At 68.6% G+C, this 55354-nt stretch carries 58 protein-coding genes and 3 pseudogenes (1 of these 61 cut by a window edge); 43 read left to right on the top strand and 18 right to left on the bottom strand.

Going from position 1 to position 55354, the window contains the following annotated elements; all coding sequences use genetic code 11:
• From ACIREO_RS24130 to ACIREO_RS24090, 9 genes are all read left to right on the top strand, one after another.
• Positions 1 to 301 carry the 3' end of a methionyl-tRNA formyltransferase gene (locus tag ACIREO_RS24130; protein WP_404113654.1) on the top strand. 647 nt of this gene lie to the left of the window's left edge, so only the last 301 of its 948 coding nucleotides appear in the window; its start codon lies off the left edge, out of view; it ends in the stop codon at positions 299 to 301.
• Positions 302 to 436: 135 nt separating this feature from the next.
• On the top strand, positions 437 to 784 hold the full coding sequence (locus ACIREO_RS24125; protein ID WP_404113652.1) for a VOC family protein: 348 nt from the start codon (positions 437 to 439) through the stop codon (positions 782 to 784).
• A 188-nt stretch (positions 785 to 972) separates the two neighbouring features.
• Positions 973 to 2421, top strand: coding sequence for a glycosyltransferase (locus tag ACIREO_RS24120; RefSeq protein WP_404113650.1), 1449 nt, complete (start codon positions 973 to 975; stop codon positions 2419 to 2421).
• Between the two features lie 6 nt (positions 2422 to 2427).
• Positions 2428 to 3960: a DUF6056 family protein gene (locus ACIREO_RS24115; RefSeq protein ID WP_404113648.1), complete on the top strand. Its 1533-nt coding sequence runs from the start codon at positions 2428 to 2430 to the stop codon at positions 3958 to 3960.
• A gap of 85 nt (positions 3961 to 4045) precedes the next feature.
• Complete coding sequence (locus ACIREO_RS24110; protein WP_404113646.1) at positions 4046 to 4993, top strand: DUF1648 domain-containing protein; 948 nt, start codon at positions 4046 to 4048, stop codon at positions 4991 to 4993.
• A gap of 2 nt (positions 4994 to 4995) precedes the next feature.
• On the top strand, positions 4996 to 5397 hold the full coding sequence (locus tag ACIREO_RS24105; RefSeq protein ID WP_404113644.1) for a GntR family transcriptional regulator: 402 nt from the start codon (positions 4996 to 4998) through the stop codon (positions 5395 to 5397).
• Positions 5398 to 5653: 256 nt separating this feature from the next.
• On the top strand, positions 5654 to 7531 hold the full coding sequence (locus ACIREO_RS24100) for a CocE/NonD family hydrolase (RefSeq protein ID WP_404113642.1): 1878 nt from the start codon (positions 5654 to 5656) through the stop codon (positions 7529 to 7531).
• Positions 7532 to 7740: 209 nt separating this feature from the next.
• A complete protein-coding gene (locus ACIREO_RS24095) occupies positions 7741 to 7830 on the top strand; it encodes a putative leader peptide (RefSeq protein WP_404113640.1) in 90 nt (29 codons plus the stop codon).
• 211 nt (positions 7831 to 8041) lie between these two features.
• Positions 8042 to 9193 (top strand): LLM class flavin-dependent oxidoreductase, encoded by a 1152-nt coding sequence (locus ACIREO_RS24090; RefSeq protein ID WP_404113639.1) that lies wholly within the window; start codon positions 8042 to 8044, stop codon positions 9191 to 9193.
• 145 nt (positions 9194 to 9338) lie between these two features.
• On the opposite strand, the gene ACIREO_RS24085 is transcribed toward ACIREO_RS24090, so the two are convergent.
• Positions 9339 to 10442 (bottom strand): AI-2E family transporter, encoded by a 1104-nt coding sequence (locus ACIREO_RS24085; RefSeq protein ID WP_404113637.1) that lies wholly within the window; start codon positions 10440 to 10442, stop codon positions 9339 to 9341.
• 174 nt (positions 10443 to 10616) lie between these two features.
• Here ACIREO_RS24085 and ACIREO_RS24080 point away from each other — a divergent pair, with 174 nt between their 5' ends.
• Entirely contained in the window at positions 10617 to 12092 is a 1476-nt protein-coding gene (locus ACIREO_RS24080) for a family 43 glycosylhydrolase (RefSeq protein WP_404113635.1), read from the top strand.
• Positions 12093 to 12245: 153 nt separating this feature from the next.
• On the opposite strand, the gene ACIREO_RS24075 is transcribed toward ACIREO_RS24080, so the two are convergent.
• Entirely contained in the window at positions 12246 to 12815 is a 570-nt protein-coding gene (locus ACIREO_RS24075; protein WP_404113633.1) for a TetR/AcrR family transcriptional regulator, read from the bottom strand.
• A 111-nt stretch (positions 12816 to 12926) separates the two neighbouring features.
• Between ACIREO_RS24075 and ACIREO_RS24070 the strand changes: the two genes are divergently transcribed.
• From ACIREO_RS24070 to ACIREO_RS24050, 5 genes are all read left to right on the top strand, one after another.
• The gene (locus tag ACIREO_RS24070) at positions 12927 to 13838 is read left to right on the top strand and encodes an NmrA family NAD(P)-binding protein (protein WP_404113631.1); all 912 of its coding nucleotides are present in this window, start codon (positions 12927 to 12929) and stop codon (positions 13836 to 13838) included.
• A 222-nt stretch (positions 13839 to 14060) separates the two neighbouring features.
• Positions 14061 to 15017, top strand: coding sequence for an SDR family NAD(P)-dependent oxidoreductase (locus tag ACIREO_RS24065; RefSeq protein ID WP_404113629.1), 957 nt, complete (start codon positions 14061 to 14063; stop codon positions 15015 to 15017).
• Positions 15018 to 15362: 345 nt separating this feature from the next.
• Positions 15363 to 15536, top strand: coding sequence for a hypothetical protein (locus tag ACIREO_RS24060; RefSeq protein WP_404113627.1), 174 nt, complete (start codon positions 15363 to 15365; stop codon positions 15534 to 15536).
• Between the two features lie 46 nt (positions 15537 to 15582).
• Positions 15583 to 15744: a hypothetical protein gene (locus tag ACIREO_RS24055; protein WP_404113625.1), complete on the top strand. Its 162-nt coding sequence runs from the start codon at positions 15583 to 15585 to the stop codon at positions 15742 to 15744.
• A gap of 42 nt (positions 15745 to 15786) precedes the next feature.
• The gene (locus ACIREO_RS24050; RefSeq protein WP_404113623.1) at positions 15787 to 16422 is read left to right on the top strand and encodes a DUF1345 domain-containing protein; all 636 of its coding nucleotides are present in this window, start codon (positions 15787 to 15789) and stop codon (positions 16420 to 16422) included.
• Positions 16423 to 16522: 100 nt separating this feature from the next.
• On the opposite strand, the gene ACIREO_RS24045 is transcribed toward ACIREO_RS24050, so the two are convergent.
• Together ACIREO_RS24045 and ACIREO_RS24040 are read right to left on the bottom strand one after the other, a co-directional pair.
• Positions 16523 to 17707 carry an alcohol dehydrogenase catalytic domain-containing protein gene (locus tag ACIREO_RS24045; protein ID WP_404113621.1) on the bottom strand — a complete coding sequence of 395 codons (1185 nt, stop codon included), beginning with the start codon at positions 17705 to 17707 and terminating at the stop codon, positions 16523 to 16525.
• Positions 17708 to 17816: 109 nt separating this feature from the next.
• Entirely contained in the window at positions 17817 to 18698 is an 882-nt protein-coding gene (locus ACIREO_RS24040; protein WP_404114055.1) for an SDR family oxidoreductase, read from the bottom strand.
• A 303-nt stretch (positions 18699 to 19001) separates the two neighbouring features.
• Here ACIREO_RS24040 and ACIREO_RS24035 point away from each other — a divergent pair, with 303 nt between their 5' ends.
• The 7 genes from ACIREO_RS24035 (at position 19002) to ACIREO_RS24005 (ending at position 25134) form a co-directional block, all read left to right on the top strand.
• Entirely contained in the window at positions 19002 to 19481 is a 480-nt protein-coding gene (locus ACIREO_RS24035; RefSeq protein ID WP_404113619.1) for an SRPBCC family protein, read from the top strand.
• Positions 19482 to 19547: 66 nt separating this feature from the next.
• Positions 19548 to 21167 (top strand): phytoene desaturase family protein, encoded by a 1620-nt coding sequence (locus ACIREO_RS24030; protein ID WP_404113617.1) that lies wholly within the window; start codon positions 19548 to 19550, stop codon positions 21165 to 21167.
• A gap of 361 nt (positions 21168 to 21528) precedes the next feature.
• Positions 21529 to 22566: an acyl-CoA dehydrogenase family protein gene (locus tag ACIREO_RS24025; RefSeq protein ID WP_404113616.1), complete on the top strand. Its 1038-nt coding sequence runs from the start codon at positions 21529 to 21531 to the stop codon at positions 22564 to 22566.
• Complete coding sequence (locus tag ACIREO_RS24020; RefSeq protein WP_404113614.1) at positions 22559 to 23362, top strand: PIG-L deacetylase family protein; 804 nt, start codon at positions 22559 to 22561, stop codon at positions 23360 to 23362. Before ACIREO_RS24025 ends, ACIREO_RS24020 begins: the two co-directional genes overlap by 8 nt.
• A complete protein-coding gene (locus ACIREO_RS24015) occupies positions 23359 to 23982 on the top strand; it encodes a class I SAM-dependent DNA methyltransferase (RefSeq protein ID WP_404113612.1) in 624 nt (207 codons plus the stop codon). The genes ACIREO_RS24020 and ACIREO_RS24015 overlap by 4 nt, the downstream gene beginning before the upstream one ends.
• Complete coding sequence (locus tag ACIREO_RS24010; protein WP_404113610.1) at positions 23979 to 24701, top strand: glycosyltransferase; 723 nt, start codon at positions 23979 to 23981, stop codon at positions 24699 to 24701. Before ACIREO_RS24015 ends, ACIREO_RS24010 begins: the two co-directional genes overlap by 4 nt.
• Before the next feature lie 151 nt (positions 24702 to 24852).
• Entirely contained in the window at positions 24853 to 25134 is a 282-nt protein-coding gene (locus tag ACIREO_RS24005; protein ID WP_404113608.1) for a GlsB/YeaQ/YmgE family stress response membrane protein, read from the top strand.
• Between the two features lie 42 nt (positions 25135 to 25176).
• On the opposite strand, the gene ACIREO_RS24000 is transcribed toward ACIREO_RS24005, so the two are convergent.
• Complete coding sequence (locus ACIREO_RS24000; RefSeq protein ID WP_404113606.1) at positions 25177 to 26286, bottom strand: YihY/virulence factor BrkB family protein; 1110 nt, start codon at positions 26284 to 26286, stop codon at positions 25177 to 25179.
• 168 nt (positions 26287 to 26454) lie between these two features.
• On the opposite strand from ACIREO_RS24000, the gene ACIREO_RS23995 reads away from it, so the two are divergent.
• Positions 26455 to 26955, top strand: a complete 501-nt coding sequence (locus ACIREO_RS23995; RefSeq protein WP_404114053.1) for a metallophosphoesterase family protein — start codon at positions 26455 to 26457, stop codon at positions 26953 to 26955.
• 41 nt (positions 26956 to 26996) lie between these two features.
• On the opposite strand, the pseudogene ACIREO_RS23990 reads toward ACIREO_RS23995, so the two are convergent.
• The 3 genes and pseudogenes from ACIREO_RS23990 to ACIREO_RS23980 all read right to left on the bottom strand — a co-directional run bounded on the left by ACIREO_RS23990 (position 26997) and on the right by ACIREO_RS23980 (position 29971).
• Positions 26997 to 28058, bottom strand: a pseudogene (locus tag ACIREO_RS23990) (fatty acid desaturase family protein).
• A 473-nt stretch (positions 28059 to 28531) separates the two neighbouring features.
• Positions 28532 to 28756, bottom strand: a complete 225-nt coding sequence (locus tag ACIREO_RS23985; RefSeq protein ID WP_404113604.1) for a hypothetical protein — start codon at positions 28754 to 28756, stop codon at positions 28532 to 28534.
• A 234-nt stretch (positions 28757 to 28990) separates the two neighbouring features.
• Positions 28991 to 29971, bottom strand: a complete 981-nt coding sequence (locus ACIREO_RS23980) for a TIGR03557 family F420-dependent LLM class oxidoreductase (protein ID WP_404113602.1) — start codon at positions 29969 to 29971, stop codon at positions 28991 to 28993.
• Between the two features lie 229 nt (positions 29972 to 30200).
• Between ACIREO_RS23980 and ACIREO_RS23975 the strand changes: the two genes are divergently transcribed.
• The 3 genes from ACIREO_RS23975 to ACIREO_RS23965 are packed head-to-tail and all read left to right on the top strand — an operon-like array spanning position 30201 to position 33539.
• Positions 30201 to 30527, top strand: coding sequence for a plasmid stabilization protein (locus ACIREO_RS23975; protein WP_404113600.1), 327 nt, complete (start codon positions 30201 to 30203; stop codon positions 30525 to 30527).
• Positions 30528 to 30564: 37 nt separating this feature from the next.
• The gene (locus ACIREO_RS23970) at positions 30565 to 33051 is read left to right on the top strand and encodes a molybdopterin oxidoreductase family protein (protein ID WP_404113598.1); all 2487 of its coding nucleotides are present in this window, start codon (positions 30565 to 30567) and stop codon (positions 33049 to 33051) included.
• Positions 33048 to 33539, top strand: a complete 492-nt coding sequence (locus ACIREO_RS23965; protein ID WP_404113596.1) for a hypothetical protein — start codon at positions 33048 to 33050, stop codon at positions 33537 to 33539. Before ACIREO_RS23970 ends, ACIREO_RS23965 begins: the two co-directional genes overlap by 4 nt.
• 77 nt (positions 33540 to 33616) lie before the next feature.
• Here the strand turns inward: ACIREO_RS23965 and ACIREO_RS23960 are convergent, their stop codons facing one another.
• Entirely contained in the window at positions 33617 to 34291 is a 675-nt protein-coding gene (locus ACIREO_RS23960; protein ID WP_404113594.1) for an HAD family hydrolase, read from the bottom strand.
• A 358-nt stretch (positions 34292 to 34649) separates the two neighbouring features.
• Between ACIREO_RS23960 and ACIREO_RS23955 the strand changes: the two genes are divergently transcribed.
• A complete protein-coding gene (locus tag ACIREO_RS23955; protein WP_404113592.1) occupies positions 34650 to 35249 on the top strand; it encodes a DNA polymerase ligase N-terminal domain-containing protein in 600 nt (199 codons plus the stop codon).
• Positions 35250 to 35334: 85 nt separating this feature from the next.
• Positions 35335 to 36249, top strand: a complete 915-nt coding sequence (ligD, locus tag ACIREO_RS23950; RefSeq protein WP_404113590.1) for a non-homologous end-joining DNA ligase — start codon at positions 35335 to 35337, stop codon at positions 36247 to 36249.
• Between the two features lie 48 nt (positions 36250 to 36297).
• On the opposite strand, the pseudogene ACIREO_RS23945 reads toward ligD, so the two are convergent.
• From ACIREO_RS23945 to ACIREO_RS23935, 3 genes and pseudogenes are all read right to left on the bottom strand, one after another.
• Positions 36298 to 37355, bottom strand: a pseudogene (locus ACIREO_RS23945) (YihY/virulence factor BrkB family protein).
• 153 nt (positions 37356 to 37508) lie between these two features.
• Positions 37509 to 37736 carry a DUF5133 domain-containing protein gene (locus ACIREO_RS23940; protein WP_404113588.1) on the bottom strand — a complete coding sequence of 76 codons (228 nt, stop codon included), beginning with the start codon at positions 37734 to 37736 and terminating at the stop codon, positions 37509 to 37511.
• A gap of 383 nt (positions 37737 to 38119) precedes the next feature.
• A complete protein-coding gene (locus ACIREO_RS23935; RefSeq protein WP_404114078.1) occupies positions 38120 to 38353 on the bottom strand; it encodes a hypothetical protein in 234 nt (77 codons plus the stop codon).
• On the opposite strand from ACIREO_RS23935, the gene ACIREO_RS23930 reads away from it, so the two are divergent.
• From ACIREO_RS23930 to ACIREO_RS23900, 7 genes are all read left to right on the top strand, one after another.
• Positions 38282 to 38623: a DUF6545 domain-containing protein gene (locus ACIREO_RS23930; protein WP_404114051.1), complete on the top strand. Its 342-nt coding sequence runs from the start codon at positions 38282 to 38284 to the stop codon at positions 38621 to 38623. The two genes, ACIREO_RS23935 and ACIREO_RS23930, sit on opposite strands and share 72 nt — an antisense overlap.
• A gap of 32 nt (positions 38624 to 38655) precedes the next feature.
• A complete protein-coding gene (locus tag ACIREO_RS23925; RefSeq protein ID WP_404113586.1) occupies positions 38656 to 39834 on the top strand; it encodes a cytochrome P450 in 1179 nt (392 codons plus the stop codon).
• 390 nt (positions 39835 to 40224) lie between these two features.
• The gene (locus tag ACIREO_RS23920) at positions 40225 to 40854 is read left to right on the top strand and encodes a hypothetical protein (protein WP_404113584.1); all 630 of its coding nucleotides are present in this window, start codon (positions 40225 to 40227) and stop codon (positions 40852 to 40854) included.
• Positions 40855 to 40926: 72 nt separating this feature from the next.
• Positions 40927 to 41259: a hypothetical protein gene (locus ACIREO_RS23915; protein WP_404113582.1), complete on the top strand. Its 333-nt coding sequence runs from the start codon at positions 40927 to 40929 to the stop codon at positions 41257 to 41259.
• Between the two features lie 120 nt (positions 41260 to 41379).
• Positions 41380 to 41853 carry a hypothetical protein gene (locus ACIREO_RS23910; RefSeq protein ID WP_404113580.1) on the top strand — a complete coding sequence of 158 codons (474 nt, stop codon included), beginning with the start codon at positions 41380 to 41382 and terminating at the stop codon, positions 41851 to 41853.
• A 43-nt stretch (positions 41854 to 41896) separates the two neighbouring features.
• Complete coding sequence (locus ACIREO_RS23905; RefSeq protein WP_404113578.1) at positions 41897 to 42790, top strand: hypothetical protein; 894 nt, start codon at positions 41897 to 41899, stop codon at positions 42788 to 42790.
• A gap of 188 nt (positions 42791 to 42978) precedes the next feature.
• Positions 42979 to 43122: a hypothetical protein gene (locus ACIREO_RS23900; RefSeq protein ID WP_404113576.1), complete on the top strand. Its 144-nt coding sequence runs from the start codon at positions 42979 to 42981 to the stop codon at positions 43120 to 43122.
• 249 nt (positions 43123 to 43371) lie between these two features.
• Here the strand turns inward: ACIREO_RS23900 and ACIREO_RS23895 are convergent, their stop codons facing one another.
• The 3 genes from ACIREO_RS23895 to ACIREO_RS23885 all read right to left on the bottom strand — a co-directional run bounded on the left by ACIREO_RS23895 (position 43372) and on the right by ACIREO_RS23885 (position 44302).
• Positions 43372 to 43515 (bottom strand): hypothetical protein, encoded by a 144-nt coding sequence (locus ACIREO_RS23895; protein WP_404113575.1) that lies wholly within the window; start codon positions 43513 to 43515, stop codon positions 43372 to 43374.
• Between the two features lie 152 nt (positions 43516 to 43667).
• Positions 43668 to 44048 (bottom strand): hypothetical protein, encoded by a 381-nt coding sequence (locus tag ACIREO_RS23890; RefSeq protein ID WP_404113573.1) that lies wholly within the window; start codon positions 44046 to 44048, stop codon positions 43668 to 43670.
• Positions 44045 to 44302 (bottom strand): hypothetical protein, encoded by a 258-nt coding sequence (locus tag ACIREO_RS23885; RefSeq protein WP_404113572.1) that lies wholly within the window; start codon positions 44300 to 44302, stop codon positions 44045 to 44047. The genes ACIREO_RS23890 and ACIREO_RS23885 overlap by 4 nt, the downstream gene beginning before the upstream one ends.
• Before the next feature lie 191 nt (positions 44303 to 44493).
• On the opposite strand from ACIREO_RS23885, the gene ACIREO_RS23880 reads away from it, so the two are divergent.
• From ACIREO_RS23880 to ACIREO_RS23870, 3 genes are all read left to right on the top strand, one after another.
• Positions 44494 to 45165 carry a phosphotransferase family protein gene (locus ACIREO_RS23880; RefSeq protein ID WP_404113570.1) on the top strand — a complete coding sequence of 224 codons (672 nt, stop codon included), beginning with the start codon at positions 44494 to 44496 and terminating at the stop codon, positions 45163 to 45165.
• Between the two features lie 289 nt (positions 45166 to 45454).
• Positions 45455 to 46513: a hypothetical protein gene (locus ACIREO_RS23875; protein ID WP_404113569.1), complete on the top strand. Its 1059-nt coding sequence runs from the start codon at positions 45455 to 45457 to the stop codon at positions 46511 to 46513.
• Positions 46514 to 46898: 385 nt separating this feature from the next.
• Entirely contained in the window at positions 46899 to 47027 is a 129-nt protein-coding gene (locus tag ACIREO_RS23870; RefSeq protein ID WP_404113567.1) for a hypothetical protein, read from the top strand.
• Between the two features lie 132 nt (positions 47028 to 47159).
• Here the strand turns inward: ACIREO_RS23870 and ACIREO_RS23865 are convergent, their stop codons facing one another.
• A complete protein-coding gene (locus ACIREO_RS23865) occupies positions 47160 to 47465 on the bottom strand; it encodes a DUF3592 domain-containing protein (RefSeq protein ID WP_404113565.1) in 306 nt (101 codons plus the stop codon).
• Between the two features lie 437 nt (positions 47466 to 47902).
• On the opposite strand from ACIREO_RS23865, the gene ACIREO_RS23860 reads away from it, so the two are divergent.
• From ACIREO_RS23860 to ACIREO_RS23850, 3 genes are all read left to right on the top strand, one after another.
• Complete coding sequence (locus tag ACIREO_RS23860; protein WP_404113563.1) at positions 47903 to 48847, top strand: alpha/beta hydrolase; 945 nt, start codon at positions 47903 to 47905, stop codon at positions 48845 to 48847.
• Between the two features lie 46 nt (positions 48848 to 48893).
• Positions 48894 to 50504, top strand: coding sequence for a flavin-containing monooxygenase (locus ACIREO_RS23855; RefSeq protein WP_404113561.1), 1611 nt, complete (start codon positions 48894 to 48896; stop codon positions 50502 to 50504).
• Between the two features lie 441 nt (positions 50505 to 50945).
• A complete protein-coding gene (locus ACIREO_RS23850) occupies positions 50946 to 52004 on the top strand; it encodes a helix-turn-helix domain-containing protein (RefSeq protein ID WP_404113559.1) in 1059 nt (352 codons plus the stop codon).
• Positions 52005 to 52482: 478 nt separating this feature from the next.
• Here the strand turns inward: ACIREO_RS23850 and ACIREO_RS23845 are convergent.
• Positions 52483 to 52688 (bottom strand): annotated as a pseudogene (locus ACIREO_RS23845) (hypothetical protein); the annotation flags it as partial.
• A 158-nt stretch (positions 52689 to 52846) separates the two neighbouring features.
• Here ACIREO_RS23845 and ACIREO_RS23840 point away from each other — a divergent pair.
• Positions 52847 to 53626, top strand: coding sequence for a Tn3 family transposase (locus ACIREO_RS23840; RefSeq protein WP_404114049.1), 780 nt, complete (start codon positions 52847 to 52849; stop codon positions 53624 to 53626).
• A 377-nt stretch (positions 53627 to 54003) separates the two neighbouring features.
• On the opposite strand, the gene ACIREO_RS23835 is transcribed toward ACIREO_RS23840, so the two are convergent.
• A complete protein-coding gene (locus tag ACIREO_RS23835) occupies positions 54004 to 54792 on the bottom strand; it encodes a class I SAM-dependent methyltransferase (protein ID WP_404113557.1) in 789 nt (262 codons plus the stop codon).
• 323 nt (positions 54793 to 55115) lie between these two features.
• Here ACIREO_RS23835 and ACIREO_RS23830 point away from each other — a divergent pair, with 323 nt between their 5' ends.
• A complete protein-coding gene (locus ACIREO_RS23830) occupies positions 55116 to 55265 on the top strand; it encodes a hypothetical protein (RefSeq protein ID WP_404113555.1) in 150 nt (49 codons plus the stop codon).
• The last annotated feature ends 89 nt before the right edge of the window (positions 55266 to 55354 follow it).

The following is a 55354-nucleotide window of genomic DNA, read 5'->3' as shown; positions in this document are numbered from 1 at the left end:
TGAGGACCTCGAACGGCTGGTCCGCGCCCAGTCCGAGCCGTACCCCAGCGCGTTCACCTTCCACAGGGGCAAGCGCATCGAGGTCCTCGCCTCGGTGGTGTCCCAGGGCCGTTACGGCGGAACACCCGGGCGCGTCTTCTACCGCGAGGGCGACGGCGTGGTGATCGTCGCCGGGGCGGACGCCCGCACCGGCCGCAACCACGGGCTGGCCATCACGCGCGTACGCACCGAGGACGGCAGGGAAGTACCCGCGACGGAGTACTTCACCACCATGGGCGGATATCTGACCAGCCGTCCATGACGTCACGGTTCTCCTCCTCCGTACGCTGATCCGCACGCGGGGCCGAGACAGGCGGAGCAGCTGCGCCCCGGCGCCCTTCCGGACAGAATCAGACGCACGTCCGCTCTGGCGCGTCAGCAGGAGAAGGAGCTCACCGTGTCGATCCGCCGTGTCATGCCGGATATCCGTTCAGAGGCCATGGAGGAGAGCCGGGGCTTCTACGAACGTCTGGGATTCGAGGAGGTCATGAACCTCGGCTGGGTCATGACGCTCGCCTCTCCTTCCAACCCCACGGCGCAGATCACCTTCATGACCCACGACGAGACGGCACCGGTCGTCCCCGACATGAGCGTGGAAGTGGACAACGTGGACGAGGCCTACGCGGTGATGCGGGAGACCGGCGCCGAGATCGTGCATCCCCTGCAGGACGAGGAGTGGGGCGTGCGCCGGTTCTTCGTCCGTGACCCCAACGGCCGCGTGGTCAACGTGGTGGGACACCGCTGATCCGCTCGGGCGGGCCGCTTCTGCACGCCTCGTACCTTCCGTGACCGTGCGCCGTTCGTGCGAATGAAGCCGACGGCTCGCGCGTCCGGAGCGTGAAGAGGGTGACTTCACCACCGGATGGGCGACTGTGGTGGGACGGAGCGCACCGAGACCACCGCTCCGGGTCCCAGGACGTCCGGAGGTGTCGCGTGACCGGCCTTCAGCTGTCGGTCGTGGTGCCCTGCTTCAACGAGGCCGAGGGCATCGGCTCCTTCCACACGGCCCTGGTGGCCGTCCTGGAAGGGGAAGGGCTCGGAGACGCCTTCGAGATCTGCTACGTGGACGACGGCAGCGGCGACCGCACCCGGCTGCTGCTCAACGCGTTCGCGGCCCACGACGAGCGGACGCGCTACACGGCGTTCAGCCGGAACTTCGGCAAGGAGGCCGCCATGCTCGCCGGTCTCCGCATGTCGCGGGGCGCCGCTGTGGTGATCATGGACGCCGACCTCCAGCACCCGCCCGAACTCATCCCCCGCATGCTCGAACTGCACCGGCACGGTTACGACCAGGTCATCCCCCGCCGTGACCGCTCGGGTGAGGGCGTGGTCCGCAGCGCACTCAGCCATGCGTACTACGCCGTCGTGCGCCGTTGTGTGGACGTGGAGCTCCTCGACGGGAGCGGGGACTTCCGGCTGTTGTCCCGGCGGGCGGTGGAGAGCGTCCTGTCCATGCCGGAGAGCAACCGCTTCTCGAAGGGGATCTTCTCGTGGATCGGCTTCGACACGGTCAGCTTCCGCTACCGGAACTGCGAACGCGTGGCCGGCCGGTCGAAGTGGGGAAGCAGACGGCTGCTGAACTACGGGATCGACGGGCTCCTGTCCTTCAACAACCGCCCGTTGCGCCTGGCCATCTACGCCGGCTTCTGGGTCTTCCTCTCGGCACTGGCCTATGCGGTGTGGACGGTGGTGACCGTCGTGCTGCACGGCGCCGACACCCCGGGTTACGCCACCCTGCTCACCGCGGTGGTGGCCCTCAGCGGAATCCAGCTGGTTACCCTCGGGGTCATCGGGGAGTACGTGGGGCGCATCTACCACGAGGCCAAACACCGGCCGCCCTATGTGGTGCGGGAGACCGACGAGGACTGTCCGGCGCCGTCGGACGGCCCTCCGCCCGCGTTGACCGCGCTCGTCCCTCCACCGAGCCGCACCGCGCGCCAGTTCGGCAGTTTCGTCCTGGTGGGATGCGTGAACACGGCCGTCTATCTCGGTGTCTACGCCGTCCTGAACCGTTGGATCCCCTACCTGCTCGCTCATGTCCTCGGATACGTGGTCAGTATCGTGTGCTCGTTCCTGCTCAACTCGTACGTCACGTGCCGGACGAAGCCGACGTGGCGTGCCTTCGTGCGCTATCCCGTGTCGAGCGTCGTCAATCTCGTGGCTTCGGGCGCTCTGCTCTACGGGGCGGTCAGCGGTCTCGGCATGGACAAGAACCTGGCCGCGCTCGCCGCCGGCGTCCTCGTCACCCCGGTCTCGTTCCTGCTGGCCCGGTGGGCGATCATGTCGGGCCGCCGCGAGGTGTCCGACCCCGCCGGGCCGCCGGAGCAGCCGGTGGGCGCGGCGGTCCCCGACCTCCCCATCAGCGCACCCGAGGACCGGTGAGCGCGGATGTCCGACAGCACCCCGGAGCCCTCGGCCCCTGACCGGCCGGACACCCCCGAGCACGACGCGCGGGATGTGCCCGGGCACCCTCGGAACGGCCCCCGGCCCCACGCACGGGCATCGCTGTGGCTCACCGCTCTCTCCCTCCCCCCTCTCGCCCTGCTCGCCGCGGCCGCGTGGTTCGGGAGGTCGGTCCGGCCCGGCGCGGACGACTGGTGCTTCCTCCCGACGGTGCGGGACGAGGGCGTGACGGGCCTCATCGGCCGGTTCTACTTCGACGACAACGGGCGGGTCGCCAACGCCGTACTGGTCGGGGCCTACGCGAAGTTCCAGGTCGCAGGCCATCAGTGGTTCGGCCTGGTCACCGGTGTGCTGACACTCATGGTGCTGTGGGCGGCGGCGGTCCTCGCGCTGCGGCGTCTCCGGCTCACCGTGCCGCGCGGGCTGCCGCTGCTGGTCTCGGCCATGGCGACCGCGCTCTTCCTGTTCGTCACGCCCAACACGTACAAGACATTCTACTGGCCCGCCGCCTCCGTCTCGCACACGATGCCACCGGTGCTGGCCTGCGCCTCGCTGCTTCCCTTCCTGGTGGCCCGTTCCCGCGGTGGCAGGGGTGCGGCCATCGGCGTGGCCCTTCTCGCCGGCCTGGTCGTCGGCACCCTCTCGGAGGAGACCGCGATCGTCGTGGCAGTGCTGCTGGTCACCGTCCTCGTTTTCAGCGGACGCGCCACCGCCGGTCCTTCCCGGCCCTTTCTCCGTCTCTGGTGCGCGGCGGGCGTCACCGGGGTCGTCGCCGGGGGCCTCGTCCTGATCACCTCACCCGGCTCGGAGAGCCGACGGAGCCGGTTCGGGGCGGGTACTACGTCCATGGCCTCGCCGGAGTCGCTCGCCGCCTCGTTGCGAGGATTCGGGGAGATCTCGCTGACCGTGGCCACCACCTGGCAGTACGTCGGGGCGGTCGCGGTGGGGGTGCTCCTGGGGCTGTTGTGCCGGCGCCCGGACGGAAGCGCACCCGGCCTGCCCGCCCGCTGGGCGCTGACGGCCTGTGCGGCGGTGGCCGCGCTCCTCGTATCCGGCTTCCTCTGCACGGTCGTGGCCTACCCGGTGTTCCAGGGCCGGGTGAGTGATTCCAGCGCCAGCCGGCTCTGGAACGACTACCTGTTGGTCTACGTGGCCCTCCTCATCGGTGCCGGTGCGCTGTGGGGCCTGGCTGCCCGGCAGCGGGCACGGAGGACCGGCCCTTCGCAAGCCGCGTGCGCGGCTCTCTGCCTCCTGGTCTGCTTCGGGCCGGCCGTGGCGCTGCTCGACCTCGACACCAACATGCGTGATCGGGCGGGGAAGTGGGATGCCCAGGACCGTCGGCTGCGCGAGGGGGCGAGCGCCGGCGCCAGGGTCCTTCCGTACGAGCGACTCGTGATCAGTCAGATGCTGGAGCCGTTCAGCCGTGGGGGGCGCTCCTACTGGCCCGGAGGATGCGTCGCCGACTACTACCGGATCGACCGCGTCACCGACGCCACCCGGACACCGGGCCGCCGGTAGAACGAACGCCCTGCTCCCCGTCCCCCCTGGACGCATTCTGCTATTGTTCTACTTCAATACAAACAACTTCAGGGGGGAGAGACAGATGGCCGCCATCAGAAGAGGTGTCCTGACGGCCGCGCCGTTCGTCGTCGCCACCGCCGTCTACTCCGGGGTCTTTCTGGCGAATCACGACCGCCTGCCGGGGCGGATCGCCACCCACTTCTCGGCGGACGGAGGGGCGGACGACTACATGAGCCGGGGCACCGCACTGTGGTTCGGGTGCGCCCTCCTCGTCGGTCTCGGGCTGCTGTTCACCGTCATGGCCCTGGTCTCCAAGGAAAGTCCGGGGTCGAGACTCAACGCCGCCGCCGGAGCCGGTACGGCGATCATGGTCGGCTATCCGCTGGTCATCACCGTCCTCGTCAACACGGACGTCCAGGACCCGGCCGAGGTGCAACTCCCGCTGTGGCATGTCGCCGTGCTGCTCGTCGCTGGCGCTGCCACCGGCGCCCTGGCCTGGTGGCTGATGGGTGCGGGACCGCGCCCCGAGCCCGCCCCACCGGCCCCCTCGCTACCTCTGTCCGAGGGTGAGGCGGCTGCCTGGAGCCGCACCATGGTGTCCCCCGTGCTGCTGCTCCCGGCCGGTGCCGTCGCGCTCGTCGGGATGTGCGTCCTGGCATTCGGCACCTGGCAGGCCGGGCTGCCGCCGCTCGTCCTCGGTCTGGTCTGCGTCGCGTTCGCCGGCGTCCGGGTCACCGTCGACCGGCGCGGTCTCACGGTCAACTCGACGGTCCTGCCCAGGCCTCGGCTCGCCCTCCCGCTCGGCAGCATCGTCGGCGCCGACAGCGTCCAGGTCAGCGCCCTGGGAGAGTTCGGCGGTTGGGGCTACCGGATACGCCCGAACCGGCGCGGAGTGGTGCTGCGTTCGGGAGAGGCCCTCTCGGTCCGCACGGCGACGGGGCGCGAATACGTGGTCACGGTCGACGACTCGACCACCGCGGCAGCACTCCTCAACGGACTGACCGACCGACACGCAAGGGAGCACCACTAGTCATGCTGTTCCGGGTTCTCCCCGGCTCGCCCGTGCCGCTGGGCGAGCAGATCGCCGCCTGCGTTCGGGGGGCGATCGCCAACGGCACGGCGGCCCCGGGTGAGCGCCTGCCCCCTGCCCGTGAGGTCGCCGAGTCGCTGGGCGTCAACGTGCACACCGTGCTCCGCGGCTATCAACGGCTGCGTGACGAGAGCCTGATCGAGCTCCGCCGAGGCCGGGGCGCCGTGATCACCGCCGCGCCCGGCGCCGCGAGCCAGGCCCGGCTCACCGAGGCCGTGCACGGCCTCATCGGCCAGGCACGCGAACTCGGCGTCACGGACGAGGAGTTCCTGACTCTGGTTCACCACGGCCTGACGAGTACCCCCGTCCCGGCGCCGAACCGCTCCGGAGACACGACACACTGAACGGACGACACGCGAGCGCGGTCCACAGGGGCCGCGCTCTGCGCTCGGACCAGTAACACGCGTGACATACATGCCTGTTGAAGCATTCCCGAAGTGATCATAGACTTCACCGCCGTCGGCTCCGGTTCGCGTCAGCGACTGGGATCCAGCTCCGCTGACGCGCGCGGCCACCGCCGCGCCCCTCACGGCGGGCCAGGGGCCGCTGCTCGGCCTGCGCCACTGCGAAACCCCGTATCCACCCAGCCGGGAGAAGCATGTGAGAGCACGTCGCACGGCCAAATGGGCCGCCTCAGCCCTCGTCACCACGCTCGCGCTGTCCGGCGTCCTCGCCGGCCCCGCAGCCGCCTCCGCGCCCGCTGCGGCGCAGGACCGTGCGGGGCGGGTCGCCACCGCGACCGGCCCCGTCACGCATCAGGAGAACGACCGCGTCCCCGAGGGAGCCCTCTGGACGCAGCACTACTTCCCCTCCTCGGACCGCTCCGGCACCGAACTGCACGCCGACGTGCTGCTGCCCGAGGGGCTGCCGAAGAAGGCGAAGGTGCCCGTCATCCTGTCGGTCGGCCCGTACTTCGGACACTCAGGGCAGTCAGGCGTCGAGGACTGGACCCACACCGGCCCCTCCGACCGGTTCCAGGACTTCATCGAGGGCACCGACCTGTTCGACGAGGGCTACGCCTTCGTCATGGTGGACCTGCGCGGCTTCGGCGGCTCGACCGGCTGCCTCGACTGGGGCGGCCCCGGCGAGCAGGCGGACGTGAAGGCGGCGGTCGGATGGGCTGCTCAACAGCCCTGGTCCACAGGCGCGGTGGGCTTGTACGGCAAGTCCTACGACGCCTTGACCGGCCTCGTCGGCAACAACCTGGACCAGCGTGCGCTCAAGGCCGTCGTCGCCCAGGAGCCCGTCTGGGACATGTACCAGTACATCTACTCGAACGGCGTACCCCGCCCGAACGTCACCGGCACCGCCAATGCCTACAACTCCATTGCCACACTCGGCCAGTTGCCGGACGACGACCCGCGCTACCTGGCCAACTCCCGTTATGAGGAGTCCCATCCGGAGTGCCTGACGCAGAATGCGGCCGGATACCGGATAGCCGACCAGAAGGACCCGTTCTGGACCTCCCGGGACCTGGCGAAGGCGGCCAAGGGCACCGACACACCACTCTTCGTGACGCAGGGCTTCATCGAGAACAACACCAAGCCCGAGGAGATGCAGGAGTACCTGGACAACCACAAGGGCCCCGAGCGCGGCTGGGTCGGGCAGTGGGAGCACGTACGCGGCGGGGACCGCACCAGTGACGGACGTCTGGCCATGGGGCGTGAGGGCTGGTACGACGAGACTCTCTCCTTCTACGACCAGTACCTCAAGGGCACCAGGCCCGAGGTCCGCTACCCGGCCTACTCCGTCGAGGACTCCACCGGCGTGTGGCGGGCCCAGAAGACCTGGCCGGTCGTGGACCGCTCCGTCGAACTCCCCCTCGGCGGCGGCTCGTACGTGGACGACGGCGGCCTCTCCTCCCTCGCCGCCCTGGCGACGTCCGGCGTGCCGGCACTCCGGGAGCACCTGAAGGCCCCCGGCGAATGGGACATGGAGAACGCGCCCACGACCGATCCGGCGGCATCGCAGGGCCTTCCCGAGGGACAGGCCCTGCTCCAGAGGACCGGGGCGGTCACATCGAGCTTCTTCGTGTGGTCCAAGCCGCTCAAGAAGGCCGTGCGGGTCACCGGCACCCCACAGATCTCCCTGACCGCAGAGGGAGAGGGGAACGTCATGCTCAAGCTGTACGACGTCGCCCCGGACGGCACCGCCGTCATGTTCGACGAGCAGGTCTCGCTGCTGACCTCGGGCAGGCTCACCGTCGATCTCAAGGCGACCGACTGGACGCTGGCGGCCGGGCACGTCCTCGCGGTGGAGACCGGGTCCATCCGGACCGGCTCCTGGCGTGACACACCGTCCGGCGACAGGATCACGGTCAAGGGAGCGCGGCTCCGGCTGGCCCTTGACGACCCGTCCGACGACGTCGCCACCGAAGGTGCCCGCTCGCCGTATCTGGACACCTATCTGAGCCAGTACACGGTGGACCTGCCGGCCGGTCCCGCCACGTTCACCGTGGTGCCGGGCAGCCGCCTCTGATCCTCGGGCCGGTGACCGCCGGCGGGCATGCTCGGACCGGTGCCCGCCGGCGGCTGCACCGGCCTCGGCGAGGCATGAGGACAGTCGGAACACCTCCCGTCACCGGAGCGGCACACCCTCGCCCTCGAACACCTTTCAGCCACCGTCGGTCTCACCTGCTGGAACACCTGCGTGCCAGGACTTGAGCCGGGCGGTGCGGCTCCCCCACAATGCCTGTCATGACCGCTGCTGCCGACTTCCTCGTGGGGCGCCTGCACGTCGACCTGTGTCGCCAGTCCAGCGCGACCTGTCGCCGCTGACGCCTGCCGGGCCCTTGAGGCCTCGGGGCCACCGGCCCTGAGCTTCTCGCGCATCCGTCTCCCTCACGGCACCCCACCGCACCGCGGCCTCTCCTCCCCCGTGTCCTCGCACGCCTCGACGCGTACCTGAACGTACGTCGCCGGGCAGCCGCGGCATGCCCTGCACGGCATGCCGGCACGCCGTCCTCCGCACCCCTTCTGGAGCTCCCGCATGTCTGCTCTTACCTTCCATTGGTTCCTGCCCACCACCGGTGACAGCCGGCACGTCGTCGGCGGTGGCCACGGCTCGACGCCAGGCACCGCCGGCGGAGACCGCCCGGCCTCCATCGAGTACCTCGGCCAGATCGCCCGCACCGCCGAACAGCTCGGCTTCGTCGGGGCGCTCACCCCGACGGGCGCGTGGTGCGAGGACGCATGGCTCACCACCGCCATGCTCACCCAGGTCACCGAGCGGCTGAAGTTCCTGGTCGCCTTCCGCCCCGGCCAGATCAGCCCGACGCTGTCGGCACAGATGGCGGCGACCTATCAGCGGCAGTCCCACGGCCGGCTGCTGCTGAACGTCGTCACCGGAGGCGAGTCCGCCGAGCAGCGCGCGTACGGCGACTTCCTCGACAAGGACCAGCGTTACGCCCGTACCGGGGAGTTCCTGGACATCGTGCGGCGGCTCTGGGCCGGTGAGACGGTCGACCACCACGGCGAACATCTACGGGTCGAGTCCGCCGCGCTGAACCGGCTGCCCGATCCGGTGCCGCAGATCTACTTCGGCGGTTCGTCGCCCGCGGCCGGTGATGTCGCGGCACGGTACACCGATGTGTATCTGACCTGGGGCGAACCGCCTCAGCAGGTGAAGCAGAAGATCGACTGGGTGCGCTCGTTGGCCGCCGCCCAGGGACGCGACGTACGGTTCGGCATCCGCCTGCACACCATCACCCGGGACACCTCGGCCCAGGCGTGGGCCGAGGCGGAGCGGCTCCTCGGCGCCATGGACCCGGAGCGCGTCAGGGCGGTGCAGCAGGGCCTGGCGACGAGCGAGTCCGAGGGGCAACGGCGGATGCGCGAGCTGCACAACAGCGGGGAGACCAGCAATCTGGAGATCTACCCCAACCTGTGGGCGGGCGTCGGCCTGGTCCGCGGCGGTGCGGGTACCGCGCTGGTGGGCAGCCACACGGAGGTCGCGAACCTCATCGAGGAGTACCACCGGCTGGGCATCGACGAGTTCGTCCTGTCCGGCGTGCCGCATCTGGAGGAGGCGTACTGGTTCGGCGAGGGTGTTCTGCCGTTGCTGGAGAAGCGCGGTCTGTGGCACCACCCGGCCGGTCCGCGTCCCGCCGAGGCGGGCAACGTCCCGTTGGCGGGCCGTTGAGCGCCGCACCTGTGCCCCCGGCGGAGAACCGGCTGCCGGTCTCGGTCGAGACAGGCGAGAGGATTCCCCTGGAGCGCGGCGGAAGGGCCTGACGCCGTACGGCTGCCCGGCTCGTCCCGGCCACCGCCGGGCCGGCCGGGAGGCTTCATGACGAGGAGCCGGCGTCACTCGGTTCCGGTTCCTGCCGCTCCTCGCTGAGCTGCTCGCGCAGATAGTTCCAGGCCACCGCGATCAGTGCGGCGGCAGGTACGGCGAGCAGGCTGCCCACGATGCCGGCGAGACTGCCGCCCAACGTCACCGCGAGCAGGATCACAGCGGCATGCAGACCGAGCCCGCGGCTCTGGATCATGGGCTGGAACACGTTGCCCTCGAGCTGCTGCACCACGACGATGATCGCCAGCACGATCAGCGCGTCGGTCAGTCCGTTCGATACCAGGGCGATGAGGACGGCGACGAAGCCGGCGAACAGGGCTCCCACGATCGGCACGAACGCGGACACGAAGGTCAGCACCGCCAGCGGGAGCACCAGCGGCACTCCCACGATCCACAGACCGAGGCCGATGAGGACCGCGTCGAGCAGGCCGACATAGGCCTGGGAGCGCACGAATTCACCGAGCGTCTCCCAGCCACGCGCGGCCACGGCAGGAACGTCGGTGGCGAGCCGGCCGGGCAGCTGACGCTCCAGCCACGGCAGGAAGCGGGGGCCGTCCTTGAGCATGAAGAACATCAGGAAGACCGCGAGTACGGCGGTGACCACACCGTTGACCACCGTGCTCACACCGGTGACGACGGTGGTGACCATGCTGCCCAAGCTGTCCTGGATGCGGGCGGTCGCAGAGTCGAACGCACCGGTGATCTGGTCGTCACCGATGTTGAGCGGCGGCCCGGAGGCCCACTCGCGCAGCTTCTGGATACCTTCGACCACGCCGTCGGTCAGTTGCCCGGACTGGGAGGACACAGGCACCGCGATGAGCGCCACGACCCCCGTGGCGACCAGGAGGAACAGCACCGTCACCACCGAGGCCGCGAGGGCCGGGGGCCATTGCCGTCGGCGCAGGTATCGCGCGGCGGGCCACGTGAGGGTGGTGAGCAACAAGCCGACCACCAGTGGCCAGACGACGGACCACATCCGCCCGAGCACCCATATGGCGACCGCGGTCATGGCAAGGACCAGGAGCAGCTCGCCGGAGACGCGGGCCGAAACACGGAGGGCGGCACGGGACTTGGCGGAACTCAACGTGACAGACATGTGGGCCAGCCTATGGGCCGTGAGCCTCCGGTGGCGCATCGGCCAACTCGGCCGCCTGTGACAGGCATTGACAGGCGGATCGCCCGAACTTAACGTGTCGCCCCGTAATTACATCGATGTAAAGCGCGTGTGGTCCCCCATCCCGCAACGGGCTCAGCCCCGGAAGGAAGCCTCATGCCCTCACGATCCCCCCGGCGCCCCTCACCACGCGTCAGCACCCTCTTCGCCGTAGTTCTCGGGCTGGTCCTGGGCCTGCTTCCCGCGATCACAGCACCTGCCGCGGCAGCTCCGGCGCCGTCACCGGCGGCAGCCGCTGCGGCCGGCACGTTCCGCAATCCGCTCAACACCGGGCCCGACCCGTTCATGACCCACTGGAACGGGAACTACTACCTCACGACCACCCAGGGCGACAGCATCAAGATGTGGCGTTCGCCCTCCCTCGGCGATCTCGCCGCCGCCGACCCCGTCACCGTATGGACCGACTCCGACACCTCCCGGAACCGCAACATCTGGGCTCCGGAGTTCTACCGCTTCGGTGACCGCTGGTACCTCTACTACACGGCGGACGACGGCATCGACGACCATCACCGCCTGTACGTCCTGGAGTCGGAGGGCGACGACCCCACCGGCCCATACCACTTCAAGGCGAAGCTCGCCCCGCCCAACCACGCCGACGAGTTCGCCATCGACGCCGGCATCCTCCAGCTGAACGGCCGTCTGTACCTCGCCTACAGCGGCATCAACCAGTACCAGCACAACGGCCTGAACATCGCCCCGATGTCCGACCCGTACACCGTCTCCGGGGACGCCGTCGCCTTCGACGCGGCCGGTGGGTGCCCAGAGGTACGTGAGGGGCCGGAGTTCCTCTACCGCAACGGCCGTGTGTGGATGACGTACTCAGCCTGCGACACCGGCAAGCCCGATTACCAGGTCCGGATGATGTCGCTGCCGACCGACGCCGACCCGCTCGTACCCGGTGCCTGGTACCAGCACCCGGACGCCGTGTTCTCCCGGGCCGACGACCGGGGCGTGTTCGGTCCGGGCCACCACGCCTTCTTCCGGTCCCCGGACGGCACCGAGGACTGGATCGTCTACCACGCCAAGACCACATCCGTTTCCACCTACAGCAACCGCACCACCCGGGCGCAGAAGTTCACCTGGCGCGCTGACGGCACCCCTGACTTCGGCCGGCCGCTCGCCCTCGGTGCCACCCAGGACCTGCCCGCCGGCGATCCCGGTTCGGGCAATTACTGGATCAACGACGACGGCCGCTCCGGCGGAACGGGCAGCGTGGTCTACAGCGGCGCCTGGAACTCCGGCACGGGCTGCGCGACCCAGTGCTTCTGGAGCGACGACCACTGGAGCGACAGCGCGGGTGCCACGGCCACGTACTCCTTCACCGGTACCCGAATCTCCCTGATGTCCGTCAAGGACACCGGCAACGGTTACGCGGCCATCAGCATCGACGGAGGAGCGGAGCAGACGGTGGACTTCCACGGCCCCATCCGCGTCGGGGAAGCCGTGCAGTACAAGAGCCCCCGGCTCGCGAACGGGGACCACACCCTCCGCGTCCGGGTGACCGGTCAGCACAGTTCCGAGTCCCAGGGATCCTTCGTGAGCGTCGACCGCGCAGAGGTCTACGTCAACTGAGTCCCCGCACACCGGCCGTCGGCGGCACCTCCTCGCCGACGGCCGTGGGAACGCGGTAGCGCAAGTAGGTCACGAACCCGGCGGCGGGTTCCGCCTGCTGCATCAGCACGGCCCGCGGCCGGGAGACCGCAACACGCACCTCCAGCACCGGGCTCAGCGCGGGGGGCTCCCGGGGCTCACTCCGTCGACTGCGAGCCGAAGCAGATGGTCGGCCCGCGCGGCGGCGTCGGGCTGGTGCTCGGTGGCCAGGGCGATGCCCACGGTCAGGGTGACCAGGTCATGGAAGGTGACGGTCTCCTTGACCGATCCGTCGCTGATGGCGTGGCGCAGCAGGGGGGCACCCGCGGCCTCGAGGACGGCGCCGCACGAGTCCTGGCCGGGGTTCTCGCTGGGGGGCTCATAGGCGAGGACGTCGGCGAGTCCCCGGGCGGAGACCGCGTAGGTGAGCAGGTCGTGGAGCCAGGTCAGAAGAGCCGTACGACTGTCCTCCGCCTCGTCGACTTCGCGGGCACGTGCGCACAGCGCCTGGACGCGCTCATGGAAGACGGCATGCAGCAGGGCCTGCCGGGTGGGGAAGTGACGGCGCACGGTGGCCGATCCGACCCCCGCGACGCGGGCGATCTGTTCGAGGGAGGCGTCGGCGCCGTGGGCGGACACCTCGGCTTCGGCCACCTCGAGGATGCGGGTGTAGTTGCGGCGTGCGTCTGATCGCTGACCGGGCATGGTCTCCCTCGCTTGCTAAGTGGCGGGCCCCGCCATATCGTAGCGCGAAGCAAAACGGCGGGCCCCGCCGTTTTGCGTTCCGCGATCTACGGCCCACACGGAGGCGTAATCATGACCACCATCCCGGCCCCTGCCCTGGTTGTCGGTGCCACCGGCCGTCAAGGTGGCGCGACGGCCCGCGCGCTGCTGACGGCCGGCATTCCCGTCCGCGCGCTGGTACGCGATCCGCACACGGAGCGCGCGAAGATCATCGAGGCCCTGGGCGCCGACCTGGTCACCGGCGACCTCGACGACCGGGCCACCCTGCACCCCGCCGTCCGTGGTGTCCGCTCGGTGTTCTCGGTGCAGATGCCGCCGATGAGCGAGGACGGCGTCGATTTCGCAGCGGAACTGGCCCAGGCCACCAACCTGGTCCGAGCGGCCCAGGAAGCGGGGGTGCCGCAGTTCGTGCAGTCCTCCACCAGTGGGGTCGGCCATCACGTTCAGGCTCCGGGTTGGGCCGAGGGCCGCTGGGCGGCCATGCAACCGTACTTCGAGACGAAGCAGGCGATCATGGAAACTGTGCGCGGCGCGGGCTTCGAGCGCTGGTGCGTGATCAAGCCGGCGTACTTCATGGAGAACCTGCCTCAGCTGATGCCCCACGGGCCGGCCGGCGGACTGGCGACCGTCCTGAAGCCGGACGCGGAGCTGGCGCTGGTCGCCGGTGACGACATCGGCGTGGCAGCCGCACACGCCATCAGCGATCCGGACCGCTTCCATGAGGTCGAGCTGGAACTGGGCGGTGACCTGCTCACCATGGAGCAGATCGCCCGGACCCTCTCGGACGTACTGGGTGTTCGGGTGCCGGCGCCGTCGATGAGCCTTTCGGAGGCGCTCGCCGCGGGTATGCCGGGCTGGGGAGCCGGGCACGAGTGGAACAACGTCGTCGTGCAGCCGGCCCGCCCGGAGTTCGCCCACGCGCTGGGCGTCCCGGTGACGACGTTCGCCGCTTGGGCCCGCGAACACCTCACCCCGGCTCCCTGAACGTCCACATCCGGTACGGCAGGACCTGACGGGTCCGACCGTCACACCGGAGTCCGTGCGGAGCGTGGCACCGGAGCGGGCATCGCGTCGGCGGTATGTCGGTCGTCTGGCGGGATCGTCGGTGATCCATAGGCGACGTATCGGTGGCCACTGGAACCGTAGGTGCCGAGTCACCCGAGCGAGCGGCATCCGCCGCCGCCGACACCTAGGGAGCCCGTAGCCATGCCGTCCGCATCCTCCGCCCCGCCCTGGAACGTCCATCGGCTGCCCCGTTCCGACGGTCGCGTCTTCCTGGTAACCGGCGGCAACGCCGGCATCGGGTACTTCGTGGCGGAGCAGTTGTCGTCGACCGGCGCCACCGTCGTGCTCGGCAGCCGGAATCCCGCCAAGGCCGAAGCCGCCACGGCCTCGATCCGTGACCGTGTCCCCGGCGCGCGGGTCCGGGCCGTGCGGCTGGACCTCGCCGACCTCTCGTCGCTCGAAGCAGCGGTGGCATCGCTGGAGCTGGAGGTGGAGCACCTCGACGCGGTGGTGCACAACGCCGGCGTCGCGCTGGACGATCCGCCGCGCGAGGAGACCGGGGACGGCCATGAGCTCATGTTCGGCACGAACCACCTCGGGCACTTCGCGTTGACCGACCGGCTGATGCCGCTGCTGTCTGCCGCGCCGGCTGCCCGCGTCGTGACGATGGGCAGCTTCGCGGCGAAGTCGGAACGGATCGATCTGGACGACCTGCAGTCCCGGAGGGACTACCGGCCCAAGCGCGCCTACGGCCGCTCCAAGTTGGCACAGATGTACTTCGGTCTCGAACTCGACCGTCGCCTGCGTGCTGCGGACAGCGTGGTGGCGAGCGTGGTGGCCCATCCCGGCGGTGCGCTGGACTCCCTCACTCCGTCACGGCCACCGGTTCATGTCCGGACAGCCGGCGCACGGCTGGGCGCGGCACCCGCGGCCCTCCTCCTCCAGGGCAAGCACGCCGGCGCGTGGCCCGCGGTCCGTGCGGTGCTCGACCCTGAAGTGCGTGGAGGCCAGCTGTGGGGGCCACGGCTCTTCGGCCTGCGCGGTGCGCCACGGCGTGAAGCGGTGTGGAACCATCTCACCGACCTCTCCCTCGCGGCGCGGTTGTGGGAGGCGAGCTGCGATCTGACCGGCGCCGGCTTCGGCACCGCCTCCGGATAGCTCAGGTGGGCGGGCGGCCAGTCGCTGTACGAGTTCCGGTACGCGCCCCGCCTCCGAGGCCGCCGCGGGAACGGCGGTCGGTCCTGCGTCCTGGGCCGTGGCCGCGAACACGCGCTGACCGACGTCCTCCCGAGCGCATCCGGCAGACCGGTCAGATCGCAACTGGGGATCTGCACCGAGCCGAGCCCCCGACAGGGCACCCGCCCCGGGTCTCAGCACCACGGGCGGCAGCGCGGAGGACCTCGCCATCGGGCCGTCGGCAGGTATCTGCAATATGCGGCTTTCGTACGCATATGCGAATCTGGAAGTGTCCCATCGTTCCGGACGCTGACGGGAGGCAGGATCGTGAGCAAGAAGCAGAGCAGGCAGAACCGTGGCGCCCGCACCGGCGGCCATGAACGCAGCGCCGCCGCCGCGGAGACGAAGGAGCAGACGCAGACCGCGACTACGCCCGACGCGGTGCGTGCGATCGGGGAGACCGTTTCGCACAAGAGGGAGCGGAAGTTCGGGCACAACTGATCAGCGGCTTTCGGGCACCCGCACCAGTCACTCAAGGGAGAGATCGATGGCTCCTCACCACAAGTCCAACAAGGAAGTCGAAGGCGACCCGGACAGCGGGCACGGACGTGGTATGCCCAGGCGCCCGGACGAGAAGAAGGCCGACGAACGCCTCGCAGAAGACCGCGAAGAGGTGGGCCTGCCCCCGAAGGAGGGCTCCTCGGAGTAGCACGGCAGCAGCTCAGGCGGCAGGCCCGATGGTGAGGTGCCCATGAGTCACTGGCTGGTGCTGTCCGCCGTCCCCCGACTCGTCGGCGCGGCGGTGATGGGAGCGGCCGTCGGGGCGGTGACCGGTGTACTGACCCACGCGCCCATGGGAGTCCTCGCCGGTATCGCCGCTGCGGAGACGGTGTTCGTCGTGGTGGGGTGGATCGTCCTGTGGCCCATGAACGCCGCCGCCACCCATCGCAACGCGCGGCGCGAGGAGTTCCGGCCCGTCGTCGAGGAACTCGCCGTGGTCGTTTCCGCCCTGTCCGGGCTGGTCGGCATCGTGGTGCTGCTCCTGGTCAGCGACTCCGACCTGAGCCACGCGGCGGCGGCGACGGCACTGTGCGGGGTGTTCATGGCCTGGGCGGCACTCCATCTGATGTACGCCGCCCGCTACGCGTACATCTACTACCTGCCACCCGACGGCGGGATCGACTTCAACACCGACGACCCTCCCCGGTACAGCGACTTCCTCTATTTCAGCTACAACCTCGGCATGACCTACCAGGTCTCCGACACCAATGTCTCCACTGCCACGATCCGCGCGGTCGCCCTGCGGCACTGCCTGCTGTCGTACCTCTTCGGCGCCAGCATCCTGGCCACCACCATCAACCTCGTGACCGGTATCGTCACTGGCTGATCCTGGCAGTGTGCGCTGGACCGACACCACGGTCAAAGTCCTCTGGCCACGGATGCTCAGTAGCCTGTGAAGCCGAGAGTGCCTGACGGGCACGGACCCCTCAGGGGCGCAGCAGAGTCTTGATCATGCCGTCCCGCTTCGTCTGGAAGGCCGCGTACGCCTGTGGCGCCGCCTCCAGCGGCAGGTGGTGAGTGGCGAAACCGTCGACGCCGAGGACGTCGTCGTCGGTCAGCAGCGGCAGGATTTCCGGCGCCCAGTGCAACACGTTCGCCTGTCCCATCCGGAACTGGAGCTGCTTGTCGAACATGCGCAGCAACGGCATGGGGTCGATGGCCCCGCCGTACACACCGGAGAGCGAGACGGTCCCGCCGCGCCGTACGAGATCGATCGCCGCGTAGAGCGCCCCGAGCCGGTCCACACCCGCGTTCTGCATGAAAGGCTTGGCCAGCGCGTCCGGCAGCAGGCCGGTCGCCCACTGGGCGGCCTTGGTCACAGGGTTGCCGTGAGCCTCCATACCGACGGCGTCGATCACCGCGTCGGTGCCACGTCCGCCGGTCAGCTCGCGCACCGCGTCCCCGATGTCCTTCTCGTGACGGCGCAGGTCCAGACAGGTCACGCCGTGCGCGGAGGCGCGATCGAGACGTTCGTTCACCAGGTCCACCCCGATGACAAGACCCGCGCCGCGGTGCTGGGCGATGCGGGTGGCCATGTCACCGATCGGGCCGAGCCCCAGCACGGTGAGCGAACCGCCGGGCGGCACCGCCGCGTACTCCACAGCCTGCCAGGCGGTCGGCAGGACATCGGAAAGGTACACGAAACGGTCGTCGGGAGGCCCTTCGGGCACCTTGATGGGCAGGGTGTTACCGAACGGCACCCGCAGGTACCCGGCTTGCCCGCCCGGCACCTGCCCGTACAGCTTCGTGTATCCGAACAGGGAGGCGCCGGAGCCGTACTCACGCACTTGCGTGGTCTCACACTGCGAATGCAGACCCCGGGAGCACATGAAGCAGGTGCCGCACGAGACGTTGAACGGGATGACGACCCGGTCCCCGGGGACGAGGGCCCGCACTTCGGGGCCGACCTCCTCGACGACGCCCATGGCTTCGTGCCCGAGGATGTCGCCCGGATCCAGGAATGGTCCGAGAACTTCGTACAGGTGCAGGTCGGAGCCACAGATCCCCGTGGAGGTGACCCTCACGATCACGTCGTCGGGCTGTTCGATCACCGGGTCGGGGACCGTCTCCACCCGGACGTCCCGCCGACCCTGCCAGGTCAGAGCACGCATGCTGTCCGCCTCTCGATTCTTCTTCGGCCGCTGACGTTCACGGCCGTGTGTCCGAAAAAATGGTCCCCGTAGTCATCGCCCTCGAGCCCTGTCTGCCTTCTGGCCCTCGCTACGGGATCGGGGAGCCACCAGTGGCGTTGACGATCTCCGCAGTGATGTAGCTCGCTTCGGACGAGGCGAGGAAGACATAGGCGGGAGCCATCTCCGCGGGCTGGGCCGGGCGGCCCAGCGGCGACTGCTTTCCGAATTCCGTGGTGTCCGGGAGGGTCGCGGGGATCAGGGGCGTCCAGACGGGCCCTGGCGCCACGGCGTTGACACGGACACCGTCGGCGGCGACCATCTGGGCCAGCCCCTGGGTGAAGTTGGCGATGGCGCCCTTGGTCATGGCGTAGTCCAGCAGGTGCGGACTGGGCTTGTATGCCTGGACCGAGGTGGTGTTGATGATGGAACCGCCCCGCGGAATGTGCGGCAGCGCCATCTTCGACAGCCAGAACATGCCGTACAGATTCGTACGCACCACGCGGTCGAACTGCTCGGTGGTGATCGCGGCGATGCCCTCCGGCTGCGACATCTGGTACGCGGCGTTGTTGACGAGGATGTCGATGCGGCCCCAGGCATCCACCGCTTGTTCGACCAGACGCCGGCACTGCTCCTCCTCCCGGATGTCACAGGCGACGGCCAGAGCTGTGCGGCCCGACTCCTCCACGAGGCGCGAGGTCTCCTCCGCCTCCTCGCGTTCCTCGGGCAAGTAGGTGAACAGCACGTCGGCGCCCTCCCGGGCGAAGGCGAGTGCGACGGCGCGCCCGATACCCGAGTCGCCGCCCGTCAGTACCGCCTTGCGGTTCTGGAGCCGTCCCGTGCCCCGGTAGGAGTCCTCACCGTGATCCGGCGGTGGGTCCATGGGGCCGGTCCATCCGGGATGCTCCTGATCCTGCTGTGGGAAGTCCGGGTCGGGGCGTCGGGGCTGAGAGCGGGATGTGTCGGACAACAGGTCTTCCTTCCTCTGCCGGACGGACGGCGCTTTTACGGACAGGCCTCTTCGGAGCGTCCTCACACAAGCCGCGCCTGCCACTCCGCTCCGTCAGGAGCATTCTGTCCGTGTAGAGCGGCGTGCCCCCGATTGGTTGGTCCATTCGCGTCGGCCTCGGCCACCATCACAAAACGGCCCGCCTCGGCGGGCTGCGCTCCGGCCGCCGACCGTGACGGCTGCCGCCCGCGCGCGGGAGTGCGTACCTGGACCTAGCGTGGGGAACGCGCCGTAAGGGACGCGGCGCTTCGAACGCTGGAGGAACGCATGGCCGTGCGGCACCGGTTGATCAGGACGCCTCCCGAGCACGTCTGGGACGTCCTGTCCGACGTCCAGCGGTACGGGGACTGGGTCGTCGGGACCTCACGCGCGGAGGTGGACAAGGGCGAATGGCCGGAGCTGGGGGCGACACTCCGCTACGAGATCAAGCTCGGGCCCCTCACCCTCCACAACCAAACCGTCGTACGCCGCAGCGAGCCGGCCTCCGTCCTCGAACTGGAGGCGGACAGCGGTCCGCTGGGGAGTGCGAGGATCGCGATGGATCTGCGCCCCTGGGGCGAGCACACACTGGTCATCCTCGACGAACACCCGCTGCGCGGTGCGGGAGGCGCCCTGCACAACGGCCTCCTGGAGTTCGCACAGCAAGTGCGGAACCGCGCGATGCTGGGGCGCCTCGCCCGGTTGTGCGAGGGAGACGAAGGCCCGACCCGCACCGGGCCCCGGCGATCGCGGCCGCGCAGGGCGTGAACCGGCACCAGCCGGGCCCGAACGCTCCGCCGGGGCGGGGCGCCAACCATGAAACGGGAGCACGTCATGCCGGACGCCGTAGTGATCGGGGCGGGCCCCAATGGGCTGGTCGCGGCGAACCTCCTGGCCGACGCCGGCTGGAGCGTGGAGGTCCTGGAGGCTCAGGACGAGCCTGGAGGAGCGGTCCGGCACGACCGGGGGGTGGACCCCGAATTCGCCAGCGACCTCTTCAGCACCTTCTATCCCCTCGCAGCCGCCTCCCCGGTGCTGTCCGCCCTGCATCTGGAGCGGGAGGGACTGAGCTGGAGCCACGCCCCGAAAGTGCTCGCCCATCCCCTGCTGGACGGTCGCTGCGCCGTCCTCAGCCGTGACCTGGAAGAGACGGCCGCGAGCCTGGAGGGGTTCGCCACTGGCGACGGGGCCGCCTGGAAGGAGCTGCAGCAGGTCTGGGCGACGCTGCGGCCCGGCATCCTCGATGCCCTGTTCACGCCGTTCCCCCCGGTCCGCGCCGGGGCCCGGCTGGCGCTACAGCTGCGTGCGGCGGGCGGACTCCGACTGGCCAGGACGATGGTGCTGCCGGTGCGGCGTCTGGGTGAGGAGGAGTTCCGCGGCGAGGGCGGCAGACTCCTGCTCGCCGGCAACGCCCTGCACGCGGACCTCTCGCCGGAGGCGGCGGGCAGTGGCGGCTTCGGCTGGCTGATGTCCATGCTGGGCCAGACCTACGGCTTCCCTGTGCCCACCGGAGGCTCCGGGGCGCTCACCTCCGCTCTCGTCCGCCGGCTGGCGCGGCTCGGCGGCACCGTCCGCTGCGGGGAACCGGTCACCGAGGTCGTCGTCCGCGGCGGCCGGGCCGTCGGCGTCCGCACTGCGAGTGGCGAGGCGGTCCCGGCCCGCAAGGCGGTCCTGGCCGATGTGTCCGCGCCCGCGCTCTACGGCTCGCTGGTGGGTGAGGAACACCTTCCCGGACGGCTGCTCGCCGACCTGAAGCGTTTCCAGTGGGACTTCGCCACGTTCAAGGTCGACTGGGCATTGAACGGTGCGGTGCCCTGGACCTGCCCGGAGGCCGCGCAGGCCGGGACCGTCCACCTCGCGGACGGCGTGGACGCTCTCACCCGCTTCGCCGCGCAGATCGCCATGGGCCGCGTTCCCGACGAACCCTTCGCCCTCTTCGGCCAGATGACCACCACTGACCCCAGCCGCTCGCCTCGGGGCACCGAATCCGCATGGGCGTACACGCATGTACCGCACCGGGTGCGGGGTGACGCCGGGGGCGCCGGGCTGACCGGTTCCTGGGACGCCCGGGAACAGGAGACCATGGCAGACCGGATCGAGGCGCAGGTCGAGCGGTATGCCCCAGGCTTCCGCGGCCTCATCAGAGCCCGGCGCATCCTCGCCCCACCCACGCTGGAAAGCCTGGACGCCAACCTCCACGGCGGCGCCATCAACGGCGGAACCACGGCCATGCACCAGCAACTGGTCTTCCGCCCCTCCCCCGGCACCGGCCGACCGGAAACGCCCGTCCCCGGTCTCTATCTCGCTTCCGCCTCCGCACACCCGGGCGGGGGCGTCCACGGCGCCCCGGGCGCCAACGCCGCGCGGGCAGCTCTGCGCCGGCAGTGCACCAGCGTCCTGTCCCACCTCCAGAGCCGGCTGACACACCGCGACCGCAAGGGACAGCGCAGATAGCGTCTGCTCGCACCCCGTCGAGCCCCCGCATCAGATGGAGTCACGGGGCATCCATGGTCCGGGGTCAGAAGCGCCGGACGGGGTACGCGCGCGATCGATCGAAGATCGGATACGGCCGAGCGGCCCGGAAGGAGGGCCTCATGCGTCACGACGATCGGAGAGCCCCGGTTTTCGACAACACCTCGTCCTTGCTGTCGCAGGGGTACGCATGGCTGCCCGACCGCCGTCGGCGGAGCGGGGGAGAGGCGGTGCACACCCGCGAGCTCGGCCCCAGGGGCGGGCGGCAGGTGGGCGCACGGCCGCTCAGAGAAAAAACGCGTCCACGAGGCATAGGAATGTTTTTGGGGTGAATGTGAATCACATGACAGCAGCCTTGATCTCGGAGCCGGCCGACGGGCCGGACGGCCACCTTCTGCGCCGGACCACGGCCGAGCGTTTCGCCCACTGGGTGAAGAGCGGTGCCGCGGATCTGCCACTGCCCGGCTCGGGCGCGACGATGCGCCGGCTGAGTATGTTGCACGACCTCGGCCGGGATGATCTTTCGCTTGCACGTCTCGCCGAGGGGCACTCGGACGCACGCGCGATCCTGCACGAGCTCGGTGCGCCCGCGCCCGCCCCCGGGGAGCGGTGGGGGGTCTGGGCGGCGCAACCCCCCGGTACCGTCCTCAGCGCCCGGCACGACAGTCGGGCCGGCTGGCGCCTCGATGGCGTCAAGGCGTTCTGTTCCGGGGCACACAGTTGCACTCACGCGCTGGTGACTGCCGAGACCGAGGACGGTCACCGGCTGTTCACCGTGGCCACCGACGACGCCCGCTGTTCTCCGGTGGCCGGATCATGGCGGGCGGTGGGCATGGCCGGCAGCGACACCCCGGATGTGCGCTTCAGCGATGTGCCGGCCCAGCCGGTGGGCGACGTGGACGCCTATCTGCGGCGACCCGGCTTCTCACACGGTGGGGTCGGAGTCGCAGCGTGCTGGCTGGGCGGCGCCCGCGGTGTTGCCGACTCTCTGCTGAGAGCGGCCCGGCGGCGCGAACCGGATCAGCTCCTGTCGGCTCACCTGGGGACGGTCGATGTCCTCCTGTACGGCGCGCAGTGTGTGCTCGGCAAAGCAGCCGAGGAGATCGACGCCGAGCCGCTGGAGGAAGGTGAGCGGGCCGCCGTACTGGCGTCCCGCGCCAGGGCTGTGGTGGCGGACGTCTGCGCGCGCGTCCTGGACGAGGTCGGGCGCGCGCTGGGAGCCGGGCCGCTCTGCCACGACGCCGAGCACGCGCAGCGCGTGGCGGATCTGACGGTCTACATCCGTCAGCACCATGCCGAGCGCGACCTGGCGGTGCTGGGCACCCTGCTGGCCGAGGCGGACGAGGGGGCACTCGGCGCCGAAGGGTGGCGCGATGAGTGAGCCCCGCGGGTCGGCGGGCGGGATGGCGAACGACCGCCGGGAGGCAGCCGAGGCGATCCAGGCGGCGGGCACCGATGAGAGCCTCTGGGCGGCATGGGGAGGATGGGACCGATGGGGCGAGGTGGCGGTGCCCGAAGGCCCGGTGGTGGTGCTGGCCGCTCATCCTGATGACGAGGTGCTCGGCTTCGGCGGAACGATCGGTCGCCTGACCGCCGCCGACAAGCAGGTCCACGTCGTCACGGTGACCGATGGGGAGGGCTCGCACCCCGGAAGCCGGCAGATGCCGCCCCCGGTGCTGGCCCGGGCGCGCCGGGCGGAGCTCGCCGACGCACTGGACGTACTGGGCGTCGACGGGCATCGGCGTCACCGACTGGGCGTCGCCGACACCGGGGTCGACAAGGACGAGGCAGATGTCGGCGCGCGGGTGGAGAAGGTGTTGCGGAACAGCGGCGCCACGCTCTGCGTCGCGCCCTGGAGCGGTGATCTGCACTCCGATCACGAGGCGGTCGGCCGGGCAGCCCGTGCGGCCGCCACAGCAGTCGGCATCGAGCTGTGGCAGTACCCGGTCTGGATGTGGCACTGGGCCGTGCCCGAGGACCCGCGCGTGCCGTGGCGTTCCTTCCACCGGTTGCCGCTCGCCCCGGAGGAGCTGGCCCGGAAAGGGGCTGCCCTGCGCTGCTTCCGTACCCAGATCGCGCCTCTGGTCGACCACGCGTCGGTGGTCCTTCCCCCCGAAGAGCTCGCCCACCACCAACGGCCCTTCGAAACGGTGATCGTAGAAACGGAATCCGCATGAACGTCTCCACGCCGGGCTCGTACTTCACCCGGATGTACACCGACGCGCCGGATCCCTGGGACTTGGCAGGCCGCTGGTACGAACAGCGCAAGTACGCCCTGACCATGGCCGCCCTGCCCCGGCAGCGCTACCGCCGGGCGTTCGAACCAGGCTGTTCCGTCGGTGTGCTGACCCGGCTGCTCGCCGAGCGGTGCGACGAGGTCCTCGCCGCCGACCGGGTCCCCCAAGCGGTTGCCGAAGCCGCCGCACGCAATCGCGACCGGCCGCACGTCAGGGTCGAGCAGCTCGTCGTTCCGGAGCAGTGGCCCACAGGAAGCTTCGATCTGGTGGTGCTCTCCGAGCTGCTGTACTACTTCGACGAGCTGCAACTGCAGGCGATCCTGGACCGCACCACGCGGTGCCTGGAACCCGGCGGCACGCTGGTGACCGTGCACTGGGACCACCCGGTGGCCGAGCACCGCCTCACCGGTACCGAACTCACTCCCGTTCTGCAGACGGTCCCAGGGCTGGTCGACGGGCCTTCCTTCCGGGACCCCGACTTCGTCCTGTGCACCTTCACACGCCCGCTGACGAGCGGCGCCCTCCCCCGGTCCCCGGCCGCCGCGGAAGGACTGGTGTGAGAGCCGCCGTCAACGCACTGATCGTGGCCGTACCCGCTCATGACGAAGCCGAGGGCCTGGCGGCCGCCCTCAGCTCGATCCGGCGGGCTATGGAGCACTGCCGACGCGGCCCCTTCGCCGTGCCGGTCCTCAGGCTGGTCGTCGCCGCCGATTCCTGTACCGATGCCACCGCGGCAACCGCCGCCCGGTGCGGAGCCGACGTGGTGGAGATCTCCCGCCGGATGGCCGGAGCCGCCCGAGCTGCCGCTGTCGCCCAGGGGCTGGAGTCGTGCGGAACCCACCCCGAGACCACCTGGATAGCCACCACCGACGCCGACTGCCAGGTCCCGCCGGCGTGGCTCGCCCACCAGCTGCACTGCGCCCGCACGGGCTATCACTGCGTGCTGGGCACCGTGCGCATCTCCGCAGTCCCCCACGTGGCCCCCGCCGTGAGAGCACTGCACGACGCGCACTACTTCGCCGGCCGCTCGGACGCAGCCTGGAGCCACCCGCACGTCCACGGAGCCAACCTGGGCATCCGAGCCGACACCTACCTCCATGCCGGCGGCTTCCGGGCGGTACCGCACAGCGAAGATCGCTTCCTGGTCGACGCTCTGGCCCCTGGCACACACATCCTGCGTACAGACGCCTGCCCCGTCCTCACCTCCGGACGCACCGCTCCCCGAGCGCCACACGGCTTCGGGACCTTTCTGCACGATCTCGGCCAGCCCACAGGATGACTACCCGAGGCTCCGCCCTGCGGTCGCACGCGCAGGGCGGAGCCGGAGACGATTCCGCGCCGCAAGAGGCCTCTTCCAGCCCGCCTCCGACGGGTCCCGGCTGCCTGCGGGGGTACGCGTAACGGACACGTCGACCGCCAAGGAGCCAGCTATGGAAATCTCCGGACTCTTCAGCGCTCTGATCATCGGCATCGTGGTCGGGCTGCTCGGACGCCTGTTCTTGCCCGGCCGCCAGCACATCGGCGTCCTGTGGACGCTCGTCGTCGGTATCTCCGCCGCACTCCTCGGCTCACTGCTCGCGTCCGTCCTGGGCGTCGGGGGGACGTCGGGGATCGACTGGATCCAGTGCCTCATCCAGATCGTCCTGGCCGGCCTGGGTGTGGCCGCGCTCGACCGGGCCCTGGGCGGAACCGAACGGCGGCCCCTGTCCTGAGAGCGCATGCGCCCTGTTCCCTGTCCGGCCGGTCGCGGATTCTCAGTCGCCCCTCAAATCGCTGGAGGGGCCCGTCGCGCCCATGGCCCTGCGGTCCTCGTCGGACCACGCACGGCTGTCGCGGGGCTCGACGTAGGGCTCCTCGAACGGGGGGTGACCGCCCAGGATGGCGCGCTCACGGGCCATTTCCGCATCGAACTCCAGGCCCAGCAGGATCGCCAGATTGGTGATCCACAGCCAGACCAGGAAGACGATGACGCCGGCCAGCGCACCGTACGTCTTGTTGTACGAGCTGAAGTTGGCGACATAGAAGCCGAAACCCGCTGAGGCCGCCAGCCAAATCAGCAGCGCCAGCACACTGCCCAGGGAAGCAAAGGTGAAGCCTCGTCCCTTGGCGTTCGGGGCCGCCCAGTACAAGATCGCCAACATCACTGCCACACAGAGCACCAGGGCCGGCCACTTGGCGATCGACCAGATGGAGAGCGCTGTGTCACCTATGCCCAGCAACGCGCCGAGCTGACGGGCGATCCCACCGGTCAGCACCACCATCAGAGCACTGGCACAGGCCAGAATCATGAGCACCAGGGTGAGCCCGACACGGACAGGCAGCACCATCCACAGCGGCCGGCCCTCCGGCATGTCATAAACAGCGTTCGACGTGCGCATGAAAGCCGCCACGTAGCCCGAGGCGACCCACAGTGCGCCCAGCAGGCCGACGACCGCCAGCACCGAGCCGGTTCCGCCACTGCCCTCCAGCTGGGTGATCGCGCTCGTGATCACATCCTTGGCGGCTCCCGGCGCCATCCTCTCGACGTTGTCCAGCACCTTCTGCGTGGTCGACTCACCCACGAGCCCCAGGAGCGAGACCAGCACCAGGAGAGCCGGGAAGAGCGACAGGATGCCGTAGTACGTGAGCCCCGCCGCCCGGTCGGTCAGTTCGTCCTGCTGAAACTCTTTCGCCGTCCGCTTGAGGACCGCCCACCACGACGCCTTGCCCAGCTCGGTCGGCGCGTCCGGTGCCTCGCGCTCCACATCCTCGTCCGGGCCCGCAGCCCTGCTCCGATCACCTTCCTCCTTCTGTTCCGCTCGACCGTGGCTTCCCGGGACGGCACCGCGCGGGAAGCCGTGCTCGCTGCGCTCTTCGTTCGCCATGACCGACGGCTACCCCGGACAGCGCCGATATCCCCCCGGCCGCCACGCCGGAGCGGGGCCCCTCCCGCGCAAGGGCGCCTGCGGCCGGTAAACCGGGCGAAGCGAAGGAGTGGAGGCAGACGGATGGACAAGAACAAGGACACAACCGGGGCGGCGACGGATTCTCCCGTGCGGCTGCTGCTCGTCTCTGACACCCATGTGCCCCTGCGCGCCAGGCGGCTCCCCGATGAACTGCTGCGCGAGACGGACCGGGCGGACGTCGTGGTCCACGGCGGGGACTGGGTCGACGTGGCCACCCTGGACCTGTTGGAAGGACGCGCGCGACGCCTGGTCGGGGTGTACGGCAACAACGACGGCCCGGATCTGCGGGCCCGGTTGCCGGAGGTTGCACGCGTCCGGCTGGGCGGCCTGCGACTGGGTGTCGTCCACGAGACAGGGGCGGCCCGCGGGCGGGAGGCGCGCTGTGCCGCGCTGTACCCGGACCTGGACGTCCTGGTCTTCGGCCACAGCCACATCCCCTGGGACACCGAGGCGCCGGGCGGCCTGCGTCTGCTGAACCCGGGGTCACCGACGGACCGCAGACGGCAGCCGCACTGCACGTACATGACGGGCACGGTGGCGGACGGGGTGCTCGGCGAGGTCGTTCTGCACCGCCTGCCGAGGCGCTGACCACTCCCCCAGGGCCGGGCGCACGCCCGGTGTCCCCGACGTCAGACGATCTGTGACCGGTGCCGCAGCGGGCTGCTTGCCTGGTGCAGGCTCCTGAGCGCCTGTCCGTATGAGGCGATGAGCGAGGTCTGAAGGTAGGCCACGTCCAGTTCGTCGCAGTAACGGTGCACGAGAATCTGCGCCTTACGCAGATTCGGCGAGGGCATGCTCGGGAACAGGTGGTGCTCGATCTGGTAGTTCAGTCCACCCAGCACCACGTCCGTGAACCAGTTTCCCCGCACGTTGCGGGAAGTGAGGACCTGACGGCGCAGGAAATCGGGCCGGTCGCCGCCGGTGAGCGTCGGCATTCCCTTGTGGTTGGGGGCGAAGATCGCTCCCAGGTAGACCCCGAACAGGCACTGGTGCACGACGAGGAACACCAGCGCCTTCCCCGGAGACACCACGAGAAACAGGGCGCCGAGATACAGGACGAAGTGAGCGACGAGAAGAGTTCCTTCGACCCGGCGCTGTTTGAGGGTACGGTCCGCCAGGGCCCGCATCCCCGCGACGTGCAGGTTGAAGCCCTCCAGCGTCAGCAGCGGGAAGAACAGGTACGCCTGCACTTTGCCGAGCAGGCGGGGTAGCCCGGTGGCCTTGCGGGCCTGGGCCTGACTCCAGACCAGGATGTCGGGCGCCACGTCCGGGTCGAGCTCTTCGTGATTGGGGTTTGCGTGGTGGCGGGAGTGCTTGTCCTGCCACCAGCCGTACCCCATGCCGATCCCCATATTGGCGGCGAGCCGCCCGATCAGCGCGCTCGAACGGCTGCGCCGGAACACCTAACGGTGACCGACGTCATGCGCGACGAGCGCGACCTGCCCGAAGACCGCAGCGAGGAACACAGCGGCGAGCAGCGTCCACCAGCTGTCGCCGACCGCTACGAAGGCCAGCCAGCCCACCGCGTAGGCCGCGGTCACCAGCGCCATGCGCACGCCGTAGTAGAAGGGGCGACGCCGCATGAGCCCGGCGTCCTTGATCTGCTTGGAGAGACGCGAGAAGTCACTGCCTGCCCGTCGTTCCCGAGTCGGTGCGGTGTCGCTCGCGTGTTGCGTCGTGTCTGTGGTCATCGGCGGTCCTGTCGTTCGCGAACAGAGCGGGGACAAGCGGTCGTCGAAGGACGACGAGTGGTCGGCATGATGCCTCATTCTCCGGCGCCGTCCCGCACGCGGACGACCTCGGAAAGGCACGTCGCACACGGAATCGGGTCGGGGCGGTAGGGGGACTCAATCTGCGACGTCGCCGTGGCGAGGCGTCCAACAGATCGGCTCCACACGGTGCTGGCACAGCGCTGGGATTCAGCGCGCGTCATGAACTCGGCGCGGACACCAATACTTCTCCCCAAGATCCGGGAAGAGCAGCCATGCGCCGGGGCATCCAGACTTCAGGGTACACAAGATGGTGTAGGGGCCAGGTGTGGCCCGAATTCGGCATGCCTCCGCCCCGATGTCCGGCCGTAGCTGAAGCAGCCTCCGAACGGCACCTTCCGGGCCGACCGTCGCACGGCCGCCCCGCCCGGACGGCCGCGGACGACGAGGGCGAACTACAGCTCGCCGGTGGCGAACAGCTCAAGGTGTCCGCACTTGGGGCAGCGAAACGCCTCTATCTGGCGCCGGGGCCTGCCCATCCGCTTGGCGCCCCCGAAGACCCCCCGCTCCAACTGGCCCTCGATCCAACGGGCGTACCCGCGCGAATGCTCGCCCGCGTCCTCTATGAATCCATCAACCAGACCGACAGTGCCGCAATGGGTGCACGTGTAGTTGTTCATCCCGTGAGTGTAGGAAACGGTGCACGACGACGGACGCACTCTGCTCCTCTTTCCCCTGGAACCGGTGATCGCCCTCACCACGGACCTCGCCGCCTTCAGGCCGGCCGTGCCCGATGGGCCTCTCGGGCCCCCAGCTCGGGGCTCACGCGCCCGGGCCGCGGAAGGGGGCCGGGCCCTGCTCGGCGAACCGGCGCGAATGCCGGGTCGGCGGCTTCCGGTCGGGCTCGCGATGCTTCAGGCTCGCGGGCCGTTCGGCTTGAGTTGCCGGATGCGCCCGTCGAGTTCGCGCCGGTAGAAGTCGACGAAGCCGTCGGGGTCCGGCCCGGCGTTCTGCATGACCAGCCGGTCGAATCCCGCGTCGACGAACTGCTGCGCCACTTCGACGTAGCGCGCGGGATCCGTCCCACAGGCGAACTTCTCGAGGATGTCCTCCTCGCGCACGGTGCTGGTCGCGGCATCGAAGTTGACCGGGTTGGGCAGCTCACTCATCACCTTCCACCCGGTGACCGCCCACCGTGAGGTCTCAAGAGCTGCCTTCGCCCCGGTGTGCGCGTCGGGCGCCCAGGCCATCGGGACCTCCGCGTATCGCGGACCGGTCCCGCCGGCATCGGCGTACTGCCGCACGACCTCCGGCTTGGCCTCGGTGGCGAACAAGCCGTCACCCAGCTCGGCCGCGATGCGCGTCGACGCCCCGCCGCTGGCGGCCACCGCGATCAATGGCAGCTCCTCGGGAAGGTCGAAGACCCGGGCGTCCTCCAGCCGCAGGTGCTTCCCGTCGTAGGACCGGTAACCCCCACTCCACAGCAGCCGGATGATTTCCAGGGCCTCCCTGAGCAGTTCGTGCCGGGTGCTCACCGCATCGGGGAAGCCGCGGCCGACAACGTGCTCGTTCAGCCTCTCCCCCGAACCGACTCCCAGGACGAAACGGCCCTCCGAGACCAGAGCGAGGGTCGCCGCCGCCTGAGCGATGATCGCGGGGTGATAGCGCACGGTGGGACACGTCACGCCGGTCGCCAGCCCGATCCGTGAGGTCTTGGCCGCGATGCTGCCCAGCACCGTCCAGGCGAACGGCGAGTGCCCCTGATTGTCGAGCCAGGGGTGGTAGTGGTCGCTGATCTCGACGAAGTCGAAGCCCGCCTGCTCCGCGAGAACCGCCTGCCTCACCAGCTCCACCGGGCCGAACGCCTCAGCAGCCAGCTTGTATCCCACCTGCATGTGATCCCCATTCCTCTGCGTCACTCGGTCACGGCGTCCGGACAGGGGTACCCCCGGCCGACGAGGTCTAACGCCTGACGATCCGCATCGGACATTTTGGCGGCAGGTTACGCCGGGCGGGGTGGGCACTCGGATCGCGAGCGCCTGGTTTTGCGCGTGTGATGGGGGTAGCCGTTATCTGCCGTAAGTCGTCGAGGCCTGTCGGCTCGCCCGAGAGAAGGAGGACGCCATGCCCGCTGGATCCAGTCCCAAGCGTGAGCGCCAGTACGAGCACGTCAAGGAGGGTGCCGAGAAGCGCGGCACCTCCGAGAAGCGTGCGAAGGAGATCGCCGCCCGCACGGTCAACAAGGAACGGGCCCGCTCGGGAGAGTCGGAGTCGGCGAGCAAGACATCCACACGTGATCCCAAATCCGCCCCGCAGCGCGGCGGTCAGCGTTCGCACAGCGGGCCCGGAGGGCCGACCAAGGACCAGCTCTACGCGGAGGCCAAGAAGAAGAACATCGAGGGCCGGTCATCGATGACCAAGGAGCAGTTGAGCAAGGCGCTGGGCCGCTGAGAACGCCACCGGGCTGAGCGATTGTCAGGAGGCGACGATGGAATCCTCGATCGACCGGATCGGTGACCCCTGGGGCAGCCGTGTCCCCCACGGACGGCACAGGAGCTGGTCGGCCCGGGTGGACACCTTCCTCTCCGAAGGCGTGGAGCCCGCCATGGTGCAGGAGTGGGTGCAAGCCGCCTCGATCCTCCACTCGGACGGCGATGCCATGGACATCGCCGTCATGGACGGCCGTATGGTCGGTGTACGGGGGCGAGCCGCCGACCGGGTGAACCGCGGCAGACTCGGCCCCAAGGATCTGTTCGGCTGGCAGGCAAACGCCTCCCCCGACCGGCTGACCCGGCCCCTGGTGCGTGAGAACGGCCGGTTGGTGGAGAGCGACTGGGACACCGCGATGGGCCGTATCGTCACCCGCTCACACGAACTGCTGGACGAGCGCGGCCCCGCATCACTCGGCTTCTACACCTCGGGCCAGCTGTTCCTCGAGGAGTACTACACCCTGGCGGTCCTTGCCAGAGCAGGCATCGGAACCAACCATCTCGACGGCAACACCCGGTTGTGCACCTCGACCGCCGCGGAGGCCCTCAAGGAGTCCTTCGGGTGTGACGGACAGCCCGGCAGCTACGACGACATCGACCACGCCGATGTGATCGCGCTCTTCGGCCACAACATCGCCGAGACCCAGCCCGTGCAGTGGATGCGGATCCTCGATCGTCTGGAGGGTTCCGAACCCCCGCGGCTGCTGTGTGTGGACCCGCGTCCCACCCAGGTGGCCAGGAGAGCAGCGGTTCACCTCGCCCCGCGCATCGGTGCCAATGTCGCCCTACTCAACGCGCTGCTGCACGAGATCATCCGGACCGACCGCGTCGATCACGCGTACATCGAGGCGAACACGGTCGGCTACGAGGAACTCGCCGCCGGCGTCAAGGACTGCACCCCGGGGTGGGCGGCGGGCGTCTGTGACGTCCCGGTCTCGCGGATCTGCGAGGCCGCCGAGCTCCTCGGGACCGCCGACCGGCTGCTCTCCACCGTGCTGCAGGGTTTCTACCAGTCCCACCAGGCGACAGCCGCCGCGGTCCAGGTCAACAACCTGCATCTCATCCGGGGCATGCTGGGGCAGCCCGGGGCCGGCGTGCTGCAGATGAACGGGCAGCCCACCGCGCAGAACACCCGTGAGTGCGGAGCCAACGGTGACCTGCCGGGCTTCCGCAACTGGCAGAACGACGCCCACGTGGCGGAGCTGGCCGAGGTCTGGAACGTGGAACCGAGCACAATCCCGCACTACGCGCCCCCCACCCACGCCATGCAGATGTTCCGCTATGCCGAGCAGGGCTCGATCCGGATGCTGTGGATCAGTGGCACGAACCCGGCCGTATCGCTGCCCGAACTCGCACGCATACGCTCGATCCTCGCCCAGGAGAGCCTGTTCGTCGTCGTGCAGGACCTGTTCCTCACCGAGACGGCCCAGTTCGCCGATGTCGTACTGCCGGCTGCCACCTGGGGCGAGAAGACCGGCACGTTCACGAATGCCGACCGCACCGTACATCTGACCGACAAAGCGGTGAACCCGCCGGGCGAGGCCCGGCCGGACCTCGACATCTTCCTGGACTACGCCGCACGCATGGACTTCCGCGACAGGGACTGTGGGCCTCTGATCTCCTGGCAGGACCCGGAATCGGCGTTCGCGGCGTGGAAACGGTGCAGCGAGGGCCGCCCCTGCGACTACAGCGGCCTCACGTACGCGAAGCTGCGCGAAGTGGGAGGAATCCAGTGGCCGGTCAACCAGCTGGCGCCGGACGGGACGGAGCGGCTGTACACCGAGGGCATCAGCTGGGCCCACCCCGACATGTGCGAGAACTACGGCAAGGACCTCGTGACAGGCGCAGCGGACGACGAAGCGGCGTACCGGTCCCTCAACCCGGACGGCAAGGCGATGATCAAGGCTGCCGGCCATGTTCCGGCGCACGAGCAGCCGAACGAGCGGTATCCCTTCCAGCTGACAACAGGCCGCACCCTTTACCACTTCCACACCCGGACCAAGACCGGCCGCGCACCTCAGCTGAACGAAGCGGCACCCGAGGTGTGGGTCGAGATCAGCGACGCGGACGCCGTCACCAGGGAACTCGCCGAGGGCGACCTGGTCGAGGTCCGCTCACCGCGCGGCGCGATCCGAGGCCGGCTGCGCATCACACCACTCCGGCCGGGACTGCTGTTCGTACCGTTCCATTACGGCTACTGGGACACGCCCGCGGGCTCGGGACCGAACGCCACCACAGCAGGCCGGGCGGCGAACGAGACGACCATCACCGACTGGGACCCCGTCTCCAAACAGCCGCTGTTCAAAACAGCGGTCGCCGCTCTCACCCTCGTCGAACGGGGTGAGGGGCGGCAGGCACCCGCCCCCACCACCACCGCGTCGGCACCCGCCGACACCGCGGGCCTCCGGCCCACGGTCGGAGGGTCTGACGCGCAGGCGTCGCAGGCCCGAGACACCGCATGGGATGTGCCGGGAGGTGACCGGTGACCGGGATCCAGCTCGCCCTGAGCACCCTGCACCGCGGTGAACTGCACATGGCGACGGAGCTCGTAGCCGTGGCGGACCGACACCGCGCTGACCATGAGATCCACCATGTAGCCACCGATGTCGCCGCCTGGTCACACGAACACGTCCGACGCCTCGCCGAAGCATCCGCCCGCTACGGAGGCGCGGAACACGACGGTTTGCGCACCGGCTCGCCGGACGGCCTGCTCCGGGCACTCCAGCACAGCCCCTCGGAGCAGAGCCGCGGACCCGACCCTCGCCTGCTGCTCCTGGGCGATCTCCACGACCTGCATCTCGCCGCGACGCACAACTCGCTGCACTGGGAGATGCTCGCCCAGGTGGCTCAGGCCACAGAAGCCGCCGACCTGCTCACCCTCGCGTCATCGTGTCACCCGCAGACCCTGCGCCAGATGCACTGGACCAACACCATGATCAAAACCCTGTCGCCGCAGGTGCTCAGCAGTCTGTGACCTCCGAGGGCGAGCCCCCAGTACGAGGTGGTGCCTGCACGGACGGCGCCTCGGCCGTGCGGCACCTTCTGCGTGGGTCAGTCGGCGCGGCCGACCCGGGAGAAGATGCTGCTGTCCAGATGTGCGAGGAGATCGGCCGGGTTCCGGTACACCTCAGTGGCCCCGGCCTCCACCAGCTCCTGTTGGGCAATGCCGCCCGACAGGAGTGCCACAGCGGCCACGGACGCGCCGGTCGCGGCTTTCATGTCCCAGACCGAGTCACCCACGTACACCGTCTCCCCGCTCGTCCCACCGGCAAGCTCCATCGCGTGCCGGACCGGTGCGGGAGCCGGCTTCCCCTCGTCCACGTCGTCTGCACTCGCTGTATCGGTGATGACGTCGTCTGCGTCCAGCACGCGGCGCAGAGCCTTGAGCTCCTCACCGGACGCAGAGGTGGCAAGCACCACCCTCCACCCCCGAGCCGACAGGGCCCGCAGCAGGTCAGCCGCTCCATCCACCGCGACCAGCCGCTCGAAGTATGTCGCGTACAGCGCTGAGTGCGTGCTCCTGATCCCATCGTCCCCTTCGCTGTCCCGCTCAGCTCCCAGAAGGTGCTTGATCAGATCAGCGGAGCCCAGGCCGATGGCCTGGTGCACCTCGGTCATGGGCACCGTGTGCCCCGCTTGCCGAAAGGCCTCCCACCAGGCCGTGACGTGGAGGTAGTTGGTGTCCACAAGCGTTCCATCCACGTCGAACAGGGCAGCGCGAACCATGACTCTCCTTCTGGTGAATCGGGGCCACCAGCTCCGCGAGGCTTCGGCGAAGTCTCCGGGGCTTCCTCCGGACTCTTCCCGCGATCAAGGGATACAGTCCGTGCCGCGTCGCAATGGCTGCGCACGGACGGTCAACAGGGTCCGCGCAACGTTGCACGTCCACGGCGCAGCCTCCGGCGGATGTGAGTTCCACGCCGATCTCCTGCATCGAAAGTCTCGGCAGGGAAAGGTGCAGCGCCGGTGGCGGGGTACTCGGCAGACCGAAGGAATCGGGCGGAAGATGAATGGTGACGCCGGTGAGGTCGGCGGCGACCCACCTCGGCGCGCTCCGGCGCAGACGTGACGTTGGGAGGCTTCCGTGAAGGACGGTCTCGCGGAGTACCGGCGGAAAAGAGATTTCGGCGCAACAGAGGAACCCCAGGCAACCATGGGGCGGCGGGGAGCGGATGCCGAAAGCGTGTTCGTTGTGCAGATCCACGACGCCAGTTCGCTCCACTTCGACTTCAGGTTGGAAGTAGGCGGTGTGCTGAAATCCTGGGCAGTGCCGAAAGGGCCGTCCAGGGACCCGCACGAGCGGCGCCTGGCCATGCCGACAGAGGACCATCCGATGTCGTACGCAGAATTCGAGGGTGTCATTGCTCCCGGCCAGTACGGCGCGGGTGCCGTGATCGTCTGGGACGAGGGCACCTACAGCACCGAGGAGTCCTCCATGACCGAGGCGCTCGCGCGGGGCCATGCCTCATTCCGCCTCCATGGCCACAAACTGCGAGGGGCGTACTCACTGATTCGGACCCGCCGACGGGCAGGTCGCGATGCCTGGCTACTCATCCGTAAGCGGGAAGGGCGGCAGTCGGCGTCGTTCAGGGGAGACGCCGTCGACCCTGTCCGCGCACGCTCCGTCCTCACGCGTCGCACGCTCCGCCAGGTCGCGGCCGAGGCCGAGGGGCCGGAGCCGTGAACCGCGTGCTCGACCGGCTTCGGCCCGGACTGGCCGCCCACATCGTCCCGGCGCCTTCGCAGGCCGGGGAACGCAAGGGGTGAGGATGGGTACAGACATGGATGTGCGTGTCGGCCGTCGCACGGTGGTCATCACGCGCCCGGACAAGGTGTTGTTCCCGGACGACGGAATCAGCAAGGCCGACCTCGCGGATTACTACCGGTCCGTCGCGGACGTCATGGTCCCCCACCTCAAGGGACGGCCGCTCATGATGGAGCGCCTTCCCGAAGGCATCGAGGGACAGACCTTCATGCAGAAGGAAGTGCCCGCTCATTTCCCCGAGTGGTTCCACCGCGTTGAGCTGCCGAAGGCGGGCGGGACCGTCACCTACGCGATGTGCGACGAACCTGCGGCGCTCGTCTACCTCGCCGGCCAGGCATGCATCACTCCGCACCGTTTCCTGTCGCGCGCGGACCGCCCGGACCACCCCGACCGAATGGTGTTCGACCTCGATCCGTCCTCCGGTGACGATTTCGGCACCGTCCGTATGGCGGCGCTCCGCCTTCACGAGCTGCTGGGCGAGCTGGATCTGCCCTCGGCCGTGATGACCACAGGGTCCCGCGGCCTGCACGTCGTGGTACCGCTGGATCGCCGTGCGCCCTTCGACTCCGTGCGTGACCTTGCTCGCCGGATCTCCGAGGTGCTCGCGGCTCGCCACCCCGACGCACTGACCACCGCGCCGCGCAAGGAAGCTCGGCGCGGTCGTCTGTACCTCGACATCCAGCGCAACGCCTACGCCCAGACCGCTGTCGCGCCCTATGCCGTCCGTGCCCGCTCCGGCGCGCCCGTGGCCGCTCCGCTCGCCTGGGCGGAGGTGGAGGACGGGCGGCTCCATGCCCGCAGCTTCACGACGACCTCAGTCCTCGACCGCATCGGCGACGATCCGTGGAAAGACGCCTTCCGGCGTCCCCGCGCGGTGCGAGCTGCTCTGCGCCGCCTGGAAGCTCTCGAGCCCGACTAGCGCAGATCGACGGCGGAGTCATGCAGGAGGTCTCCGGCCGAGCCCCGGTCAGTGGGAGCGGGGCTCGGACGGGCCGGTGTCCCCCATGCCCCTGCGATCCTGATCCGTCCACTTGCTCGTGTCCCGGGGCGCCACATACGGCTCCTCCAGCTTCGGATGGCCGCCGATGAGGGCCCGCTCACGAGCCAACTCCGCATCGACTCGAGACCGAGCAGAACCGCCAGGTTCGTGATCCACAGCCAGACAAGAAAGATGATCACACCGGCTACGGCACCGTAAGTCTTGTTGTACGACCCGAAATTGGCGACGTAGAAGGCGAAGGCTGCCGACGCGACCATCCAGATCACCAGCGCCAGCAGGCTGCCCAGCGACACGAACTTGAAGCCTCGCCCTTTCGCGTTCGGCGCTGCCCAGTAGAGGATCGCCAGCAGCATGGTCACCAGAACCACAAGGACGGGCCATTTCGCGATCGACCAGACGGTCATGGCAGTGTCGCCGACACCCAGTGCGGTACCTAGCCGGCGCGCGAGGCCACCCGAGAGAACGACGATCAGCGCACTGGCGCAGGCCAGCACCATCAGCGCCAAGGTCAAGCCGACTCGGACCGGGAGCACCTTCCAGGCCGGCCGCCCCTCGGGCACGTCGTACACGGCGTTGGAGGCCCGGATGAACGCTGCCACATAGCCGGACGCGGACCACAGTGCAGCCAGCAGCCCTACGATCGCCATGACCAGCCCGGTCCCGCTGCTGGACTGCAACTGGGTCACCGCGTTCTTGAGAACGTCGCGCGCCGCCCCGGGAGCAAGCTTCTGAATGTTGTCCAGCACCGTCTGGGTGTTCGACTCACCCGCGATGCCGAGCAGGGAGACAAGAACCAGCAGAGCCGGGAAAAGCGCCAGGATTCCGTAGTAGGTCAGTGCCGCCGCCCGATCGGTGAGCTCATCCCGCTTGAACTCCTTGAGCGTGCGTAGCAGCACTGCCCCCCACGACGCCTTACCGACCTTCGTAGGCGTGTCCGGTGCATCACGCTCGACTTCCGGGTCCGGACCCGCACGCCCATCCCCGCGCGGCCCGGTGCTGTCCCCGCTGTTCTGTTCGTTCGGCATGTAGATCAGACAATCCCAGGCGCGCCCGCTGCGCCACTTCACAGCGGGCCCACGCCTCCAGGCGGGCCGGCTGCCCCGCGCCAGATGCCGGAAGCGCGCTCGTCCGGTTGCCGAATGTGCTCCGCGTGCAGGTGGCTCCGCGCTCGTCTTCCCCTAACTGCGGATGAAGGAGTCGTCCTGAGGGCGGGCACCGGGCAGCTGGTGGCGTGCGGCGATCAGAGCGGCGTCCACGTCCCGGGTGCCGGTGGCGACACAGAGCGTGTAGGCGATGTCGTCCATTCGCTGTTGCACCTCTGCGTCGCCGTTCTCCGCCTGCAGAATGCGCAGGGTGTCGTACTGCTCGACAAGGTTCCGCAGCACCGCGGGGTGGGCCATCAGCACCGGAGTCTCCTACTCGCCGTCGCTCGCGAGCCGTTCACGGCTCGCAGCCATCCGCGTACCCCGACCTCTGACTGCTATGCCGGGAGGGCGCTCCGGGTGAGGCGGTCGACCCGAGGACGATCGAGGCGCGGAGGGTGGGGGAAAGACTCCCCGTGCGCAGGGGGAGCGCAGAAACGAGATAGTGCCTTCCTTACGCACCCCTCGTCGTCCGGAGTCCGACCGGCCCGGGGAGAGCCCAGGCCCCTGACGATTCCAGGGAATCCATACGCGCCGGGAATCTCTACCGATCGGCGGCGTTTGTGGACTCGCCTGTCTCTGCGAGGGATGAGCGCGATGGCTGGTCACCAGCCGTCCCGGGCGGAGCCCGACCGCTCCTCGCCCATCTATGAGCGGAGGTCGGCCAGCGCCTGCGGAGTCAGGTGCCGGGCGGCTACGGCAAGCGGATCGCCGCCCGCGCTGTCCAGGAACTGGGCGCTGCCTTGCTCGTGCCCCAGACGATGACGCTGATCGTCTCGGCCTCCCCGGCCCAGCGGCTTGGCGCCGCCATGGGGATCTGGGGCGTGGCCGCCGGTCCGCCACCCTGTCCGGCCCTCCAGCAGATGGCCGGCGTCATTCACGTCCTCGCCCTCCGCTCCTACAGCTCCCGACAGGTACAGGAAGCTGCCGAGCAATCAGTTGGTGTCGGTACGCAGGCGGGGGCAGCGATCGTGGAGGCGGCTGTCGTGAAGGGTGCGCTGTCTTCCATGCGGGCAGGGCGGCGCCCCAAGGAGATCGCCACCCTGCCGGGAGGCTTTGCCGCAGAACGCGGGACCTGCGCGCGGAGACGGATTGGCTGCTCCGAGTCACCCGTGCCTACATGCACTGTCCTCTGCCGCGTGCGCCGATGATGGTCTGCCGTACACGGATGGAGCCTGACACCATGAACGACGCCGCCAAGGACAGCCAGTCTGCCCGCGATCCCTATCCCACGTACGCGGCCCTGCGCTCCGAATGCCCGGTGCAGGCCGCGGCGTCCGGATCCAGCGGACGCCACAGCTACGTGGTCACCGGATACGCGGAAGCCCGGCAAGCTCTCAGCGACTCGCGGCTCTCCAAGGACACCGCCGCCTTCTTCGCCGGCAAGGACTCGAAGCGCCGGCTGCATCCCGCCGTTGCCCACAACATGCTGGCCAGCGACCCGCCCCAGCACACCAGGCTCCGCAAGCTGGTTACCGGTGCGTTCACAAGCGGCGCTGTCTCCGGCCTTCGCCCCTTCATCACCCGGCTGACCGACGAACTGCTGGACCAGTGGCCCGTAGGCGGGCGGGTCGACCTCGTCGCCGGCCTCGCCGTCCCTCTTCCGGTCATGGTGATCTGCGAGCTGCTCGGTGTGCCGGAGACCGATCGGCCGCAGGTTCAGCACTGGTCCGCCGAACTGTTTGCCGCAGGAGAGCCCGGCCGCACAGACGCCGCCTCGTACGCGGTCGCTGAATACATGACCGGCCTCATCACGGCGAAGCGCCTTTGTCCAGGCGACTCGCTCCTCGACCGCCTCATCGCCGCTCGCGACGGCGCGGACCATCTGAACGAGGAGGAGCTGGTCTCCCTGGCCGTGCTCCTGCTCGTCGCCGGCCACGAGACGACCACCCACTTCCTCGGCAACGCCGCACTGGCCCTGCTACAGCATCCGGCCGAACTGGAACGCCTGCGCAGTAACCTGGAAGCCATCCCGCAGGCACTCGACGAGCTGCTCCGCTTCGACGCACCGGTCAGCACCTCCACCTTCCGGTTCACCACGGAAGCCATCTCTCTGGGCGAAACCGAGATCCCCGCAGGCGTCCCCGTACTCATCGCCCTCGGAGCCGCCAACCGCGACCCGGCACGCTTCCCCGCACCGGACCAGCTCGACCTGGACCGCGACGCGACCGGTCACCTCAGCTTCGGCCACGGCATCCACCGCTGCGTCGGCGCGCCCCTGGCCAGAGCTGAGGCGGAAATCGCCCTGCGAACGGTACTAACTCGTTTTCCCGAGATCCAGCTCGCCGGACCGTCCGATCGATTGGAGTGGCGGCGCACGCGACTCGTTCGCGGGCTCGCCTCGCTTCCCGTCCTGGTGTAGCAGCTGGGCAACACCCTTGTGACCAAGGGGTCCCGGCGAGATGCAACACACCCGATGCCTCAGAGCAAGTGCACGTCTACGTCAGGCCGGGTCACAGGCGCAACCTGAGAAGGGCATGGCGCTCGGGGAGCCGGCGCAGACGATCGGTGACGGCGGAACGGGCGCCCTGGAGATCACCCCGGACACCGTCGTGTTCACAAAGACGGGCGGTGGAGAGACCGCCGCCAACGGCATCTGGACGAACTCTTCGACACAGCCGGGGACCGGCTCCGGACGGCAGCGGCAGCACCCTCATCGGATCGGCCGGCCTCCGCCCAGGCCTTCGACCAGTTCCTGTCCGCGCTGGCCGAGCCCCTGGGCCTGGGTGACGAGGACGCACCCCAGTCAGCCGTGACGAAGGATCTCGTCTACCACCTGAGTCGAGCCAGTGACGCCGTACAGTCCGCGCAGCGTCTGCTGCCCCCGCCCGGCGCCGGTCCGGCGGAGAACCACCTGCCCGACGCCTCGGCCGCGGTCCACGCGGTACGCGACGTCATCGAGAGCCACCGCGGACCGGACCGCGTGCCGCTGACTGCGTACGCGTACGGACTCACCACAGGCCCGGCCCATCACTACCTCACCCGCCGCTGCTCCGAGCTCGCCTGGGGCGCGGCCCAGGTGGCGTCCGGTCTCGCCCAGGACTCCGTGGACCCCGCCGTCGCAGCAGCGTTCGGCGACGTCCGCCACTTCCTCTCCGAGGCGTCCGTCTTCACAGCCATGCAGCGCCTGTTGGCCGGCCGTGTCCTGCTGACGGTCTCGGAAGAGCTGCCGGACGAGGCAGCTGTCGCCGCCCTTCGGGAGAGCGCGGGAGCACTGCGCGCGTCCGCGCAGGCCTGGCAGAAGTCAGCGACGGCATGGCACCGGATCGTGGACATCGCCGACCCGCGGTCCCACCCGAAGCTGACCGCCCCGAGCTATGAGATCGTCCGTCGCGGAGAGGTCGTACGCCTGCCGCAGTCGTCCCCCATCCCTCCACCGTGATCGCCCACACAGCTGTACCGGCTGCCGGCCGCGGGCTGGCAGCTCGCTCTCGCCGCACCGCAGGCGGTGAGCATGGCACGGGGCAGCCTTGTCACCGATGCCTTCGAGCGGCAGGCACGCGGGCTGGACGACCACCGCTTCCGCCCGATTCGCCGTCACCAGCTGGAAGGGTTGTCCCACTCGTACAAGGCCGTGCTGCCGGCTGAGCAGGCATCAGCCGCGTCGCTTCTGGACGTGGCTCAGCATGCCGGCGTCCCGGTACCCCGAGCCCTGCTGGATGCTGGAGCCCACCGCGGCCTGGCGGCGGCCCAGGGGTGGGGACAGTCCCGGACAGCGGCCAGGCCGGATCAACCCGGACTCCAGGCGCCGCAGCCGCAGGTGCGGCAGCGGCGAATGGCTCTGTAGCACTGCCTGACTGCCTGGCGCTTTCGCACCTGGGCCGCCCCGACCCCGCTGTGCGATGCCGTTAAGAGATCGTCAATAATCGAACCTTGTCGCATTCGTCATCGCGATCGCCTGGGGGACATGTCTTTCGAAGAGGAGTGGGCCGGTCTGAAGGCGGAGGCTGCCGCACGGATGCAGCTCAACAGTGTGCCGACGAGGGACCCGGACGCGTCATCGACCGACGCTGATCTCGTCGTCCACGACGACGAGCTGGGGAAGATCGGCCATTTCGCCTACCGGCTGCACAACAACCTCAAGGCCGACGGCAAGCACGCCCGGACCACGAGTCGGGCAGGCACGAGTCTGACCTCGGACGGGTTCGAGATGGGCAAGGCGCTGACCTCCGCATCCACGGCGTGGGCGGAGCAGGTAGGGACGCTTCTGGACGCCTGCGCGCACATCTCCAATCACCTCGACTACACCAAGGCGTCGAAGAAGAAGGACGACGATTGGGCCGCAGCCCAGGTCAGCGTTTCAAAAATCTCTGACTACTACGACGTCCCCGATGAGAACGCAAGGCCTTCAGTGCCGAAGCCACAGGGTCCAATCATGTGATCCATTCCTGTTCTCCTTCTTCTTCATCCAGGCGAGGTGCCCGATGCTGGTTTTCCAGCAGCTTCTGAATCTCCGGACGAAGCCGCTCGACTCGGCCATCGACGACTGGGTCGCCATGACCAAGAAGCTGCGGGAACTCGCCAAGGACGCCGGGGACATGAGCGCCTATGCGCAAGGGACGGCCTGGAAGGGCCAGAACGCCGGCGTCACCAAGCCGTTCGTCACGAGGACGGCGGGCGAATTCCAGGACGCGGTGATCCAGGCCGAGAGCCTCACCAACCTCCTCAGGGGCGCCTACAGCGAGTTGGCGAAGGCCAAGGCCGAACTCGTGGAGATCTACGGGAGTCCGCCCCACGGCCTCAAAATCGACCCGTACGGGGTCGTCATCCATCTGGAGAGCTCCGATCCCGACAGGAGCGACGTCGACGCACTCGTCACACGCATGGAGGCCATACTCCAGCGCGCGGCCGACGCGGATGCCCTCTGCACCGGGGGTCTGGCGGCTCTCACCAAGGACCAGCATCAGTTCAGCTCCGTGCACTACGGCTCCTTGAAGGACGCGAAGACACTCAAGGAGCAGGCGGCGCAGACGAAACTGGACTCAGCCGAGTACTTGCCCCCGGAGAAGTGGGGCAGCGGCACCATAAAGCCCGTCGCTGAATTTCTCAGCTACCGCTCCTGGATGGGCGGTGGCGAGGCGCTCCTGCGCGGAGACGTCAACGGCGCGGTACAGGGATTCATCGGCGGCACGCCCGCCTACGCTGCCGGCGAGGCGAGCAAGCACCTGGAGAAGGGTTCGATCCTGAGCGACGTCAAGGGAATGCACCACCGCCCTACGGCTCTGAACACGGTCGGCAAGTTCGGGGGGAAAATCTTCGGCGCGCCCGTCGCCGTGGTGGCGACAGTGGTCGACTTCGCCTACACCCCGTCGAAGTAGGGTCCGGAGGACACCTATGTGGATGCCTCGGCAGCACCGGGAAAGGTGAGGTACCGATGAAGCACCTTCCGGGCACACCACCCTCCGGCCGCCGCCGCGCAGGTCCGCCGCCGCCTGGTCGCCGACGCCCGAACGCGAGGCACCTGCTTCGTCCCCGGAGTTCGCGGTCGTTCGTCCTCGGTCTGTGCATGTCCGTCGGCGGGCTCGCCGGCGGAGTGCGCGCCGTACTGGACGGGAAGGAGATCGAGACCATCCTTGGCATCTTCGGCATCGGGATTCTCGGCCTCGCTCACACCATCGCGTGGGTCGTGGCATACGCGCGGGAGCGCTGAGAACATGAGCCGGCGTCCGCACTTACGGCTGCCTCTTCGCCGTCCGCCGGCTCTGGCGGTGCAACCGCATAGACGAGTTACTCCGAGACATCGCCGACGGCAAGGTGGCGGGCGTCCTCATCACCCGACACCCGGATGCAGCTCATCCACCACCCCTACGCCGGTGGCCGACGTCATCCTCGCCACGTCGAAGGAACGTGACCGGATGAACTTCCGCGGAGATCACGCTCCTGACCGGGCGCGAGCACGTCACCGCGGGCCCACACCGAAAACCCATCGCGCCTGGTCATGCCGCGGTTCGCTCGCCGCATCGCGCTCCAGCAGGTTGCCCAGATCGATCAGTGGATCGCTTCCGAGGAACGACGTGAAGCGGAGCGGCAGCAAGGCAACCATGCCCGGACACCGAGCTCGGACTGCTGTAGCCGAGCCGGCCACCCGGGGCAAGAGCGCAGACGGGGGCCCGTGTACGCCACCCCCGCCGAACACGATGCCCCGACGTCTCGGCACTCAAGATCCAGCGGGGCCGTACTCTCTCCAGCGCACGCTCAAGGCGTGAGATCCAGGACCCGAACCGGCTCGCCGGCCCACCGGTCCGGCGCGGTGGTCGCGACAACCGCGCCGTCCGGACGGTCAGGAGTCGGCTGCGCCGCGTACCGACTGTGGGCAACGGCCCAGGTTTCCTGCCGAGCCAAGGCCAGCGCTGCGGCAAGGTCCAGATCCAGAACCGTGATGCCGGGCAGGGACGCGAGGTGCTCGGCCGTGCCGGGCCGCGCACGGTCGGCTTCGACCAGTGCGCACGCGGGAGCGTACAGAAACCAGCCAGGCTCCGCGTGAGCGCGGTGGATGAGCCGGGAGGCCAGGACGTTTCCCTGCCCCGTCGAGACCATCGCCGTGTCGTCCAGGACGATGTGCGTGGCGTCACTCACCGGCCGGTCACCTGCGCCAGACGACGATCCAGCTCAAGATCCAGGTCATCCTGTTCCGAGGGAGTCGGGGAGTAGCCGCTCCACTCCTTCAACGCCACCAGAGCCCTCTCCGCACGCTCGGCACGCTCCGCCGGCGTCAGCAGCGTCTCCGCCAGACGTGCCAGATAGGCGCGCAGCGACAGACCCTCCGCAGCCGCGATCTCGGCGAGCCGGTCCTTGGCCTCTTCGGGGATCCGGACATTGGCATCAGACATCATCGTGCTCCTTCCCCCCACAAGTGTACGGGTACGTACCCGTACCCATCCACTGGCTCGGAAGGCACATGAGCCGGGACTGGGAATCGAACTGCTCACGAGCTTCGGCAGCACCGCCCGATGCCAGCTGACTGCGCGGGCGAGGCGTGGGCGGGGTAGCCGGAGAGCTGCCTGTGTCTGATGATCAGCGGATGCGTCCGCTGAAATACGGCTACACCAACCGGACCGTCGGTGACGGTGCTGTCGTGGAGAAGACCTATGAGGGCCCTGATGCCGAAGCCAGGCTCCGTCGTGAACACGCACTGCTGACCCGGCTCCAGGGCCGGTTGCCCGTGCCTCCGGTGCGGGAAGCAACCGGGGCCACTCTCACGCTCGGCTTCGTGGCCGGTGCCCCCGGCCAGGAACTCCTGAACGCCGGTCAACCGGAAGCTGTCCTGGCGAGCTGCGGGGAGCTGCTGCACCGTATTCACGCAACCGCACCGAGCGTGCTGCCGGAAGACGCGCCCTGGACAGACAAGGTGCTTGTGCACGGTGACTTCGGGCCCAACAACGTGTTGCTCGATCCCGACACCTTCAAGGTCACCGCCGTGGTCGACTGGGAGTTCGCCCACCTCGGTGATCCGGTCGAGGATCTGGCCTGGTGCGAGTGGATCGTACGCACGCACCACCCGGAGCACCGCATTGCGCTCGGCCACTTCTTCCGGGCCTACGGCGGGACGGTGCCGGCCTGGCCGGCCCGCCGGGAGGCCATGCTGACCCGATGCGAGGAGCTGCGACGGTTCTGCGACCGGTGGGAGCCGAACGGTCCGGGCGTGAGGCTCTGGCAAGGGCGCGCGGCCGCCACAGCCGACTGGCAGGAGTAACCAATATGCGGGCCCCGGCTGCGGCCTACAGCTCAGGGGTCACAGATCCCTCTCACCGAACGGCCCAACCAGTATGTACCGGACAGGTCTTCGCCCATGTCTTCCTCAAAATCATCATCGCAGCTGCCCTCGTCCGCCGGCTCCGCACGTGATCGCCCGGCCAAACCCCAGCGCCCCGCTTCGGACGTACGCGATCATCTAGCCTGTCCCGAACCCGCGGCTGCCCCGCCCCCCGACATGGAGAAGTGGCGCCGCGGTCCCCCGCCACCACGGAAGGCCAGGTGCGACAGTGACCGTCAACCCCTACGAGCGGCGGCTCAAGATGGAGGAGCGGACGGGGATAGCCAGTTTCACCCCCTCGCCGCGTGATCCTGCCGGCTCCGGCACCCCCCTCGCCTTCCCACCGATCGACAACGGGCTCGACTACCTGGTCAGCGTTGTCGACCATCTCGCCCCCGACGAGCACGGCGAGAAGCCCGGACCGCGCCAGCTCAAGTACGTCGTACTCCACCTCCAGGCGGCGGCCGAGGTACTACTCAAGGCCCGTCTGGAGCAGGAGCATTGGAGCCTGGTCGCGGAGAAGGTCACCGACCGCAGATTCAGCCGGGCAAAATTCGAGAGGGGCGACTTCACCAGCATCGCGGCCGGTGAGGCGGTACGACGTATCCGGGACATCGTCGGCTTCGAGATCACCGCAGCCGAGGAGAAGAGCCTCGACGCCCTGACCAAGACCCGCAACGCGCTGCAGCACTACGGGCTGACCGAGACCTACGAGTCCGTCGAGGCGCTAGCTGCCAAGGTCCTCGACTTCCTGATTCGGTTCTTGCACGAGGCGCTGTACCCGGACGTGCAATCGCTGACAGACGCTGGCGATGAGGTCCTCCAGGACCTCGAATACGTCAGCGTCGGCGCCAGCCGCATGCACACGTACATCACCGAACGCCTTGAACGCATCCGTCCGTCCCTCGAAGGGCTGGAGGCACTCACCGTGACGTGCCCGCGATGCTTCCACAACACCCTCGTCGTCGAGCACGACCGGACCAGTGACCCGCGCCTGACGCCACGTTGCCGCTTCTGCCATGCCGACTGGCTGCCCTTTGCGCTCGCCTACGAATACGCCCTGATCCACAACACCGGGATGGACACCAGCGACCTCCCCGCATGCTCCGGCTGCGGGAGCTCACGTGCTGTAGCCCGGCAGGTCATCCGCGTTTCCGATCTCCCCCCGGGCCCCGAGGACGACGGCGCGCTGCCCCAGTCCCGCAGCCTCGGCAGCGTCGACTTCTGCTTCGAGTGCGCGGCCCCGGTGACAGCGCCTGCACCCGAAGGACCTCATCACACACCCTGATCGGTCGCTGCCCTGCCCCGAACGCCTGAGGGCTTCGCTTCCTGAGACCGGTCCCGTTCCTCCTGCTTCCTGCTTCCTGCTTCCTGCTTCCTGAAGGGCATGCCACCCTCAGGCCAGGGCGAATCAGTCACACACTGGCGCACTCACAGGTGTCACGCAGAACGGCGGAACGCCGCTCGACGCGGGTCTCGTTCCACGTCTCGTGACCCCAGGGTTGAACATTGACATTTATGTCAATGTCAAACGAATGGTCCCGGCAGCCCGGCCCGGTGATCCTCCAGACCTTCTCGCCACTGCGGTGTGCGGTCGTCGCCATGCATGCCGGACGCCGCAGGGGACCCTCCTGATGCCCGCAGGCGCGGATCGACGGGTACGGCCCGCTGGCATGGCGCACCGCCAGGCCCGGGGCCCCGAGGTCGCGGAGGGCACCTGGCAGCCTCTGCGGCAGCAGTGTGCCTACGCCACGCCGAGGGAAGCCCGCTCGGTCTTCGCGCGGCTGACGGCCTTCATGTAGCCGTCGATGGCGTCCCTGTTGAGAGTGAGGCAGTCGGGTGCGGTCGCAGGGCGGCGCTCAACGGCCGGAGGCGAGCATCCAGATTCCGATGCCCATGAACAGAGTGCCGAGTGCGAAAGGAAACGCGATTTCCTAAACCCGTCGCCCGTTGAGGTCCATTCGCGCGCCCTTCGGGACCTCGGGAAGGTAGCGCACCGGGACCTCACCGCCAATGGGAAGCCCCTTAACTCCGGATGACCCGCCCTCGAACGTGTGCCGACTGCCCTGCGCATCAATGAATTCGATCACCGCCCAGTGGACAGGGCCATCCTTCCCGAACTGCTCGCGGTGGCGGACCACCAGGCCCCTGACGCGGATCCCCTCGCGTTGGAGGCGGTACTGGCTCATGGCCTCATGGGTGCCGACCCCGAGCATGGTGAGACCTGTCAGTAGCGACATCGCAACCCACACCGCTGCCTCCCCCTCCACGTCTTGAGCGGTTCTTCGAACACATCCCGTCGCAGGAGGGGACGCTACATCGACTGGGGGCGGTTCCTGGTGAAAAGGCTGGGTTGTGCGGAGATACCGACGAGGCCATAACGGACCAGCATCCGCCTCACCACGTAGGACACGGTCTTAGCTCTGCCCTTACTGGCGTATCGATACGGCACACGCGTTGACGGGATGGATGGGTGGCCCTGTGCAGGGACATGCCTGCGCGTCTTCCGGCGAACTGCTCAACCACGTTCAGGCACATCCGTGAGACGGACGGCTACTTCTGAGCGGTGACCAAATGGCCCACAATCCGCGCCAGATGACCGATGATTACGGGCGGCGTACCGCCCTACCTTGGGGATCACGCGTCACGACTCACGAAGAAACGATGGTGTTTGGCAATGGCGCTGGACCTCGCCACATCCGAATTGGTCGCCGCAATGCGCTCGGCCGACGGTAAACCCCTTCACGAATCTCAGCCGGAGGAAGTACGTCAAGGGGGAGGGATGCTCAGTCAGATGATCGGTCCAGGGCCTGATCTCCACCGCAGCACGGACCACTCGCTAAAAACCCCTGACGGCGCTGAGTTCACGGTGCGGGTACTCGTACCGCACGGACAGCCGGACGCGGTCATTCTCTATTTCCACGGCGGCGGCTGGGTCACCGGCAACATTGATGAATGGGACACGCTCGGCCGCCAGCTGGCCACCCGTTCGAACTGCACAGTGGCGATGGTTAATTACCGCAAGGCGCCGGAGTTTCCCTACCCTTCGCCGGTCGAAGACGCCTGGCTGAGTCTTGTCTGGGCTCACGAGAACCTCGTGACACTGGCGGGCGGCCCGGTTCCTCTCGTTGTCGCGGGGGACAGCGCGGGCGGAAATCTTGCAGCCGTCGTCGCTCAGCGTGCTGTTTCGCGTTCCGGCCCCGAACTGGCGCTGCAGGTACTCGTCTACCCGGTGACCGATGCCGATCAGACGACAGTGTCGTATCTCGATCCTGAAAATCAGGTCCTGCTGACCGCGGAAGGTATGGCCTGGTTCTGGAATCACTACGCACCGGAGAGCCGGCGAGGAGAACCCGAGGCGTCCCCGCTGCGCGCCGTTGATCTGCGTGGCCTGCCTCCGGCCGTGATCCTCCTCGCGGAGCACGACCCGTTGCGCACGGAAGGCGAGGCATACGCCGAAGCCTTGCGGGCCGCCGACATTCCCGTACAGACGCATCTCTTCGAGGGTCAGTCACACGGGTTCTTCTCGATGCCGAATCTGCTCCCGGGAGCAAGCGCCGGACTCGACTACGCCGTCCAGAACATCCGTGCCGCCCTCGAATCGGCGGTGCCCCATGCCTGAGGCATCGCCTAGGGAACCGCAAGCAAGGGACCACTCCGAACTCGACGTGCTGGTCGTCGGTGCCGGGTTCGCGGGTATGTATCAGCTGCACAAGCTGCGGAAGCTCGGCCTGCGTGCGCGCGTCCTGGAGAAGGCCGGCGGCGTGGGCGGCACGTGGTACTGGAACCGGTACCCCGGGGCTCGGTGCGACATACCCAGCCTGTTCTACACCGTTTCCTACACGCCAGAAATCAACGACGAATGGAGCTGGCCCGAGCGGTTCGGCACCCACGGCGCGATCCGCGCGTACATGGAGGAGATAGCCAAGCGGGAGGACATGTACAAGGACATCTCCTTCAGCACGGTCCTCACCGGCGCGTCGTGGGACGAATCGGCCCATCGGTGGACCTCGGTCACGGATTCGGGCGAGGAGATCGTCTCGCGCTACCTGGTGCTCGCGACGGGCGCACTGAGCGAGTCGCGCGTGCCCGCGATCAAGGGACTCGAAGGTTTCGAGGGCCGCTGGTTCCACACCGGGCGCTGGCCTCACGAACCGATTGCCTTTGAAGGCCGTCGAGTCGCCCTGATCGGGACCGGTTCCACGGGCGTTCAGACCCTTCCGGTCGTTGCCCAGGAAGCGGCGGAGGTCATCGTAATCCAGCGCATGCCGAAGTTCGTGCTGCCGGCGGTCAACATGCCGGTCAGCGAGGAGGAAGCGCGCCCAGTCAAGGATGCCTATCCCGCGCTTCGCGCGGCCGCGCGGCGTGGAGACTACGGAACCCCGTTCCCCGAGCCGAGCGAGAATCTCCTGGAGATTCCCGACGACGAACGACGGGCCCTCTTGGAGGAGCGCTGGTCCAAGGGCGGGATCGGCGGTTTCGTGGGCTACTTCGCCGATCACCTCGGGCTCAAGGTGCAGAAAGTGAACGACATCGTCGCCGACTTCTGTCGTGAAAAGATCCGCGAGATCGTCAATGATCCGGCCGTCGCCGAAACGCTCGTCCCGTACGGCTATCCCATCGGTATCAACCGCATCATCGTCGGGACCGACTACTACGAGACCTTCAACCGGAACAACGTCAGGCTGCACAGCGTGATGAACGATCCAATCGTCGAGATCACCAAGAACAGCATCAGGACCGAGAACGACGAATTCGAGATCGATGACATCATCTTCGCGACGGGATACGACGGAATGACCGGAAGCTTCACTTCTGTTGACGTCCGCAGCCGCTCGGGAGTCTCGATCAAGGAGCACTGGGCGGACGGCCCCAAGACATATCTCGGGATGCAGTTGAGCGACTTCCCCAACCTGTTCCTGATCACCGGCCCCGGCGGTCCGTCGGTGCTGTCAAATGTGATCACGACCACGGAGCAGAGCATCGACTTCATCACAGGCCTGATCGAGCAGGCGGAGAGCGGCGGCGGCATCGTCGAAACGGACGCCCGATCCGAGTCCGACTGGATGGATCATGTGGCAGAGGTGGCCCAGGAGAGTCTGTACCGGCATGCGGCGAACGCGAATTCCTGGTACACGGGCAGCAACGTTCCGGGCAAGAAAGTTGTCTTCATGCCGTACGCCGGCGGCGTAGGGAGATTTGAATCCTTGCTGGAAGATGTGGCCGCCGACCATTACCGGGGCTTCCACCTCGAAGGCGACCAGCAGGGCCCGCAGTGATCCCCGGCGCTGGGCAGTCGAGGTGGACGCTCGCTGAGCTGGAGGGTCCGGCACCCTGAATCAGGTGATCATGGCGGCACACTCCCACCCACACCCGCGTTCGTGAGCACCGCGCCACCACGCAGGCCGGAGATGGCACCTGTTCGTCGGCGCGGACGAGTTCCAGCCGTACCCCGCACCGCCGCGCGGCATCGTCGCCCAGGCAGAACGCACCCGCCGATCCGCGGTCGCGGGTGCGTTCTGCTGGACTCCGGCACTGCCGGAACAGGCCCCCGGTACGTCGACAGGAAGTGTCGACTGTGACTCTGAGAAGGCACTCACCGCTGAGGTGTCCGACGGGTTCCCCGGAATTGAAGCGGATCGTGTGAGACTTCGGCAGGACGGCATCCTCAGCTGAGTGCCTGCCGGTGATTGAAGAGTCAGCCCGCCCGGGAGGCGCCCGTGTCCGAACATCTCACCGAGTCCGATGTCGTTCGGTTCTTCGACGCGATGTCGATTGCGCGAACGCCGTTGGCTGAGCTCCTGCGTCGCACGGCGCAGCTGACTCATCGATCGGTGAGGGTGCGATGCCCAGACGGGCGAACTCATACAAGCGCGCCGGGAACAGCCAGCAGGGCGATGTCCGACGAACCATTCACCGCGACCGTGCAATCACACGGAGTGTTTCTGTCGCTGGGTGGATCGGCCGGATCCATTGACGATTTCCTTCTCCAACGACTGGCCGTCGCCGTCGCCATCGCGGATTTCTTCGCGTCCGACATGCCTCCCGTAGAAGAGACAGAGAGCGCCGCCCTCGGACAGTTGATCGTCCAGGCCCCAGGTTCTGACGCAGCCGCTCGCGCACTCCGCGTGCTCGAACTGGATCAGGAGGACACGATCCAATTGGCTGTGTGTGCCGGTCCGTCAAGTGGTATCGACGCACTCGTCGACGCGCTACAGCGATCCGGAGTGCGACTCTGCCGCTACGATCGCGCCCGCACGACCATTCTGGCCTGCGTCGGCATCGCGGATCCAAAAACGTGGAACATTCCGCGGGGTGTCCAGATCGGGCTGAGCAGGAGGAGAACGGCCCGGGACGCGGCCTTAGCCCGGAAGGACGCCGAAGGGGCCTTTCGATTCAGCCAGCCCAGCACGCGTGATCACGGCCCTTACCGGCTCGAGGAAGGAGTAATCATCGGGAGCGACGGAATGGGCGGGTACACCGTACTGGCGGAGTCGCTGTCTCCTAGCTCCATCTCAGCGGTCACCGATGTGCAGTTGCTCGACCGAGTGCTCGAACTCGGAGGCAATCAGATGCTCCAGACGCTGGACACTGTTGTCGCGACCGGCTCGATCCGGGAGGCGGCCCGGATCATGCACATCCATCACAATTCGATCTCGCACCGAATACAGACCGCGCAGAGCCTTCTGGGTTTCGACATCAGCGATATCTACGGGCGGAACCGTATCTTTCTCGCATTGACGCTGCGACGCATTCGCGAGACTTTCGGTTACTTCTGATGTGACCTCAGACGCCCGGGCCGGGCAAGAGCTGCTTCCGTCGCCACGCGGCACGGTCGCCAACTGAGGGGCCGGCGAACCCGACACCCTATCGGAGTGGCGGCGGGGGCAACGATGGCCAAACCGAAATGAGGACGCCCTGACAAGCTGTTGTCTTTCCGACCCTGCGGTCGTTCTTGATCGAACAGGGTGCTGGATCGGGTGAGTTCGGTGCTGTGCGCGCATGAAGAAAGGGCCTGCTGGTAGCTCGCGGTTGTCGAAGCCAGAGCGACAGGGAGGCCCTTGTTGTTGCAGTCTTGCGTGGTCCCGTTCGTTCAGTCCAGCCCGTCCACCCCAGGGTGTGACTGTCTCGCCCACAGGTTCGGGAACGCGGCCGATCAGCCGGGCCGGGAGCCCTGTTACGGCTCGGACATGAGTGACGCGGAGTGGCGGTGGTCCGGCAGGACTTCCCGCCACCGGCGTGGATGGAGAGCCGGGGCGGCCGGCCCCAGGGCTCCTCCGCCCGGGGCACCGGAAGCACCGTCTCTCCCTCGGAGTACTGGCACTTACAGCCCTTATCCACGACAAGATCGAGGACCGCTGCCAGTCCTCCACCGAGGCATCCGGGACACGCCCGTCCGGCCACGACCCCGTCAAGTCCGGGTCGAAGAAGGAGCTCACGTCATCCCACAGCAGATCAGCCACCCCGCCATGCTGCCCGGCTCACCGACCCAACGCACCCCTGTTTCCCTTGACCGAAGACACAGGGGCCCCCGTTCCGACGGCCCCGCCTCTCAGGCGGAACTGAGCGGTCGACCGAAAGGGTAGGTCGACCGCAGAACGACGCACAGCGAAGATTCGTACTGACGGACGCCGAGATCGAGTCGAACTACGTCGACACTCACGGCGCGAGCGTCGTCGGATTCGCCTTCACCGAGCTGCTCAGCTTCCGCTTGCCGCCCCGGCTGAAGAACATCGGCAGCATCCGCCTGTACCGCCCGGTCGACACCCCGTCCGGCTGGCCCGCGCTCGGCGGCTCCCTGACCCGTCCGGTCCGCTGGGACCTGATCGAGCAGCAGTACGACCAGATGGTCAAGTACGCCACCGCCCTGCGCCTGGGGACGGCGGAGGCTCAGCAGGTGCTGCGGTGCTTCACCCGCGGCGGCCTCAAGCACCCCACCTACGCCGCGCTCGAAGAACTCGGCCGCGTCGTACGCACCATCTTCGCCTGCGACTACCTGGCCAGCCCCGCCCTGCGCCGTGAGATCCACGGCGGCCTCCAGGTCGTGGAGAACTGGAACTCGGCGAACACCGTGCTCCACTACGGCAAGGACGGCGCCCTGACCGGCCCGGACAGGGAGCACGCCGAGACGTCGATGCTCGCACTACACCTGCTCCAGTCCAGCCTCGTGCACGTCAACACGCTGCTGCTCCAGCAGGTCCTGGCCGAGCCGAAGTGGGCGAAGAGGCTTTCGGACGAGGACCGGCGCGGCCTGACCGCGCTGTTCTGGTCCAACGTCAACCCGTACGGCACCTTCCGTCTGGACATGGACAAACGGCTCGGCCTCGGGGCGGTCGCCGCCGTGCCCCGCCCCCGGACACCGGCGGACACCAGCGCCCGATCGACCACGGGGACACGATGAAGAACACCCAGGACTTCCAGGACCTCACCGACCCCCGGATGAACGAGGCCGTGTGGCGGGCGCTCGACCTGATGCGCACCTGCGCTGCCCGGGACCGCGTCGCGATCGTCGAGCCACCGTGGTCCGCCAGGCGGTGCGGACGGTGTCGGTCTTGTCGGCTGTGCGGTGCCCGCCCTGCTTGTCCTTGACTTCGGCGGCCCGGAGCCCGTCGTAGGTCAGCTCTCGTTGGAAGTCGCGTTGGACTTCCTCGGCCGCTACGCCTTCACCCGCCTGCCGGCGGCCGGGCTGCGCCCGCTGCGTGACCCGAGCACCGACGAGAAAGCGGCCGACGACGAGAACGACCTGACTGCTTCCCAGCGGTCAGGTCGTTCTGTTTGCTACTCGGCCTGCAGGACGAAGAACAGGAAGCACAGGAAGCGCGGCTCGGTCGCGATGGCCTCGGGGAACATCTCGCGGGCGGCGGGATCAGGATCCGGCTCGCTGATGACCGTTATCCGGAAACCGGCCCCGACGAAAGCCTCGATCATCGCGTGCAGTGGCCTGTTCCATCTGCTCACCAGGGCGGTCTGGCCGCCCACGGTCCACTCTACGGTCCAGTTGGTGGTGTCGAAGTAGTTGCACTCGGCCTCGCGACCGGCCTCGCGGTGTATGAGGTTGATGGCAAAGGGATGGTCGACAGATGCGATCAGCCGACCGCCGGGCCTGAGTATGCGTCGCAGCTCGGCCAGCGCCGGCCCCCAGTCCTCCAGGTAGTGCAGCACCAGGGACGCCGCTACATCGTCGAACGTGTCATCAGCGTAAGGAAGCGGGCTGCCCAGGTCCGCCACCTGCAAGTCCGCACCGTCGCCGAGCCGCCGCCGAGCCAGCTCCAGCATCTTGGCACTCGTGTCGAAGCCACTCACAATGGCGCCACGGTCGCGCAGCGCGGCAAACAGGGCCCCCGAGCCGCAGCCGGCGTCGAGGATCCGCCGGCCGGCCACGTCTCCAGCGAGGGCCAGCATCGCGGGCCGCTCGTAGTAGGCATTGACCAGGTTGGTTTCGTTTGCGGCCGTGTACGCCTCGGCGAAGCTGGTGTAGTCGTTGGTCTTCGACGGATCCACACTCACTGCGGACGGCGAGACCAGCTTGGTGGAAATCGCGTGCTCTTGGCGCTCGCTTGAAATCATGGTGCGGGAGACGTGCGCTGCAGCAGTTCGGTTCCTGGCTGCGGCCAACTGCTGCGCTGCGTCGTCGCACGGGTCGATCTCGCCTACCCCGGAGTCCTCTCCCTGTCGGGCCACGCCGGTGCAGCGGGCCCTCCCGGAATACAGCAAGCGCCCCCGGCGCTGGTGCCGAGGCGCGAGCGCAAGGCTCCCCGGGCCGGGTTTGTTTCATAGGCGACCGCTCGTGAAACACCCCGACGCCCGGAGGTCCACCTGTGGCGATCATGTTTCATGAGTTGTTGCAAACGACTGGACGTCTGAAACGCCCCCATGAAACGGTCTGGGGCGTGAACGACGACTTCAAGCTCGTGGAATCGCACGCCTGCCCGATGCCCACCTGCGCCGCCCCCGCGGGCTCCCCGTGTCGGACCGGCAAGGCCAAGGTGGCCATCCAGTACCACACCGCCCGCTTCCGCCTCGTGCCCCAACTCGCCTAGTGACCTGGTTCGGAGATGCGTGAGCAGTAGCGGCAGATCCGGTCGAGGATCTGGTCGGCGGTCTTGGTCCACTTGAAGGGCCGGGCCTC

This window comes from Streptomyces sp. NPDC102441 (assembly GCF_044765585.1).
GTDB lineage: Bacteria > Actinomycetota > Actinomycetes > Streptomycetales > Streptomycetaceae > Streptomyces.
The sequence above is the reverse complement of the archived record's forward strand: the minus strand, read 5'-3'. Positions and strand labels throughout refer to the sequence as shown.

Bases quoted from the DNA above. Each gene is read 5' to 3' on its own strand.
- ligD (WP_404113590.1), top strand. From the start codon at position 35,335: ATGGGTACAGACATGGATGTGCGTGTCGGCCGTCGCACGGTGGTCATC.
- ACIREO_RS24080 (WP_404113635.1), top strand. From the start codon at position 10,617: ATGCCCTCACGATCCCCCCGGCGCCCCTCACCACGCGTCAGCACCCTC.
- ACIREO_RS23925 (WP_404113586.1), top strand. From the start codon at position 38,656: ATGAACGACGCCGCCAAGGACAGCCAGTCTGCCCGCGATCCCTATCCC.
- ACIREO_RS23985 (WP_404113604.1), bottom strand. From the start codon at position 28,756: ATGAACAACTACACGTGCACCCATTGCGGCACTGTCGGTCTGGTTGAT.
- ACIREO_RS24110 (WP_404113646.1), top strand. From the start codon at position 4,046: ATGGCCGCCATCAGAAGAGGTGTCCTGACGGCCGCGCCGTTCGTCGTC.
- ACIREO_RS24045 (WP_404113621.1), bottom strand. From the start codon at position 17,707: ATGCGTGCTCTGACCTGGCAGGGTCGGCGGGACGTCCGGGTGGAGACG.
- ACIREO_RS24050 (WP_404113623.1), top strand. From the start codon at position 15,787: ATGAGTCACTGGCTGGTGCTGTCCGCCGTCCCCCGACTCGTCGGCGCG.
- ACIREO_RS23870 (WP_404113567.1), top strand. From the start codon at position 46,899: ATGGCGCACCGCCAGGCCCGGGGCCCCGAGGTCGCGGAGGGCACCTGG.
- ACIREO_RS23905 (WP_404113578.1), top strand. From the start codon at position 41,897: ATGCTGGTTTTCCAGCAGCTTCTGAATCTCCGGACGAAGCCGCTCGAC.
- ACIREO_RS23900 (WP_404113576.1), top strand. From the start codon at position 42,979: ATGTCCGTCGGCGGGCTCGCCGGCGGAGTGCGCGCCGTACTGGACGGG.
- ACIREO_RS23980 (WP_404113602.1), bottom strand. From the start codon at position 29,971: ATGCAGGTGGGATACAAGCTGGCTGCTGAGGCGTTCGGCCCGGTGGAG.
- ACIREO_RS24115 (WP_404113648.1), top strand. From the start codon at position 2,428: ATGTCCGACAGCACCCCGGAGCCCTCGGCCCCTGACCGGCCGGACACC.
- ACIREO_RS24015 (WP_404113612.1), top strand. From the start codon at position 23,359: ATGAACGTCTCCACGCCGGGCTCGTACTTCACCCGGATGTACACCGAC.
- ACIREO_RS23930 (WP_404114051.1), top strand. From the start codon at position 38,282: ATGGGGATCTGGGGCGTGGCCGCCGGTCCGCCACCCTGTCCGGCCCTC.
- ACIREO_RS23865 (WP_404113565.1), bottom strand. From the start codon at position 47,465: ATGTCGCTACTGACAGGTCTCACCATGCTCGGGGTCGGCACCCATGAG.
- ACIREO_RS23835 (WP_404113557.1), bottom strand. From the start codon at position 54,792: ATGATTTCAAGCGAGCGCCAAGAGCACGCGATTTCCACCAAGCTGGTC.
- ACIREO_RS24035 (WP_404113619.1), top strand. From the start codon at position 19,002: ATGGCCGTGCGGCACCGGTTGATCAGGACGCCTCCCGAGCACGTCTGG.
- ACIREO_RS24095 (WP_404113640.1), top strand. From the start codon at position 7,741: ATGCCTGTCATGACCGCTGCTGCCGACTTCCTCGTGGGGCGCCTGCAC.
- ACIREO_RS24005 (WP_404113608.1), top strand. From the start codon at position 24,853: ATGGAAATCTCCGGACTCTTCAGCGCTCTGATCATCGGCATCGTGGTC.
- ACIREO_RS24000 (WP_404113606.1), bottom strand. From the start codon at position 26,286: ATGGCGAACGAAGAGCGCAGCGAGCACGGCTTCCCGCGCGGTGCCGTC.
- ACIREO_RS24025 (WP_404113616.1), top strand. From the start codon at position 21,529: ATGACAGCAGCCTTGATCTCGGAGCCGGCCGACGGGCCGGACGGCCAC.
- ACIREO_RS24030 (WP_404113617.1), top strand. From the start codon at position 19,548: ATGCCGGACGCCGTAGTGATCGGGGCGGGCCCCAATGGGCTGGTCGCG.
- ACIREO_RS24020 (WP_404113614.1), top strand. From the start codon at position 22,559: ATGAGTGAGCCCCGCGGGTCGGCGGGCGGGATGGCGAACGACCGCCGG.
- ACIREO_RS24075 (WP_404113633.1), bottom strand. From the start codon at position 12,815: ATGCCCGGTCAGCGATCAGACGCACGCCGCAACTACACCCGCATCCTC.
- ACIREO_RS23895 (WP_404113575.1), bottom strand. From the start codon at position 43,515: ATGGTTGCCTTGCTGCCGCTCCGCTTCACGTCGTTCCTCGGAAGCGAT.
- ACIREO_RS24105 (WP_404113644.1), top strand. From the start codon at position 4,996: ATGCTGTTCCGGGTTCTCCCCGGCTCGCCCGTGCCGCTGGGCGAGCAG.
- ACIREO_RS24055 (WP_404113625.1), top strand. From the start codon at position 15,583: ATGGCTCCTCACCACAAGTCCAACAAGGAAGTCGAAGGCGACCCGGAC.
- ACIREO_RS23975 (WP_404113600.1), top strand. From the start codon at position 30,201: ATGCCCGCTGGATCCAGTCCCAAGCGTGAGCGCCAGTACGAGCACGTC.
- ACIREO_RS24090 (WP_404113639.1), top strand. From the start codon at position 8,042: ATGTCTGCTCTTACCTTCCATTGGTTCCTGCCCACCACCGGTGACAGC.
- ACIREO_RS23915 (WP_404113582.1), top strand. From the start codon at position 40,927: ATGGCACGGGGCAGCCTTGTCACCGATGCCTTCGAGCGGCAGGCACGC.
- ACIREO_RS24085 (WP_404113637.1), bottom strand. From the start codon at position 10,442: ATGTCTGTCACGTTGAGTTCCGCCAAGTCCCGTGCCGCCCTCCGTGTT.
- ACIREO_RS23970 (WP_404113598.1), top strand. From the start codon at position 30,565: ATGGAATCCTCGATCGACCGGATCGGTGACCCCTGGGGCAGCCGTGTC.
- ACIREO_RS24065 (WP_404113629.1), top strand. From the start codon at position 14,061: ATGCCGTCCGCATCCTCCGCCCCGCCCTGGAACGTCCATCGGCTGCCC.
- ACIREO_RS23860 (WP_404113563.1), top strand. From the start codon at position 47,903: ATGGCGCTGGACCTCGCCACATCCGAATTGGTCGCCGCAATGCGCTCG.
- ACIREO_RS23880 (WP_404113570.1), top strand. From the start codon at position 44,494: ATGCGTCCGCTGAAATACGGCTACACCAACCGGACCGTCGGTGACGGT.
- ACIREO_RS23910 (WP_404113580.1), top strand. From the start codon at position 41,380: ATGTCTTTCGAAGAGGAGTGGGCCGGTCTGAAGGCGGAGGCTGCCGCA.
- ACIREO_RS24070 (WP_404113631.1), top strand. From the start codon at position 12,927: ATGACCACCATCCCGGCCCCTGCCCTGGTTGTCGGTGCCACCGGCCGT.
- ACIREO_RS23960 (WP_404113594.1), bottom strand. From the start codon at position 34,291: ATGGTTCGCGCTGCCCTGTTCGACGTGGATGGAACGCTTGTGGACACC.
- ACIREO_RS23885 (WP_404113572.1), bottom strand. From the start codon at position 44,302: ATGTCTGATGCCAATGTCCGGATCCCCGAAGAGGCCAAGGACCGGCTC.